The sequence below is a fragment of the Dyella sp. AD56 genome (assembly GCF_002878475.1).
Lineage (GTDB): Bacteria > Pseudomonadota > Gammaproteobacteria > Xanthomonadales > Rhodanobacteraceae > Dyella.
The window spans coordinates 113361-170188 of the sequence record NZ_NRDP01000033.1 but is presented as its reverse complement, the minus strand read 5'-3'; the positions used below and the strand labels follow the sequence as shown (position 1 = coordinate 170188).

At 63.1% G+C, this 56828-nt stretch carries 53 protein-coding genes, 1 tRNA gene and 1 other RNA gene (2 of these 55 cut by a window edge); 36 read left to right on the top strand and 19 right to left on the bottom strand.

Annotated elements, in window-relative coordinates:
- The 3 genes from DyAD56_RS20780 to asnB all read left to right on the top strand — a co-directional run.
- A protein-coding gene (locus tag DyAD56_RS20780; RefSeq protein WP_102304730.1) for an STAS/SEC14 domain-containing protein crosses the window boundary here: on the top strand, positions 1–75 show its final stretch. Its footprint begins 318 nt before the window's first position; 75 of the gene's 393 nt are visible here — the last part of the coding sequence; its start codon lies beyond the left edge, outside the window; the stop codon is at positions 73–75.
- Positions 76–126: 51 nt separating this feature from the next.
- Positions 127–255 carry a hypothetical protein gene (locus tag DyAD56_RS24455; protein WP_255409233.1) on the top strand — a complete coding sequence of 43 codons (129 nt, stop codon included), beginning with the start codon at positions 127–129 and terminating at the stop codon, positions 253–255.
- Between the two features lie 94 nt (positions 256–349).
- Positions 350–2023 (top strand): asparagine synthase B, encoded by a 1674-nt coding sequence (asnB, locus tag DyAD56_RS20775; protein WP_102304729.1) that lies wholly within the window; start codon positions 350–352, stop codon positions 2021–2023.
- Between the two features lie 47 nt (positions 2024–2070).
- Here asnB and DyAD56_RS20770 read toward each other — a convergent pair whose 3' ends face one another.
- The 4 genes from DyAD56_RS20770 to DyAD56_RS20755 form a co-directional block, all read right to left on the bottom strand.
- Positions 2071–4566 carry a PEP/pyruvate-binding domain-containing protein gene (locus DyAD56_RS20770; RefSeq protein WP_102304728.1) on the bottom strand — a complete coding sequence of 832 codons (2496 nt, stop codon included), beginning with the start codon at positions 4564–4566 and terminating at the stop codon, positions 2071–2073.
- Entirely contained in the window at positions 4563–5390 is an 828-nt protein-coding gene (locus tag DyAD56_RS20765) for a phosphatase PAP2 family protein (RefSeq protein ID WP_158241413.1), read from the bottom strand. The genes DyAD56_RS20770 and DyAD56_RS20765 overlap by 4 nt, the downstream gene beginning before the upstream one ends.
- A gap of 42 nt (positions 5391–5432) precedes the next feature.
- On the bottom strand, positions 5433–6479 hold the full coding sequence (locus DyAD56_RS20760; RefSeq protein WP_199179068.1) for a 1-acyl-sn-glycerol-3-phosphate acyltransferase: 1047 nt from the start codon (positions 6477–6479) through the stop codon (positions 5433–5435).
- Between the two features lie 155 nt (positions 6480–6634).
- A complete protein-coding gene (locus tag DyAD56_RS20755) occupies positions 6635–7942 on the bottom strand; it encodes a retropepsin-like aspartic protease (RefSeq protein WP_233202778.1) in 1308 nt (435 codons plus the stop codon).
- Positions 7943–8085: 143 nt separating this feature from the next.
- Between DyAD56_RS20755 and prfB the strand changes: the two genes are divergently transcribed.
- The 14 genes from prfB (at position 8086) to DyAD56_RS20685 (ending at position 23611) form a co-directional block, all read left to right on the top strand.
- Positions 8086–9211, top strand: a protein-coding gene (gene prfB / locus DyAD56_RS20750; RefSeq protein ID WP_102304725.1) for a peptide chain release factor 2 whose coding sequence is annotated in 2 segments (ribosomal slippage) — positions 8086–8160 and positions 8162–9211 — 1125 coding nt in all. Because the reading frame shifts where the segments join, the coding sequence is not laid out codon by codon here.
- 69 nt (positions 9212–9280) lie between these two features.
- Positions 9281–10402: a hypothetical protein gene (locus tag DyAD56_RS20745; RefSeq protein WP_102304724.1), complete on the top strand. Its 1122-nt coding sequence runs from the start codon at positions 9281–9283 to the stop codon at positions 10400–10402.
- A 51-nt stretch (positions 10403–10453) separates the two neighbouring features.
- Positions 10454–11974 carry a lysine--tRNA ligase gene (gene lysS / locus DyAD56_RS20740; protein ID WP_102304723.1) on the top strand — a complete coding sequence of 507 codons (1521 nt, stop codon included), beginning with the start codon at positions 10454–10456 and terminating at the stop codon, positions 11972–11974.
- A gap of 4 nt (positions 11975–11978) precedes the next feature.
- Complete coding sequence (locus tag DyAD56_RS20735) at positions 11979–12446, top strand: hypothetical protein (RefSeq protein WP_102304722.1); 468 nt, start codon at positions 11979–11981, stop codon at positions 12444–12446.
- A gap of 61 nt (positions 12447–12507) precedes the next feature.
- Positions 12508–12583, top strand: a non-coding RNA gene (locus DyAD56_RS20730) — sX9 sRNA.
- Between the two features lie 85 nt (positions 12584–12668).
- Positions 12669–13934 (top strand): YCF48-related protein, encoded by a 1266-nt coding sequence (locus DyAD56_RS20725; RefSeq protein ID WP_102304721.1) that lies wholly within the window; start codon positions 12669–12671, stop codon positions 13932–13934.
- 83 nt (positions 13935–14017) lie between these two features.
- On the top strand, positions 14018–14323 hold the full coding sequence (locus tag DyAD56_RS20720; protein WP_102304720.1) for a YciI family protein: 306 nt from the start codon (positions 14018–14020) through the stop codon (positions 14321–14323).
- Positions 14320–14583: a BolA family protein gene (locus DyAD56_RS20715; RefSeq protein WP_102304719.1), complete on the top strand. Its 264-nt coding sequence runs from the start codon at positions 14320–14322 to the stop codon at positions 14581–14583. Before DyAD56_RS20720 ends, DyAD56_RS20715 begins: the two co-directional genes overlap by 4 nt.
- Before the next feature lie 256 nt (positions 14584–14839).
- Positions 14840–18349, top strand: a complete 3510-nt coding sequence (smc, locus tag DyAD56_RS20710; protein ID WP_102304718.1) for a chromosome segregation protein SMC — start codon at positions 14840–14842, stop codon at positions 18347–18349.
- Positions 18350–18358: 9 nt separating this feature from the next.
- The gene (gene zipA / locus DyAD56_RS20705) at positions 18359–19399 is read left to right on the top strand and encodes a cell division protein ZipA (protein WP_102304717.1); all 1041 of its coding nucleotides are present in this window, start codon (positions 18359–18361) and stop codon (positions 19397–19399) included.
- 242 nt (positions 19400–19641) lie between these two features.
- Positions 19642–21213, top strand: coding sequence for a phospholipase D family protein (locus DyAD56_RS20700; RefSeq protein WP_102304716.1), 1572 nt, complete (start codon positions 19642–19644; stop codon positions 21211–21213).
- Between the two features lie 126 nt (positions 21214–21339).
- The gene (locus tag DyAD56_RS20695; protein ID WP_102304715.1) at positions 21340–22692 is read left to right on the top strand and encodes an alpha/beta fold hydrolase; all 1353 of its coding nucleotides are present in this window, start codon (positions 21340–21342) and stop codon (positions 22690–22692) included.
- Entirely contained in the window at positions 22682–23002 is a 321-nt protein-coding gene (locus DyAD56_RS20690) for a hypothetical protein (RefSeq protein WP_158241412.1), read from the top strand. Before DyAD56_RS20695 ends, DyAD56_RS20690 begins: the two co-directional genes overlap by 11 nt.
- A 291-nt stretch (positions 23003–23293) precedes the next feature.
- A complete protein-coding gene (locus DyAD56_RS20685) occupies positions 23294–23611 on the top strand; it encodes an antitoxin Xre/MbcA/ParS toxin-binding domain-containing protein (RefSeq protein ID WP_233202777.1) in 318 nt (105 codons plus the stop codon).
- Positions 23612–23631: 20 nt separating this feature from the next.
- Here DyAD56_RS20685 and DyAD56_RS20680 read toward each other — a convergent pair whose 3' ends face one another.
- The 4 genes from DyAD56_RS20680 to DyAD56_RS20665 form a co-directional block, all read right to left on the bottom strand.
- Positions 23632–25203: a PepSY-associated TM helix domain-containing protein gene (locus DyAD56_RS20680; RefSeq protein ID WP_102304713.1), complete on the bottom strand. Its 1572-nt coding sequence runs from the start codon at positions 25201–25203 to the stop codon at positions 23632–23634.
- A gap of 16 nt (positions 25204–25219) precedes the next feature.
- Positions 25220–25474 (bottom strand): hypothetical protein, encoded by a 255-nt coding sequence (locus DyAD56_RS20675; protein ID WP_102304712.1) that lies wholly within the window; start codon positions 25472–25474, stop codon positions 25220–25222.
- Positions 25471–25740, bottom strand: a complete 270-nt coding sequence (locus DyAD56_RS20670) for a hypothetical protein (RefSeq protein WP_102304711.1) — start codon at positions 25738–25740, stop codon at positions 25471–25473. The genes DyAD56_RS20675 and DyAD56_RS20670 overlap by 4 nt, the downstream gene beginning before the upstream one ends.
- Before the next feature lie 129 nt (positions 25741–25869).
- Entirely contained in the window at positions 25870–27189 is a 1320-nt protein-coding gene (locus DyAD56_RS20665; RefSeq protein WP_158241411.1) for a porin, read from the bottom strand.
- A gap of 258 nt (positions 27190–27447) precedes the next feature.
- Between DyAD56_RS20665 and fabV the strand changes: the two genes are divergently transcribed.
- Positions 27448–28653 carry an enoyl-ACP reductase FabV gene (gene fabV, locus DyAD56_RS20660; RefSeq protein WP_102304709.1) on the top strand — a complete coding sequence of 402 codons (1206 nt, stop codon included), beginning with the start codon at positions 27448–27450 and terminating at the stop codon, positions 28651–28653.
- Between the two features lie 89 nt (positions 28654–28742).
- Positions 28743–30158 carry a deoxyribodipyrimidine photo-lyase gene (locus tag DyAD56_RS20655; RefSeq protein ID WP_102304708.1) on the top strand — a complete coding sequence of 472 codons (1416 nt, stop codon included), beginning with the start codon at positions 28743–28745 and terminating at the stop codon, positions 30156–30158.
- A 2-nt stretch (positions 30159–30160) separates the two neighbouring features.
- Here the strand turns inward: DyAD56_RS20655 and DyAD56_RS20650 are convergent, their stop codons facing one another.
- Together DyAD56_RS20650 and DyAD56_RS20645 are read right to left on the bottom strand one after the other, a co-directional pair.
- On the bottom strand, positions 30161–31357 hold the full coding sequence (locus DyAD56_RS20650; RefSeq protein ID WP_102304707.1) for a cation:proton antiporter: 1197 nt from the start codon (positions 31355–31357) through the stop codon (positions 30161–30163).
- Positions 31358–31436: 79 nt separating this feature from the next.
- A complete protein-coding gene (locus tag DyAD56_RS20645) occupies positions 31437–32918 on the bottom strand; it encodes an MFS transporter (RefSeq protein ID WP_102304706.1) in 1482 nt (493 codons plus the stop codon).
- A gap of 241 nt (positions 32919–33159) precedes the next feature.
- Between DyAD56_RS20645 and rnk the strand changes: the two genes are divergently transcribed.
- From rnk to DyAD56_RS20625, 4 genes are all read left to right on the top strand, one after another.
- Positions 33160–33570: a nucleoside diphosphate kinase regulator gene (rnk, locus tag DyAD56_RS20640; RefSeq protein WP_102304705.1), complete on the top strand. Its 411-nt coding sequence runs from the start codon at positions 33160–33162 to the stop codon at positions 33568–33570.
- A gap of 109 nt (positions 33571–33679) precedes the next feature.
- Positions 33680–36070 carry an NAD-dependent DNA ligase LigA gene (ligA, locus tag DyAD56_RS20635; protein ID WP_102304704.1) on the top strand — a complete coding sequence of 797 codons (2391 nt, stop codon included), beginning with the start codon at positions 33680–33682 and terminating at the stop codon, positions 36068–36070.
- Complete coding sequence (gene epmA / locus DyAD56_RS20630; RefSeq protein ID WP_102304703.1) at positions 36067–37023, top strand: EF-P lysine aminoacylase EpmA; 957 nt, start codon at positions 36067–36069, stop codon at positions 37021–37023. The genes ligA and epmA overlap by 4 nt, the downstream gene beginning before the upstream one ends.
- A 4-nt stretch (positions 37024–37027) precedes the next feature.
- Complete coding sequence (locus DyAD56_RS20625) at positions 37028–37423, top strand: VOC family protein (protein WP_199179067.1); 396 nt, start codon at positions 37028–37030, stop codon at positions 37421–37423.
- An 82-nt stretch (positions 37424–37505) separates the two neighbouring features.
- Here DyAD56_RS20625 and aqpZ read toward each other — a convergent pair whose 3' ends face one another.
- Positions 37506–38240, bottom strand: coding sequence for an aquaporin Z (aqpZ, locus tag DyAD56_RS20620; RefSeq protein WP_199179066.1), 735 nt, complete (start codon positions 38238–38240; stop codon positions 37506–37508).
- Between the two features lie 238 nt (positions 38241–38478).
- Here aqpZ and DyAD56_RS20615 point away from each other — a divergent pair, with 238 nt between their 5' ends.
- Positions 38479–39801, top strand: coding sequence for an MFS transporter (locus DyAD56_RS20615; protein WP_102304702.1), 1323 nt, complete (start codon positions 38479–38481; stop codon positions 39799–39801).
- Positions 39802–39831: 30 nt separating this feature from the next.
- Here DyAD56_RS20615 and hflD read toward each other — a convergent pair whose 3' ends face one another.
- Genes hflD through DyAD56_RS20600 form a run of 3 tightly spaced genes read right to left on the bottom strand, consistent with a single transcriptional unit; the run spans position 39832 to position 42093 of the window.
- On the bottom strand, positions 39832–40455 hold the full coding sequence (gene hflD / locus DyAD56_RS20610; protein ID WP_102304783.1) for a high frequency lysogenization protein HflD: 624 nt from the start codon (positions 40453–40455) through the stop codon (positions 39832–39834).
- A gap of 10 nt (positions 40456–40465) precedes the next feature.
- Positions 40466–41605, bottom strand: a complete 1140-nt coding sequence (mnmA, locus tag DyAD56_RS20605) for a tRNA 2-thiouridine(34) synthase MnmA (protein ID WP_102304701.1) — start codon at positions 41603–41605, stop codon at positions 40466–40468.
- On the bottom strand, positions 41602–42093 hold the full coding sequence (locus DyAD56_RS20600; RefSeq protein WP_102304700.1) for an NUDIX hydrolase: 492 nt from the start codon (positions 42091–42093) through the stop codon (positions 41602–41604). The genes mnmA and DyAD56_RS20600 overlap by 4 nt, the downstream gene beginning before the upstream one ends.
- A gap of 131 nt (positions 42094–42224) precedes the next feature.
- On the opposite strand from DyAD56_RS20600, the gene clpS reads away from it, so the two are divergent.
- The 3 genes from clpS to DyAD56_RS20585 all read left to right on the top strand — a co-directional run bounded on the left by clpS (position 42225) and on the right by DyAD56_RS20585 (position 45663).
- Positions 42225–42551 (top strand): ATP-dependent Clp protease adapter ClpS, encoded by a 327-nt coding sequence (clpS, locus tag DyAD56_RS20595; RefSeq protein WP_102304699.1) that lies wholly within the window; start codon positions 42225–42227, stop codon positions 42549–42551.
- Positions 42552–42612: 61 nt separating this feature from the next.
- Positions 42613–44880 (top strand): ATP-dependent Clp protease ATP-binding subunit ClpA, encoded by a 2268-nt coding sequence (gene clpA, locus DyAD56_RS20590; protein WP_102304698.1) that lies wholly within the window; start codon positions 42613–42615, stop codon positions 44878–44880.
- A gap of 348 nt (positions 44881–45228) precedes the next feature.
- Positions 45229–45663: an ESPR domain-containing protein gene (locus DyAD56_RS20585; RefSeq protein WP_102304697.1), complete on the top strand. Its 435-nt coding sequence runs from the start codon at positions 45229–45231 to the stop codon at positions 45661–45663.
- Between the two features lie 248 nt (positions 45664–45911).
- Here DyAD56_RS20585 and infA read toward each other — a convergent pair whose 3' ends face one another.
- Positions 45912–46130, bottom strand: a complete 219-nt coding sequence (gene infA / locus DyAD56_RS20580) for a translation initiation factor IF-1 (protein WP_019466733.1) — start codon at positions 46128–46130, stop codon at positions 45912–45914.
- A 291-nt stretch (positions 46131–46421) separates the two neighbouring features.
- The gene (locus DyAD56_RS20575; RefSeq protein WP_102304696.1) at positions 46422–46697 is read right to left on the bottom strand and encodes a polyhydroxyalkanoic acid system family protein; all 276 of its coding nucleotides are present in this window, start codon (positions 46695–46697) and stop codon (positions 46422–46424) included.
- 141 nt (positions 46698–46838) lie between these two features.
- On the opposite strand from DyAD56_RS20575, the gene DyAD56_RS20570 reads away from it, so the two are divergent.
- From DyAD56_RS20570 to kdsB, 5 genes are all read left to right on the top strand, one after another.
- Positions 46839–47606 carry an FHA domain-containing protein gene (locus DyAD56_RS20570; RefSeq protein ID WP_102304695.1) on the top strand — a complete coding sequence of 256 codons (768 nt, stop codon included), beginning with the start codon at positions 46839–46841 and terminating at the stop codon, positions 47604–47606.
- A gap of 99 nt (positions 47607–47705) precedes the next feature.
- Positions 47706–48791, top strand: coding sequence for a 3-phosphoserine/phosphohydroxythreonine transaminase (gene serC / locus DyAD56_RS20565; protein ID WP_102304694.1), 1086 nt, complete (start codon positions 47706–47708; stop codon positions 48789–48791).
- A 91-nt stretch (positions 48792–48882) separates the two neighbouring features.
- Complete coding sequence (gene pheA / locus DyAD56_RS20560) at positions 48883–49971, top strand: prephenate dehydratase (protein ID WP_102304693.1); 1089 nt, start codon at positions 48883–48885, stop codon at positions 49969–49971.
- Positions 49972–50012: 41 nt separating this feature from the next.
- Positions 50013–51317, top strand: coding sequence for a 3-phosphoshikimate 1-carboxyvinyltransferase (aroA, locus tag DyAD56_RS20555; protein WP_102304692.1), 1305 nt, complete (start codon positions 50013–50015; stop codon positions 51315–51317).
- An 83-nt stretch (positions 51318–51400) separates the two neighbouring features.
- The gene (gene kdsB, locus DyAD56_RS20550; RefSeq protein ID WP_102304691.1) at positions 51401–52174 is read left to right on the top strand and encodes a 3-deoxy-manno-octulosonate cytidylyltransferase; all 774 of its coding nucleotides are present in this window, start codon (positions 51401–51403) and stop codon (positions 52172–52174) included.
- A 4-nt stretch (positions 52175–52178) separates the two neighbouring features.
- Here kdsB and DyAD56_RS23690 read toward each other — a convergent pair whose 3' ends face one another.
- Both DyAD56_RS23690 and DyAD56_RS20545 read right to left on the bottom strand, forming a co-directional pair.
- Complete coding sequence (locus DyAD56_RS23690) at positions 52179–52337, bottom strand: LPXTG cell wall anchor domain-containing protein (protein ID WP_146010584.1); 159 nt, start codon at positions 52335–52337, stop codon at positions 52179–52181.
- Between the two features lie 66 nt (positions 52338–52403).
- On the bottom strand, positions 52404–52823 hold the full coding sequence (locus DyAD56_RS20545) for an energy transducer TonB (protein WP_158241410.1): 420 nt from the start codon (positions 52821–52823) through the stop codon (positions 52404–52406).
- Between the two features lie 198 nt (positions 52824–53021).
- On the opposite strand from DyAD56_RS20545, the gene DyAD56_RS20540 reads away from it, so the two are divergent.
- The 4 genes from DyAD56_RS20540 to DyAD56_RS20525 all read left to right on the top strand — a co-directional run bounded on the left by DyAD56_RS20540 (position 53022) and on the right by DyAD56_RS20525 (position 56217).
- On the top strand, positions 53022–53495 hold the full coding sequence (locus tag DyAD56_RS20540; RefSeq protein WP_102304689.1) for a low molecular weight protein-tyrosine-phosphatase: 474 nt from the start codon (positions 53022–53024) through the stop codon (positions 53493–53495).
- Positions 53496–53512: 17 nt separating this feature from the next.
- The gene (uvrC, locus tag DyAD56_RS20535; RefSeq protein WP_102304688.1) at positions 53513–55342 is read left to right on the top strand and encodes an excinuclease ABC subunit UvrC; all 1830 of its coding nucleotides are present in this window, start codon (positions 53513–53515) and stop codon (positions 55340–55342) included.
- Positions 55343–55471: 129 nt separating this feature from the next.
- A complete protein-coding gene (gene pgsA / locus DyAD56_RS20530; protein ID WP_102304687.1) occupies positions 55472–56080 on the top strand; it encodes a CDP-diacylglycerol--glycerol-3-phosphate 3-phosphatidyltransferase in 609 nt (202 codons plus the stop codon).
- Between the two features lie 61 nt (positions 56081–56141).
- A tRNA-Gly gene (locus tag DyAD56_RS20525) sits at positions 56142–56217 on the top strand.
- 144 nt (positions 56218–56361) lie between these two features.
- Here DyAD56_RS20525 and cycA read toward each other — a convergent pair.
- Positions 56362–56828, bottom strand: the end of a protein-coding gene (gene cycA / locus DyAD56_RS20520) for a D-serine/D-alanine/glycine transporter (protein ID WP_102304686.1). Its footprint extends 946 nt past the window's final position; 467 of the gene's 1413 nt are visible here — the last part of the coding sequence; its start codon lies off the right edge, out of view; its stop codon occupies positions 56362–56364.

Here is a 56828-nt window from a genome sequence, read left to right as displayed (position 1 = left end):
CACAACGCTCAGTTCGACGAGGCCTTTGCCTGGATCGGTGAGCCCAGGGCCGCCGAGGACGATGGGAACAAATGAAACTTTTTTCAGTGCTTGTCAGCCGGCGTGACATGTGGTGAAGTCAAGCTCATGTCCAGCCTCTGCGCCAAACTCGTCGCCATGACCGCCGCTTCCGCGTCGGCCGGCGAGTGCCTGCGCGCACTGAACAACAATAACGCCAATAACAATACCCGCATCAACGGGTGGGCCGGCGTGTAAGCAGAAGCAACACACATACACACGCAAAAAGGCCCGCTCCCAGCGGGCCTTTTTGTTTTTCAGCCACGCGAAAAATCATCAGGAAATCCAAGTCATGTGCTCGATCTTCGGCATGTTCGATCTGCAACCCGGCGATGATCTGGCGGCCTTGCGCCAGCAGGCGCTGGAGCTATCCCAGCGGCAGCGCCATCGCGGTCCGGATTGGAGTGGCGTCTTTGTCGATGCGGGGGTGATCCTTGTGCACGAACGCCTCGCCATTGTCGATCCCGCCAGTGGCGCGCAGCCCTTGCGTTCGCGCGATGGTGTACTGGCGTTGGCGGTGAACGGCGAGATCTACAACCACCGCGAGCTTCGCGCGGCAAGCGGCTACGACTTCACCACGGGCTCCGATTGCGAGGTGATCAACGCGCTACATCAGGAAGGCGCGACGCCTGCCGAATGGGTGTCCAGCCTCAACGGGATCTTTGCCTTCGCGCTGTGGGATAGCGCGGCGTCGCGTTACGTCATTGCGCGCGATCCCATCGGCGTGTGTCCGCTCTATTGGGGACACGATGGCGATGGTCGCCTGTGCGTCGCCTCGGAGATGAAGTCGCTGGTGGGTCTGTGCCATGACGTTGCGCCGTTTCCACCGGGACATATCTACGACAGCGCGGATGGCCAACTACGCCGCTACTACGTGAAGCCATGGCGCGACTACGCGGCTACCCAGGGACATGATGTGTCGTTGCCGGCGCTGCGCGAGGCGTTCGAGCAGGCGGTGCACCGTCAGCTGATGACCGACGTGCCCTATGGCGTGCTGCTTTCCGGTGGCTTGGATTCCTCGCTGGTGGCCGCTTGCGCCGCGCGCTTCGCTCGTCATCGCGTGGAAGACAATGACCGTGCGGAAGCCTGGTGGCCACGCCTGCATTCGTTTGCGATCGGGCTGGAAGGCTCACCGGATCTTGCCGCCGCACAGATCGCGGCCGATGCGCTGGGTACGGTGCACCACGGTTTTGTTTATACCTTTTGGGAAGGGCTGGATGCGTTGCCCGAGGTAATCCGCCATGTCGAAACCTACGACGTGACGACCATCCGCGCCTCCACACCGATGTACTTGCTGGCACGCCGCATCAAGGCCATGGGCGTGAAGATGGTGCTGTCGGGTGAAGGTTCGGACGAGATCTTTGGTGGCTACCTGTATTTCCACAAGGCGCCTTCTGCAGAAGCTTTCCATGAGGAGACCGTGCGCAAGCTCGACGCACTGCACAGCTACGACTGCCTACGCGCCAACAAATCGATGATGGCATGGGGTGTGGAGGCACGTGTGCCGTTTCTTGACCTGGAATTTCTCGACGTGGCGATGGGCATGGATGCACGCCACAAGATGGCGGGGCAGCGACGCATCGAGAAAGCCGTGTTGCGCGAGGCGTTCCAGGGCGCATTGCCGGATGACATTCTCTGGCGGCAGAAGGAGCAGTTCAGCGATGGCGTGGGCTACGGCTGGATCGACGGCCTGAAGGCCCATGCGGAGCAGGCCGTGAGCGATCGCGAGTTCGCCGCAGCGACGACACGCTTCCCGCATAACCCGCCGGCTACCAAGGAGGCGTATCTGTATCGGCGCATTTTTGAGCGCTTCTATCCTGGGCCGGCTTGTGCAGAGACGGTACCGGGAGGCAAATCCATCGCCTGTTCGTCACCTGCAGCGCTGGCGTGGGATCCGGCGTTCGCCGCGGCCGCCGATCCGTCGGGGCGGGCCGTGCGTGGGGTGCACCAGCAGGCATTAGCGTAAGGATGCGGCGCCACGCTGCCCCGGAGGGCGGCGTGGCGCCAACACATTCAGACGTCCAGACGCACTACCTGGCCGTTGCGCCCATCCACACGCACGCGTTCGCCGTTACGCAGCAAGCGCGTGACGTTGCGCACGCTCATGACTGCCGGCAGCCCTAGCTCGCGCGCCGTCACGGCACCGTGCGACAGCGGCCCACCGCTCTCGGTGATGATGCCGATGGCCTGATAGAACAAAGGTGTCCAGGCCGGGTTGGTGGTGCGCGCGACGAGGATGGTGTCCTTGGGAAAGCGGGCGAAATCCTCGGGGCCGTTGACCACGAAAACGGCACCTTCGATCACGCCGGGGCTGCCGCCCAGGCCTTTCAGGGCATTGTTATCGGTGTCGGGTTCCTCGTGCTCGCCGTGGACCCAGTCGGGTATGCGTTGCCCTGCGGCTTCGTAACCTTGCTTGTGTTCGGCCACGGCGGCCGGGATGGCTTCCAGGTGCTGCTCGCGCATGGCTGCGTCAAGGATGCGCAGCGGGATGAAATAGATGTCGGAAGCATCAGTGAGCACACCCGCCTGCACCAGTCGCTCGCCGATGGCGCGCAGGCCGCGGCGGAGCGGCAAGGTGAGTCGCGTGGTCTGGTAATGCTCCATGTCATCCAGTGCGGTATAGACGCGTGCGAGGCGAATGACCTCGTGCACCAGATAACGCAGCTCTTCCGGGGCTTCGCTGAGCACGCGATGTTCCATGGCCGCCTGGGCGATCTTCTGTCGTCGTTCGGTGGCGGCGCGATCTTCGTCTGATCGCTGGCACAGGATCTTCAGCTGATCCAGCACGATGTGCGGTGCTTCGATCCAGGTCGGGTGGTACGCATCGAAATCCAGCTCGCGGTGGCCATGCCGCTGCAGGAATGTCGCGAACTCGCGCGCAAAGGCGGGGTGCGAAGGCAGAAGCTGGACCAGCTCATGCCCGGAAAGGGTTTCCATCGCCTGCGCGAGCGTGGCGTCGGCCCGCGCCAGTCGCGATAGCGCCCACAGCTCTGCGTTGACTTGTCCGGTCTTGGTGTCGGTGACAGCGAGCAAGCGGTCGAATACTTCCTGTGCCTGCTCGGGCGGCAGGGCCAGCTTGAGCATTTGCAGCAGGCCGGTATACAAGGTGCGTTGGGTGAGTGAGATGGCGATGTTGGGCAGGAAGTAGCGGGTGCCGAGCGCATTGATGCGCATGACGTAATCCCATAGCGCCGGCAGCGGCAGCCCTTCGAGCGACTCGCGCATCAGCGAGCCGATCTCGATGAGATAGGTGTCAAGGTCACGCATCCATGTCACCGGCAGCTCCTGCACCCAGGCGAACTGGCTGGCGATCTGGGGCAGCGCGGCACGCACGCTTTCCACGTCCTTGAGCATGCGCGTGGGCGTGCGTCCACTGTAGAGGCGTACGGCGTTCTGGTTGCCGTAGATGTAGTAGTCGCGCATGACAAACCATTTGTCGCCGAACGGCGGCAAGCCCATCAGGCGAAAGCTGTGATTGAGCGAGGCGTGGAAGCCTTCTTCGCACAAGTCCCAGGTGAGCGGCGTCATCGGGTTGGGAAACCGCTCCGCCGATTCGTCACGCGTCCAGTGCGCGGGAACACGGGTGATGGCGCGCGATTGCAGCAGGTACAGCGAACCGTTTTGCCATGCCCATTCAACGTCCTGCGGAAAGCCGAAATGTGCCTCTGCCGCGACCGCGAGACGCGCCACGGCCTGGCGTTGCGATTCGTCCAGCGATGCGCGCTGGCGTTGTTCCGCGGGCAGCTCGACGTGTCGTGTTCCGTTAGCCTCATCGGCTATCAATGCATGGGTCTTCTCGGCGACAGAAGCTTCCGTATCGCCGAAGTCGCTGCGGCGCTGGCGGAATTCGTCGACGGGCGACTCGCCGGCGACTACGGTTTCACCGAGGCCGAAGGACGCGTTGATCAGTACCTGATCGAGTTCGCCGCGCACCGGGTCGATGGAGAACGCAACGCCGGCCGCCTCATCCACGCCGACCTGCACTAGCGATTGCACCACCACGGCCATCGCTGCATCCAGATGGTTCAGTCCCATCCGTTCGCGGTAGGGCAGCACGTGCGCGTTCCACAGCGAGGCGTAGCACGCGCGAATGGCCTGGGCGATGGCGGCAGTGCCGCGTACACCGAGGAAGGTGTCGTGTTGCCCAGCGAAGGCGGCGCCGGGGAGATCCTCCATGGTGCCGGAGGAGCGAACGGCTACCGGGCCATGGAGCCCGGCTTCGTCGATAGCGGCGGCCAATGCCTGCTCCAAACCTGCTGGCAGCGGATGGGCGAGCAGCAGGGCGCGAATGCGCTGGCTGCGCGCGTCGTGATCCAGGTTTTCGTCACCCAGTATCCCGGCCAGGTCGTCGCGCAACGGTGCAACGAACGCTCGATAGACATCGCTGGAGACCACGATGCCGGGTGGCACCGGCAGGTGTTGGGCCGCCTGCGCCAGGCTCGCGCCCTTGCCCCCGCTACTTGCGACATCAGTAGCCCGGGGATCGGTGAGGGCGAACAGGTACGTCATACAGAGCACTCCTTGCGATAACGCTGGACGAAGGTGAGCACCGCGGCGGCGAGCGTCAGGCCGCAGAACACGTCGATGCCGTAGTGATAGCGCAGATAAACCGTGGCAATGACCAACGCGGTCACCACCGGGGCCAGCACCACCGCGATGCGTCGGTAGCCGCCCAATGCGAAGAAGCCAAGGACATAGGTGCCGATGCCGGCATGCAGGCTGGGAAATACATCCATGCCGGTGATGCCGTTCTTTACGACGGACACCAGGAACGCTGTGATAGGACCGCCCTGCGGTGGATACGGAAACGTCTGCGGGAAAGCCAGGTACGGTCCGCCTGCCGGCACGAGCACATAGCCCACGAAACCAAACAGGTACATCAGCGTTAGCCCGATGAAGAACGCCTTCGCTTCACGGCTGCGGCGACGCATGCTGAAACCGATAACTGGCAACAGCACTACGAAATAGAACAGGAAATAACCCGCACTGAGGATTTCCGAGAGCCATGCGTGTTCCCAGCCCAGGATGTGTTCGGGCAAGCTGGCGCCGCCCCACAGCCGACGATCCAGTGCGAGTAGTGCGGCGTCCGCCGGATGTGTGATGTAGACCGTGCGGATGGCTTTGAACAACGGGAAGATCAACCAGCATGCGGCGAACTGGAGCGTGCCGCGCCACTGGCGCATGAGCGAAGTGTCGTGTCCTAGCAGAGTCGTCGCCGCCACCAGCCATGCGGCGGCACCCACCACGACCGTGGCGTGCAACATGCGGTCGTCGAGCTGCCACGCGGCGAATCCGCCCGCGAGCAGAAGCAGCAGTAACTCGATTTGAAACACTATGCCGATCCATCGGCCCCAACGTTCCATCGTCACTTTGTATTACTCCTGAGGAAACATGTGCGGATAGCGCCACCAGCCGATCGCGGCCAGCGCGATCAGTGTCAGCGCGGGTAGTGGATGCCAAATCGTCAGCGCCACGATCACTGGTAACCAGATGAGCCCGGCGAAGAAACCCCCGGCCATGCGGAAGAACGTCACCGTGTTGCGGGCATCGGCCTTGCTCCCCGCCACGGTTGCCGCTAACGCGATCGGAAGGCAGGTCAGGATCAGGCTGGCGAGCGGCAATGCATCCCAGAGCCAATGCACGTGATTGGACCGTGCTGCTGGCGAAGCAGGTGTGAGCTCTGGTTTTGCCTGTGCGGTAAGCAAGGCTTTCGCATAGGAATCGCCAGCGGCAAGGCTGTGGCGCGCCCAGGCTTCGGCACTGGCGAACTGGGCTTCATCGCGACAGTTCACCGAGATGGCATCCAGTGCATGGCCGATGGCCTCATGCACGCGGTTCTCCCACGAGCGCAGCGCTTCACCGTCTTCGCGTGCAGGCAGAGTGATCGCTGGACCCCGCATGATTTCCACGTGCGAGCGAAAGCCATCCGGTCGCACGTAGTGCAGACCGACGGGCAGTACCGTGACGGGCGTGCCCTCCAGCAGCAAACGACACGCCATGCGGGCGGCGCCGCGTTGATAGGGCAGGGGCCGATAGCCCCATTCGCTGCTGCCTTCGGGAAAAACCACCAGGTCGCCGCCGGCGCGCAGGTGCACGCAGCCGGCATCTACGGGGTCGTCGAAGGCAGAACGTTGGATGCCATAGCGTTCGCGATCCTTGTCGCGCACCACGGGAATGCCCGTGAACATCCAACGCAGCAAGCGACTGCGCAACAACTGGACGGATATCAGGAACTGGGCGCGTGGAAACGCCCGGAGCACGGTGTAGCCGTCGATGGCGCCGTTGCGGTGGCTGCTGACCACCAGGCGGGCTTTGTTGGCTGGTTGAGCCGCACCAACCACATCGATGCGCCCGAAATAGAGGCTACGCAGCAGCCAGGCGACCAGACGATAACGCAAGGGCAGCGACGCTCCGGTCGCCATGGGGACGGTCTTCCTTGACTTGGTCATTCGGATCCACGAAGCGGCGACGCCGGCATCATGCCCAGAAGCCCGGGGGCGGTTGTAAAGAAATTGCTGGGACGGAATCGCTAGGTGACCAGTACGCCGGTACTGGCCGGAATCAGGCGCTGGCTTTGTCAGTGAAGGTTATGGTGCACGAGTACGCAGGTGTGCTGCTGGTCGAAATCGATATAGAAGTCCATATCGCCGAGGGCGCCACTGCCCAGGATATAGCTCCACGCGAGATCCGCATCCGGGAATACGCCAAAGGTCATCTGGATGGGTTGACCGGAAACGATCACATCGGCGCTGGCCTGTTTGACGCGAGCGACGTGCTCCGCGCCGATATCGCGGATGCGCATGCTCTTGTGCGCGCTGGCTTGTACTTCATCCATCGCCGCCTGGTTGCCGCTGAGGTAGAACGCACTGCCGGTATCGAGCAGCGTCGTCCGCAAGCTGCCGTTGATGGAGAGCGCTACCACCGGGCGCACGGTGTTGCCCCACATATCCGAGGAGACGAGCATCGGCTCGTTGCATGTCGGACGGTCGCCACCTTTGCCATAAACCTGGAGTTCGCGCTGGGTAAAGCGGAACGCGCCGAGCTGACGCAGGATGTCCAGGCCGATCAGGCGACGATTGTTCGGCACGATCTCCACGGGCGCGTTTTCCAGCGTGATCGGGCCGAAGTGAGCCTGCTCCAGAATGCCGTGCGTCACGGGCACGTTCTTGGACAGCAGGCCCCGCGTCTTGCCATCGGTGCCTAGCGAGCGGACGCCGAGTTTCACGGCAGTGTCCATATCCATAATGATCGGGCCGGCGCCCGTATCCAGCGTCATGCGCACGGAGGCGCCGTTAGCGGCTTCCAGCATCACCGCGCCGCGCTGGTCATAAGCGGCCTTCAGGAGGGGAAGGGTGAAATCGCCTTCAGGTTTGCCGAGGTGGAAGGGTGGAATGTCGCGTTGCGTGGCCGCGTAGCTGGTCATGCGGTCGAGCTCATTCTGGGGAACGCGGCCGGCGAAGCGCTTGACGATATCCAGTTCCTCCGCGTCCGCTGCCTTGCGGCCCTGCGCGAGTCGCATGTTGCCGCTGGCGAAGCGGGCGCAGTACAGCGCCACCATGGGCTGTGTGGCGATCAGCTCCTTCTCGCACAGGCGTGCATCTTCGGTGGCCTTGTCCAGGTTGTAGTGGATGCGCTCCAGCGCCATGGCCGCCAGCACGTGGGCAGCCGGGTCGGGATTCTGCTGGTACATGGCGGCCATGGCCGGTACATCAGCCTTCGCGATGGCGGCGTTGACGGCTCGCACGGCTTGCTCGGCCGTCAGGGTGGCCGGATCAGGGGTGGCGGTCGAGGTGGCCGGTGCCGGCGTAGCGTTCGTCGCGGCCTGCGATGTCCCCATCGTGGCCGTGGCCAGAGCAGCCAGGCCAAGCAGTGCCCAAGACTTCATCCGATGCATCCATGCGGGGTGAGAAGGCCGGAGTATAGGGATTCCCCTATGTCGGTTTCATGCAGCGCCAGGGGTGGAGCCTAGGTCCTGACAGGCCGGCGCTCTGCTATCATTGGCGACCGTTTTCCCATGATTTCCCATCCATGATCGAAACTAATCCGATCCTTGCGCAGATCGCGGACCTCAAGGGCCGCGTCGAGTCGCTTAGGGGGTATCTTTGACTACGCTACCAAGCGTGAGCGTCTCGAAGAAGTAAGCCGCGAGCTGGAAAGCCCCACCGTGTGGGACGATCCGCCGCGCGCACAGGAACTGGGCCGCGAACGCGCCCGCCTGGACACCATCGTCAACGGCATCGATTCGCTGACGGCCGGCCTCATCGATGCCGGCGAATTGCTGGACATGGCCGCCGCCGACAGCGACGAGGACACCATCCAGTCCGTGGTGACCGATCTGGCCGGCCTTGAGGCCAAGGTGGCTAAGCTGGAATTCCAGCGCATGTTCTCCGGCAAGATGGACGCCAACAACGCCTTCGTGGACATCCAGGCCGGTGCCGGTGGTACCGAGGCGCAGGACTGGGCGGAAATTCTGCTTCGCATGTACCTGCGCTGGGCCGAATCGCGCGGCTGGAAGGCTGAGCTGATGGAAGTCAGCGGTGGCGAAGTGGCCGGTATCAAGTCCGCCACGTTCCGCGTCGAGGGCGACTATGCCTATGGTTGGCTGAAGACCGAAATCGGCGTGCACCGTTTGGTGCGCAAGAGCCCGTTCGACTCCGACAACCGTCGCCACACCAGTTTCACCTCGGTGTTCGTGTCGCCGGAAGTGGATGACGACATCGATATCGACATCAACCCGGCCGATCTGCGTACGGACGTGTACCGCTCGTCCGGCGCCGGTGGTCAGCACGTGAATAAAACCGAATCGGCGGTGCGTATCACGCATATTCCGACCAATACGGTGGTGGCCTGCCAGACCGAGCGCAGCCAGCACGCCAACCGCGATCGCGCCATGAAAATGCTGGCGGCGAAGCTGTATGAGTTGGAGGTGCAGAAGCGCAATGCCGAGAAGGATGCGCTGGAAGCTACCAAGTCCGACATCGGCTGGGGTAGCCAGATCCGCAACTACGTGCTGGACCAGAGCCGCATCAAGGATCTGCGCACAGGTATCGAACGTTCGGATACGCAGAAGGTGCTCGACGGTGACCTGGACGAATTCGTCGAGGCCAGCCTGAAATCGGGCCTGGACGCTGGCGCCAAGCGCATCGATGCCTGATCGCCGGTATGGGATGTAACACGCAGGCAGCCGACGCGTTCTCCGCTCGGCTGCTTTAAAGGACAGGCCATGAGAGCAGCGTCGCGTTCGTTTTTCCTGCTGGCGATTGGCTTGCTTGCTGGCGGCCTGCATGCGGAATCGCTGCTGCTGCGTGGCAGCGTGGGCAAGTACCCGGTCGTGATGAAACTGGACGCGGATGACGGCACGGCGTCCGGCTCGTATTTCTATGAGAAGTACAAGCAGGACATTTCATTGCGCGGGAAGGTTGACGGGCAGAATTACGCGCTGAGCTCAGCGATTTTCGACGCCGACGACAAGAACGCCGACCACTTCGCGCTGACCCGCACCAAGGACATCGTGAAAGGCACGTTCACGGGCGGCAACGGCAAGTCGTTGCCGGTGGAGCTGCACATCGTTCAACCCGGATCGGTGCCGGAACCCCAGTCCGGGCTGCATTTTCCCCGGGAGTTGGGCGACTACGAGAAGCTGCAGCTGGCAGACCTGACCTTCGTGCCTGGCAAGAAGGAAACCGTCGGCGGCAAGTACGTCATCCAGTGGTACACGGAGCCGCACTCCAAGGTTTCGATGTTCCGCGTGGTGAGTGGTTACCCGGAAGCGGTCATGGCTTCCATCAATACCGTGATCGAAAGCGACTTCTACGGGAATCTCAGCGGCTATTTCGGTTGCTCCGATGAGACCGGCAAGCCAGGTACGGACACGATGCAGGTCTCGGACTATTTCCTGAACGACCGCTTCGTGAGCTACGCCGTTTCAAGCAGCTGGTTTTGTGCGGGTGCGGCGCATCCGGATTTCGCGACGGGCGGCACCACCATCGACGCGCAGACCGGCAAGCAGCTGACGCAAGAAGATCTGTACTGGCTTGGCACGGGTGCGAAGCCCGCCCCGAATTCAGATGCTTGGATGAAGTATCACGACAAGGTGTTCGGCCCTGCCATGGTGAAGCTGCTCGGGCGGCTCTACCCGCAAGAGATGAAGCCGGTTGGCGACGAGGACGGTTGCAACTATGCCGATCCGGACGTCTGGAAGTTCGGGTCGTGGTACCTGACTGCCAAGGGTATGTATGTCGGGGCCTATTTCGCACGGGTCCAGAAAGCCTGCGACAATCCCGAGTGGTCGTTCATCCCCTATGGCATCCTGAAAAAGAACAACCCAGCGCTGTTTGGCAACTGAGTCGTCCAGACACGCGGTGCCTTCGCCGGCATCTCCACCCACGGAATTATCATGAGCGAATCGAACGAAACCCTGCCCATCGACGAGAACAAGCTGATCGCCGAGCGTCGCGAGAAACTGAAAGTACTGCGTTCGCAGGGCGTGGCCTTTCCGAACGACTACAAGATCGATGCGTTCACCGGTGACTTGCAGGCCGAGTTCGCCGATGCCGAGAAGTGGACAGCGGAAGCCATCGAAGCGCTGGGTCGTCACGTAAAAGTCGCCGGCCGCGTGATGCTCAAGCGTGACCAGGGCAAGGTTGCCTTCGTGCAGATGCAGGACGTCAACGGCCGCATCCAGCTGTTCATCCACCAGGGCACGGTGGGCGAGGACACCTACAAGGCGTTCAAGACCTGGGATATGGGCGACATCGTGGGCGCTGAAGGTGTGCTTATGCGCACGCGCACCGGCGAGCTGTCGGTGAAGGTGGAAAAGCTGCGCCTGCTCACCAAGAGCTTGCGCCCGCTGCCGGACAAGCACCACGGCATGGCCGACGTGGAGCAGCGTTATCGCCAACGTTACGTTGACCTGATTGTCACCGAGGAAGCGCGCCGCACCTTCGCGCAGCGCTCCAAGATCATCGGCTTTATCCGCAAGTGGCTCGAAGCCGAGCCGCGCCGCTTCATGGAAGTGGAAACGCCGATGATGCACGTGATCCCGGGTGGCGCCACCGCGCGTCCGTTCGTCACGCACCACAACGCGCTGGATATGGATCTTTACCTGCGCGTGGCGCCGGAGTTGTACCTGAAGCGCCTGGTGGTCGGCGGCTTCGATCGCGTGTACGAGATCAATCGCAACTTCCGCAACGAGGGCGTGTCCACGCGGCACAATCCCGAGTTCACCATGCTTGAGCTGTATCAGGCGTATGCCACGTACACCGAGATCATGGACATCACCGAAGAGGTGATCCGCGAGTCGGCGAAGAATGTCATCGGCACCACCAAGCTGGTGTGGGAAGGCAACGAGATCGATGTTGGCCCGGCATTCCGCCGCTGGAGCATGGCAGACGCCGTGCTCGAGTTGAACCCAGAAATCCGCCGCGAAGAACTGCGCGACCGCGACACCATGGCCGCACACGCGAAGCGCCTGGGTTGCCAGGTGAAGAGTGGGTTTGGCTGGGGTCGCCTGCTGCTGGAGATCTTCGAGAAGACGGTGGAGCACACCCTGATCCAGCCGACCTTCATCACCGATCACCCGGTGGAAGTCTCGCCGCTGGCGCGCGAGAGCGACACGAATCCAGGTATCACCGACCGCTTCGAGCTGTTCGTCAATGCCAAGGAGTTGGCCAACGGTTTCTCCGAGTTGAACGACCCGGAAGACCAGGCCGCCCGCTTCCAAAAGCAGGTGGAAGCCAAGGTCTCCGGTGACGACGAAGCCATGCACTTCGACGCCGATTACATTCGCGCACTGGAAGTGGGCCTGCCGCCGACGGGCGGCCTCGGTATCGGTATCGACCGTCTGGTGATGCTGCTGACTGGCTCCGCGTCGATCCGCGACGTATTGTTGTTCCCGTACATGCGCCCGGAGGCATAAGCCGATGACGACTCGCTCCTTGCCGCGGAACACATTGCCCGGCCTGTTCGGGGCGGGTCTGGTCATTCTGGTGCTGGGGGCGTGCTCGTCGCCCTCGCAATCGCAGGACGATCATACGGAAGGCGCGGCTTCGCCCGCGCCCGCCGCCACGGTGGCGATGCCGGCAACTGCCGCCAGTGCGGCGGGGACCGACGCCGATGCGGACGCCGACGATGCCGTGATCGAGCGGGTGAGCGTGGTGATCAGGAAGCACAAGCTCACCTCGCTGAAGGACGAATGCCTCGACTACATGGTCGATGATTCCGATGGCGCTACGGTCGATATCGACGTGCACGAGAAGCATGATGCCAAGTGCGGCGGCGACCCCAATACGTCGCCACGCCTGTTCTCGTTTAAGCTGGATCGCGCCAGTGGCCAGTTGACCACCGATGCACTGGATCTGGCGGATGGCGATTTCCAGCCCATCAATTAAGAGCCACTAACAAAACTACTGCGCGGCCGCCAGACGGGCGCGGTCGGTGCTCGGAATCCTCATGTACGACGAGTACACTCCGGCTCCTCCGCGCCGTCCGCACCCGTCTGACGGCCGCTCGCTACGTTTTGTTAGCGGCTCTAACAGGGTTTCGCCGCACGGGAATGCGGTGGTTGGCTGCGCTACCATCCAGGCCTCTCTAGCGGCTTTAAGGATGACGCCATGGTGGCATTGCGCTTGTGCTTTGCTTTCGCCGTTGCATGCGGACTGTGTGCCTGTCAGGCACACGATCAATCCGGGCAGGGCGCATCGGCCAGTGCCAATGCACCCACGCCGGCGCCATCGGCTTATACCTATTGCAAAGAAGACGCCCGCGCTGCGGAGTGCGCGAACCTGCACGATCCGCTGAATCCTTATGAGTTTTCGGCCGTCGACGCGACGCGCGTCGACCTGCCCTTGCAGGCTGGCGGGCATTCGGCAGTGGTCACCTCGCTTACCGGAAGCCACGTGGCTTTCAATGGGATTCTGGTGCAGCCTTCGGGGCGTCTTTATGCCATCGGTGGACCGGGCCTGGCCATCGCCGCGGCGCCGAGCGATACGGCCACCACATGGCATGTCGCCAGCTATTCCGAGTTTGCCGACATTCTGAATGCGATCACCTTCCTGGACGACAAGCTCGGCTTTGCCGTCGGCGGTGCCGGGGTGATCCTGCGTACCAGGGATGGTGGCGAGCACTGGGAAAGCTTCAACCGCACCTTCGCGTCGTATAAGGATCCGCAGCGTGCGGCGCTGACCTTCGAAGGCGCGGCTTACGCGATCGCCTTTGCCGACCCGACGCATGGCGTGGTGGTGGGCGAGCAGCGCATCCTGCGCAGCGCTGACGCAGGGCAGACTTGGGAGCGGGTTGCGCAGCCGCTGGATGGCGTTGCCCTACAGCGCGTGCAGTTCACCGACAAGCAACACGGTTGGGCCGTGGGCAGCAGCGGAACGGTGTTGCGTACCGATGATGTAGGCGCGCATTGGACCGCCGTATCATTGGGTGACAGCGAAGTCCACCTGATGGGCCTGAGTTTCAGCGACGCTGCGCACGGCTGTATCGGCGGTGGCTATAAGGTTTGGTGCACAACGGATGGTGGCGTGCACTGGGAGGCAGCCGAACTTGCCGTGCCCGCGAACGTCGATACGTCGGAAAGGATCGCCGTCACCCAACTACTGATGCGCGATGCCCAGCAGGGTTGGCTGTTGACCCGCGATGGCCTGATCTTCCACAGCAGCGATGCCGGACGGCATTGGGCGTTGTGGATGGATGTGGTGAAGGCCTCTCAGGGCAAGTTGCAAGGCGTTGAGTTGTGGGGACTGTCGTTGGGTCGCGAGCGTGCCTGGGCAGCGGGCGCGGGGGCCGTGGCGTCGCCTCGGCCGGGCGGGAGCGAGGCAGCGATGTCGCTGGATTCATCACCTCTGCTGCTGTCTTGGCCGCTGCAGCCGTAACCGCGGACTTTCGGGGGCCGATACGCAGGTGCCCCGCAGCATAGTCGGCTAAACTCAGCGATTGACCTCAGCAGGAGCTCGCCATGTGGTTCGCCATCGTCGGTACCGACGTCCCTGATTCGCTGGAGAAGCGCAAGGCGGCCCGGCCGGCCCATATCGAGCGCCTGCAGAAGCTGTTGGACGAAGGCCGCCTGTTGGTGGCGGGCGCCTTTCCCGCCATCGAATCGGAAGACCCGGGCCCGGCGGGTTTCACCGGTAGCCTGATCCTTGCTCAGTTCCCGTCGCAGGCAGAGGCGGAAGCCTGGGCCAAGGACGATCCGTACGTGGCGGCCGGCGTCTACGCCGGCGTCAGCATCAAACCGTTCCGCAAGGCGTTGCCGCCGGCATGAGCGCGGCCATGGTGGAGCAGATCCGCGAGCGCCTGCAGCAGGCGCTCGATCCCATTGCCCTTGAGGTGTTGGACGAGGGTCACAAGCACGCAGGACACGCCAACGAAGGGAAGGGGCATTTCCACGTGCGCGTCGTCAGCGCGGCCTTTGCGGGCCAGTTGTCGATCAAACGGCACCGCCTGGTGTACGCCGCCCTGCAGGGCCTGATGGACAACGGCATCCATGCGCTTTCCATCGATGCGAAGGCCCCGGGCGAATAAGCGGCCCGGGTGCCCTTGATAGGTCCAGAGCTGGTCATTTTTTGACCAGTCGGTGACCCGGGGCTCGACCATCGACCGCCTCTGCCGGAGCGGTCGATAATCTCTTCTATAGAAACGCTTTCATAACATTGGCTTACACGTCAGTGTTAAAGTGAAACATAGTCACCGAACGCATTGCGGCAGGGACCTGCGTTTGGCACAGTGACCCATCGCCCGATTTCCCTCGGGCCTCACCTATTTGGCTGCTGACGCCCGCATGCGCCTGACCACGATCAAACTCGCCGGCTTCAAGTCCTTCGTGGACCCGACCACTCTGCATTTGCCGACCAATATGACCGGCGTGGTAGGTCCCAACGGCTGTGGCAAGTCCAACATCATCGACGCCATCCGCTGGGTGATGGGCGAGAGCGCGGCCAGCCGTCTGCGCGGTGATTCGCTCACGGACGTGATCTTTTCCGGCTCCAACGCGCGCAAGCCGGTGGGTCAGGCGACGGTCGAACTGATCTTCGACAACAGCGACGGCACCATCCAGGGCGAGTACGGCCAGTACGCCGAGATTTCCGTGAAGCGCCAGGTGACGCGCGACGGTCAATCGGCGTATTTCCTCAATGGCGCGCGCTGCCGCCGCCGCGACATCACCGACCTGTTCCTCGGCACCGGCCTGGGCCCGCGCAGTTACTCGATTATCGAGCAGGGCATGATCAGCCAGATCGTCGAGGCGGCACCCGACGAACTGCGCATGCATCTGGAGGAAGCCGCTGGCATCTCCAAGTACAAAGAGCGCCGCAAGGAAACCGAGAGCCGCATCAAGGCCACCCGCGAAAACCTCGACCGCGTGCGCGATGTGCGAGATGAGGTGGACAAGCAGCTCGAACACCTCAACCGGCAGGCTCGCGCCGCCGAGCGCTGGAAGGCCCTGAAGGAAGAGCAGACCCGTAAGGAAGCCGAACTACGCGCACTCGAGTACCGCGGCCTGAAGGGTCAGCACGACAAGGAAGGCTCGGGCCTCAACGCGGCTGAGGTGGAGATCGAAAAGCACGTCGCCCAGCAGCGCCATCACGAGGCGCAGATGGAGACGGTGCGTGAGCGCCACACCGAAGCGACCGAGCATCTGAACAAGGTGCAGGCGGAGGTCTATAAGGTCGGCGCCGAGATCGCCCGCGTGGAGCAGCAGGTTCGCTTCAATCGCGAAACCGCCGACCGCCTGCAGCGTACGCAGGGCGAGACCGAACGCGAACACGCCGAACTGGCCGAACATATTGGTAATGACCGCGCGCAGGTGGAAACGCTGCGCATGGCGCTGGCCGAAGGTGAGCCCAAGCTCGAAGCGTTGCAGCAGATGCAGGACGACACCTCTGAGTCGCTGCGCGAAACCGAAACCAAGCTGGCGGACTGGCAGCAGCGCTGGGATGTGCATACACGCACCGCAGGCGAGTCCAGCCGTGCCGCAGAAGTGGAGCGCACCAAGCTTAATTACCTCGACCGTCAGGCCGTCGACCTGTCGCGTCGCCGCGAGACGCTGGAAGCCGAACAGAAAGCCACCGACATCGCCGCGCTCGATGCCGCCGCCGAACAGCTGGATACCGAACACGACACGCAGCGCGAGCGCGTGGAATCGCTGGGCAGCCTGCTGGATCAGCACAAGCTGGCGCACGAGAAGGTGCAGGACGAAGAGCGCCAGGTGCAGTCCGCGCTCAACGAGGCACGCCAGCAGTTGCAGACCGCGCGTGGCCGTCAGGCCTCGCTGGAGGCACTGCAGCATGCGGCGCTGGGCCAGGAAGAAAGTGCGGCCAGCGGCTGGCTGACGCGGCTGGGGCTGGACAAGTCGCGTCGTCTCGGCGAGTCGCTGCAGGTTGAGGCCGGCTGGGAAACCGCGGTTGAAACGGCACTGGCCGGCTTCCTCGATGCCGTGCTGGTGGACGAATCGCACGCGCTCGCGGCGGAATTCGGCGCGCTGGAAAATGCAGACGTCGCCCTGATCAACATCGCGGAAGGCGGTGCCAACACGGCAGGCACGCTGGCGGCGCATGTGCGTGGTCCGGCAGCTGCGCTGTCGATTCTCAATCATGTGCTGACCGCCGATTCCATCGAGCACGCGCATCAAGTCGTTGCGGGCCTTTCCGCGCTGGCGCCGTACCAGTCGGTGATGACGCGCAATGGCGAATGGATGGGGCCCGGCTGGGCACGCGTGCGTCGCGCGCAGGGCAATCAGGTGGGCGTGCTGGCACGCGAACGCGAGATGCGCACGCTGGCCGAACAGATCCTCGTGCTGGAAGACCGCATCGAAGAGGCCACCAACACGCTGGACGACCTGCGCACGAACAAGTTCGAGGCCGAACGCGCGCGCGACGATGCGCAGCGCGAGTTGTACAACGCACATCGCCGACAGTCAGAACTGGCCGGGCAACTGCAAAGCCATCGCGGCAAGATGGAAACAGCCCGCGCCCGCGCGGAAAAAGTGACCGGCGAAATCGTTGACCTGGTCACCCAGCTTGACGAGCTGCAAACGCAGACACGCGAAGCGCGTGCGCGCCTGGACGAATCCGTCGGCTACATGGGCGATCTGGAAGATGAGCGCCGCGAGCTGGAGAACGAACGTCGCGCACTGCTTGAGGCCCGTGAAGAAGCACGCATGAACGTGCGCGAGGCGGCCGATCAGGCGCATGCATTGGCGCTGTCGATGGAGTCCAAGCGCTCCTCGCTGACCTCGCTGGAGCAGTCGCTGGCGCGTATGGACGCTCAGTTGCGCCAGATCGAGGCACGTCGCACCGAAATCGCCGAACAGCTGGCGGCAGGCTCCGACCCCATCGCCGAGCTGGAAGCCGAGCGCCAGACCTATCTCGATCAACGCCTTTTGGTCGACAAGCAGTTGGTGGAAGCGCGCCGCGCGCTGGAAGACTGCGATGGCGAATTCCGCCGCCTGGAGCAGGAGCGTCAGCGCGTCGAGCATCTGCTCAACGGGCTGCGCGAAGGCCTTTCGCAGAAGCGTCTCGCCGCACAGGCACTGCAATTGCGCGCCGAGCAGTTGGCCGAGGCCATCGTCGCTTCCGGTCTCGAGCTGGAGCCTCTGCTGGCGGAGTTGGCGGAAGACGCCGATGCCAGCCAATGGCGAACGCAGTTGGTCGACATCGGCCAGAAGATCGTTCGGCTGGAGCCGGTGAACCTTGCCGCGATCCAGGAGCATGCAGAACAGAGCGAGCGCAAGACCTATCTCGACAACCAGCTCGCCGATCTGGTCAGCGCCATGGAAACGCTGGAGGCGGCGATCAAGAAGATCGATCGCGAAACGCGCCAGCGCTTCAAGGAGACCTTCGATCGCGTCAACGCTGGCGTGCAGGAACTGTTCCCGCGCCTGTTTGGCGGCGGTCATGCCTATCTGGAGCTGACCGGCGACGACCTGCTCGATACCGGCGTGGCCATCATGGCGCGCCCGCCCGGCAAGCGCGTGTCTAACATCACGCTACTCTCTGGTGGCGAAAAGGCATTGACCGCAGTGTCGCTGGTGTTCGCTATCTTCGGCCTCAATCCTGCGCCGTTCTGCCTGCTGGACGAGGTGGATGCGCCGCTCGATGAGGCCAACGTGGGCCGCTTCTCCAGCATGGTGAAGGAGATGAGCGAGAAGGTGCAGTTCATCTTCGTCAGTCATAACAAGGCCACTATGGAAGCGGCCTCCCAGCTATGCGGCGTGACCATGCGCGAGCCGGGCGTGTCGCGATTGGTGCAGGTGGATCTTGCCGAAGCAGCTAAACTTGCGGGCGCAGCTTGAGGATTTGATATGACCGCGCAACCCGTACTTGCCTTTGCCTGGAATGCCGCCGTTGGCATTCCGATGTTTATTCTTGGCTTGATCGTCCTCGCGGCGATGTGGTTGTTCGGCCAACCGAGGAAAGAGCAAGGCAAGCGGCGCGTGGTGGCGAGTGCGGCAGGTGAGCGTCGCGACCCGACCTTCGGCGGAGAAGGCGAGGCGCTCGATGAGCCCGCATTCAACGCACGAGACGACTTCCACATGGATCCGCTGGATGTTCGCAACCCGAAGCAGGGCGAGCTGGATGTCGGCTTGCGCGAAGAGCTGGAACGCCTCGGTGCCACGCTCGCCGGTGACAAGGGCCGCGTGGAGCCTGCAACGATCGGCAAGCCGCAGGGTATGGCCGCGTCCATCGTCGACGCTTTACGCGCGCCGCCCGAGCAGTTCGAGCAGAGCCTGGCGCAGGCGACGGGTGCGGACCACGTCCACCTGCCGCGTGCATCGGAACCCGAGCCGCTGGCAGCGTCGGCGCCCGCACCGGCACCGGCACCGGCACCGGCTCCTGAGCCGGAAGCGCCTCGCGTCGCGCCGCGTTCTGACGTTGGCCGTCGACCGGAGCGTATGCCGGTCGAACGCATCGTCACGTTGTTTGTGGTGGCGCGCGAGGGCAGCATTTTCAATGGCGCCGACCTGATCGTCGCCGCCGAGAAGGCCGGCCTGGAATTCGGTGACATGGGCATCTACCACCGCTTGGTGGATGGCAAGCGCGAACTGGGGCCGATCTTCAGCGTGGCCAATATGGTCAAGCCCGGTAACTTCGACGTGACCCGTGTCGACGCCATGCGCACGCCGGGCCTGAGCTTCTTCATGACGTTGCCGGCGCCGATCTCTGCGCTGGACGCGTGGGACGCCATGCTGCCCACGGCCCAGCGCTTGGCTGAGTTGCTCGATGGCCAAGTGTTGGACGAGGAACGCAATGCCCTGGGGCGCCAGCGCGTGGCGCACATCCGCGACGAATTGCGCGGCTGGGACCGCGACCACGAAGGCAAGGAAATCACCTTCGGCCGGTGAGCTCTCCCTAGCCCGTCATTCCGGCGCAGGCCAGAATCCAGTGGCGGCCATGCTGGACTATCGAGATACCGTTCGGGCCTGTAACACTGAAGCGAAGACCTATCGATTCGGCTACTGGATTCCGGCCTGCGCCGGAATGACGAGTAGGTGAGGCTAAGTGGCATGTGGCATCAGGCGCCGGGTCGAACGCCGCTGTTGCATTGGCTCCCCGCCTCGGACAGAGTCCAATCCACGGAGGGAACATGGCCTGCACTTTGTTGCGTCGCCTTGCCTGTCTTGGGTTGCTGGCGCTGGCCGGCTGCACCCATTCGGACCTGCGTCCCGATTATCCGCGCGTCCCAAGTACCGTCCTGCCGGCCAAGCCGGATGCACCGCTGGTGGGGTATGCCGCCCGCATCACCGCGGGACACGGCAGCGACAGCGGCGTGCGCCTCATCAGCGACTCCAACGATGCACTGCTGGCCCGCATCGCGCTGGCGGATCGCGCCATGCACTCGCTGGACCTGCAGTACTACATGTTCCATAGCGACGCCACCGGCGGGCTGCTGGCGCAACGCCTGCTGGCGGCGGCCGACCGTGGCGTGCGCGTGCGCTTGCTGTTGGATGATCTGCACGTAGCGGGTAACGACAACGTGCTGCGTATCCTGGATGGCCATCCGAATATCCAGATCCGCCTGTTCAACCCGTTCCTGGAACGGAATCCGTCGCTGTGGGGCATGGGCAAACAGTTTGCTGGTGATTTCTCGCGACTCAACCGCCGCATGCACAACAAGGCGTTCATTACCGACGGGGCGATGGCCATCGTCGGTGGCAGGAACATCGGCGATGAGTATTTCGACGCCAACGACACCCTCAATTTCCGCGATCTGGACGTCCTGACCGTCGGTCCGGTGGTGGCGGAGGTGGGGCAGATGTTCGACCGCTACTGGAACAGCGATCAGTCGTATCCGATCGGCGCCTTCCATCGCCGCACGCCCGGCCCCGGGGAGCTGGCCCAACTACGCAAGACCATGGCGGCCAATGCACGCCAGTTCAGTCAGAGCAGTTATGCGCAGAGCCTGGTAGCCCGCGTGGGCGACCTGGCGCATGAGGTGCCCGCGACCGACTGGGCCTGGGGGCCAACGACCTATCTGGCCGACGACCCGGACAAGGGCAATCCAGCGGCGGACAGCAAGGACTTGCACATGGCGCCCGAGATCCGTGCCTGGCTGGATAGTGCACAGCATCGTCTTACCCTGATCTCCCCGTATTTCATCCCCGGCACCAAGGGCGTGGCCTATCTGCAAGGCATGCGCGAGCGCGGCGTGACGATCGAGGTGCTGACCAATTCGCTGGCGTCCACGGATGCCGGCGATGTCTACCAAGCCTATGCGTCGTATCGGGTGCCGCTGCTCAAGGCCGGGGTAGAGCTTTACGAGTTGAAGCCGGATGCGCGGCGCGGCCGGCACAGCAGTCATTTCTTCGGCTCGTCCACGGGCAGCAATAGCCTGCATGCCAAGGCGATGGTGGTGGATGAGCAACATGCCTTCGTCGGTTCCATGAATCTGGATCCGCGTTCCATGCACCTGAACACCGAAGACGGCGTGATCGTCGATTCGCCCGTGCTTGCCCACGCACTATTGGCGATCTTCGCCGACGCCACCAAGCCCATCCACAGCTATCAGGTGCAACTGGACGACAAGGGGCGCGTGTACTGGCAGGGCAAGGAGCCGGACCAACCCATGATCCGCTACGACCATGCGCCGGATACCAGCTGGTGGCGTCGTTTCAAGGTGAACATGGGCGGTCTGTTGCCGATCGAAAGTCTGCTTTGACAGCGCAGCAGGGTGGGAGATGCATCAAGCGGGCGAATGGCGTAGCGTGACGCGGCGTTCCTTTGGCTGCGGGCCTGTCCAGACAGGTCTGCATTGGCTGCCACCTGTCCGGTAACGAGTGCCTGCATGCGCGGTTCACGTGTTCCTGGCAAACCGCACTCGCACCGCTGGTGGCGCACCGGCTGGGTTGTCGGCGTGGCCTTGTTGGCGGCGTGCAGCGGAACGCTGCGACCCGCGGGTCCCCCGAAAGAGGATCAGCTGCTCGTCGCTCGCCGACTGTGGCACGACACTGCGGAAACCCAACGACGGGACATTGCCGCGCGCAACTGGCTGCGCTGCGCCGTGGCAGCCTATCGAGCGTCGGATTCGGACGAGGCCGCACGCCAGGCGGAAGCCCAATCCATTGCCGATGGTTGCACGCACCAGCTGATGGGTTACTTGCTGGACCAGGAGCCTGGAGCCTGGCGCCCCCACACCATCCAGGTCTTGGATGAGTCGGTACGGGTGGTGTTCCGCGATCTGCCGAGCAGTCTGGACGATGGTCCGCTGGCCTTGGCGCGTGCTGACGAGGTGACCGTTCCCGTCGTGATGGGCGAACGTTACACGTCACCGGGTTACGGCGTGGCCCTGGTGGGATGGCAGGCGCAGTGCCATGACCGGCCCATCTGCGTGCTCGACCCGCCCGATGGCGTGACGCGGGCGCTCACTGCCTGGGTGGAGCCTGGTGACGACGGTGTTGCGCAGTTGGTGGTGGCTGGCACGCGCAAGCATCCGGCGATCACCATCGGTCACCGCGATGTGCCGCTGGCGGCGGATTTCTCGGCCCCTTACGCTGCCCTGTTCGATCGTTCGCACATCAACCGTGCAGCGGTGTGGAGCCTTATCGGCGGCCATGAATTCGCGCAGCGCCAGGGGCTCTATCTGCTGGAAGACTACGACCCGGCCAAGACACCGCTGATCATGGTGCACGGGCTGGGGCGCAGCCCCATGATTTGGGCGAAGCTGACCAACCTTATCGACGGCTCGCCCGAACTGCGCAACCGTTATCAGGTGTGGCACGTCGTCTATCCGACCAACACGCCCCTGTTGCTCGACCGCTTATACGTGCAGCGCATGATGGATAACGCGTGGCACATCCTCGATCCCGAGGGCACAGCGCCAGCGCACCAGAACATGGTGCTGATCGGCCACAGCATGGGTGGCGTGATCTCGCGGCTGCTGGTGTCCAACAGCGGTGATGTCGTGTGGAATGCGGTGTTCGATATCCCACCCGATCAGTTGCACGGTGCGCCCACGGACATCGCCACGCTGGAGTCGGTCACCCGCTTCCAGGCCTACCCCGGGGTGACGCGGGCGTTTTTTCCTGGCGTCGCCGCACCTGGGCAGCCCGTACGTCGACAGCGTCGTTGGTTGGCTGGCGCAGCGCGTGATACACGCGCATACGCCGGAACTGGATGCCTTGCTCCGCGTGGCGGCTGAAAACCGCAGCCACGAAAACCCGCTGCTGGCGGAGGACTACGAGCGCAACGGTCTCAGTAGCATCAGCACGCTGCGCTCCACGCAGCCGGTCAGCCGCGCGGCCCAGTCGCTGATGCCCGTGCCGGGCGTGCGTTATTACACCTTCGCAGGCCACTTACCCGGCACGCATCCGCCCAGCGACGGCTTTGTGCCGCTGGCCAGTGCGCTGATTCCGGGCGCCACCTCGACGACTATCGTGAAGGACGGCCACCAGCTTTACCTCAACGACGAAGTGCTGGAGAAGATCGTGGAGATTCTGCGTCAGCCTTGATGCGCGGCAGTCGGCAGGCGGCTGCCGGCTCTGTCATAGGTGGGGTCCGCATCGTTCGGACACACCCCAAAAGTCGTAGATGGATAAGCCTTCGAATTCACGCAATTTCAGCATTTGCTTGAGCATGATCGGGCCGCATGGTGAGCGCCCGCTCGAGTGGGTAGGCACCATGCATCGAGCACTGCGAGGCTCAGGGAAGAGCGATAGGAGTCTAGGCGCTGCTCTCACGCCGAGGCGGCGGCGACCCGGACGACGTGATCTGACGGCGTGGAGGAAAAAGGGAGTGAACGCATGCGCAAGGTTACGATCAGGTTTCAGGATGTCGCCACGGAGCTAGCCCAGATCAACGCGTTGCGGGACGATGTGATGGAGCGGGCGTTTGTCGTGCTCGAGCAGCGTCATGGCACGCTGGCGGCCATGCTGGTGCAGAGCCTCGGCGAGCGTCAGCGCGCAGTGCGCTGGATGTGCCGTCACCAGAACGCCTTTAGTGGGCGCACCGCGTACGAACTGCTCGCCGATGGCGAGGAGGACACCGTCTGGGACGAGATTGCGCTGCTGAGCGATGCGCCCGCATCGGCACGCATGAGCTCAGCGCGCATGGCGTACTGAGCCGGTTTGTGGCTGAGGAATCAGGGCTTGGCGTGAGCCGTGTCTCGCAGGGCCCACACGCTGTTGGCGTCGCCGGTGCGTGCCCGCCGAGACGCAGCGCGCGCGAACAGCGCGAATACGATGCCCAGTGCGATGCCCGTCAGGTCCACCCCAAGGATACGCCATGCAAGTGGAGACCCCGTCTGCGCCATGGCCGATGCATTGCCTGCCAGATCGACCACCGCCATCACGATAGTCAGCACGGATGTGGTCCATAGCAATTCGATCGTTGCCTTGGCGATGGGGCGCAAGCAGGCATAGGCGCAGGCCCCCAGGAACAGCCCGTAGCACGCCACGCGTTGCGGTATGGCCGCTTCGACCCCAAGACGCATGGCAATCCAGGTCGCGACGAATGCCCCACTGATCGCCAGGCAGGTGCCGATGCATACGCCGATGGTGGCTCGCGCCATGACCAGCGTCTTGCGTGGTTGGTCGAGGTGTCGGCGCTTGCGGCGCGACTCGATCCACAACAGATTGCCGGAATAGAACAGGAAGGCGCCGGCAAGGCCGAGAATGAAGTACAGCCACTGCACCGTGCGGCCGCCGAAGCTGCCAAAGTGCAGGCCGAACAGCGAGGCGTAGCTGATGCCGTTGAGGCTGTAGCGGTCACCGACATGCGTGGCGAGTACGGTGCCGTCATGCGCGGACATGGCCACGGTGCCGTAGGAGCCCAGCGTGTGCTGCGAGAGCCCGCGTACTTCCGCGACAGCATTGCGGTCGCCGTAGTGTACGAAGTGCATGTAGTCCGGCTCGAACGTAGTCACGCCGTTCTTCAGGGCTTCGGCGCGGGCGCGTTGGATCAGCGCATCGGTGGACAGCATGGTGGCCGGCGTGCCGCTGACGGTGACGGTTGGCGTGGTTTCCGTCGCCTTGGCAAACGCCTCGAACAGCTTGCCGTCGAACGCGACAGTGTTGAGCGCAGCGAGCGTGATGGTGAACAGGCAGAACAATGCGCCCGTGACCGCAAAGATCACATGGAACGGAAGGCTGATGACGCCGATGGCGTTGTGCGCATCCTGCCAGAGTCGCTTGATGTTGCGTCCCACACGCATGGCGAAAAGATCTTTCACCAGTTGCGGCAGGTGAATCAGAATGCCCGACAGCAACGCTAGCCCATACAGCACGCTGACGATGCCCATGAGGTACAGCCCGACCACTGGCAGACCCAGCGAGTCATGCAACGCGTAGACAAAATCGGCGAGCTCGTTCTCGGCGCCCTCTGTGCGCGGCGCTTCCACCTGGCTGGCGGTGGCGAAGCGGCTGCCGTCCTTTGCCTGCCAATAGGCGTAGGCGGCGTGCGAGCTGTCGTGCGCCAAGATGATGCCGAAGTCATCGCGGGCATCGGGATGACGCGTGAGCAGGCGATCGACGAGCGTGTCGATCGGCACGTTGGCGTCGGCCACTGCGTGCCAGGGCGGGTTCTGCCACGCAGCGATGTCGTCGTGGAATACCGTCAGCGCGCCAGCGTAGAACGCGACGAACAAGGCAAACCCGGCGAGCAGTCCCGTCCAGGTGTGCACCGTTTGGAATGTGCGGATGGTGGAGGCTTTCATCAGGAACGTCCGTGTATCAGCCGGGCAGGCGCAGTAGCCACAGCACGGCAAACACCGTCACGTTGGCGCTCCCCATCATCAGCCATGCGCGAAGGCCGCTGCGGAACATGTAGGCAGCGGCCATAAACACCGTCCACAAGGGGAAGAACAGGATCAGCGCGGGAATCAGAAAAGCGTCGCCGTGGTTGGGCAACATGTGCAGCAACAGGGCGAGTAACAACGCTGCGAGCGGAAAGCCGAGCAGGGTGCCGGCAAGGCAACGGGCGATCATTCCACGGTGTCCCTCACCGCGGTACGCCACCACGCCGCGTAGGGCAGGGCGACCCAGCAGAGCATCAGCATCGTCAGGGCGGCTGTAATGCCCGCACCCATGCCGGCCTCGTACCACCAGCAGGCCGTGCCGCCAGCCACGAACAACCAGCCAGTCAGCCTTGCCACGGCTGGCAGGCTAGACGCACGCAGTCGCTGCTGGGCGCTGGCGAGGTAGATCAGCGCAGCGCCCGACAGGGTCAATAACAGGGCAAGCAGGGTGATCACATCGGGGCCTAGACGCGGGGGTTTTGCATCTCAATATTGAGAATTATTCTCATTTGATGGCGGAACTGTCAACCGCGAACCGCAGGTAGCTTGCGATGGATGCATAACCGAGCAGCGTTGAAGAACGCCTCAGAACTGGTACTGGAAGCGACCCACGATGGCCGTTGGGTGCGTGCCACTGTCCGGATTGCCTGGCTTGTTCAGATCAATGGCGTGTACCAGGTTGGCGGAGAGACGCACGGATTTGTCCAGGTACCAGTTAATGCCGACCGTGACATTGGTTTCCTTGCCGCCGCTGATGTCGCGATCGTTGAGGTCAGTCATGCTCAAACGTGCGCCTACTTCCAGCGCACCACCGGCGTGCCCGTTCCATGACGCATGGGGCACGACCGGCCCGAATGTCGCATTGCTCTCGTTGTAGTTACGGCTTTCGCCGGTGAGCATCCAACTGGCATAGCCGTACCAGCCGCGAAACCGTAGCGAGGGCAGGCCGTCACTACGTTCTAGATGGGTCTCCATGTACTCGGCCTGCCAAGAGAATGGGCCGCTGACATGAGCCGCTTCCAGGCCGTAGCGCTGCACCCGGTTGGAGCCGGGAATGCTATGGGTGTCGAGAAAATCGGGGCCGGATTGCAAGGCGACTTCAGGCGGTGAGTCGAATCGTTGATCGTTGCCAGGGCCGAATCGGCGGGTCGAGTAGGAGGTCGCCAAGTGATAGATGCCGCCATCGGTCTGGAAGATGTGCGCCAGACGACCCGTCAATGCCGCGCCGCGCTGCTCGCGACCCTCGTCACGGGGGCCGGCGGTAAAAAAACCGTAGCTCCACACCCATGGGCCATGAAAATCACTGGAAGCGATGCCGACGCTGCGGCTGGGGGCCAGTGCGTTGGTCGTCGCCCGTTCGAGGAAGGTGGTGTTGCGGAAGCTGCCGTACTGCTCGAGCCCGAAGGGTTCTTGCTGGTTGCCGATGGTGATAGCGCCGAGGTACTGCGTTTTCTTGCGCACGTAGACGTTCTTCAGCTCCACGTGACCGTCGTTCAATTGGCCATCGAAATAAAACAGCCAGCCGAACTTCAGTTCACGCTCGAGAATGATGTCGGCGCGCCGAAGGCTGAAGTCGGTATGGCCAAGTCCGCCCCCTCCGTTGTGGTTGGCCGCATCGATCATCACGTAGCCGTGGATCTGCATATGAGTCAACGGGGTGTCGATGCCGCCTTCGAAGGGGCGCATCAGCGACAACTGGCGCAGGGCATCCACCGTGGCACTGCCATCGCCCACCGTCGATGCCGAGGGCACCTGCGCCGGAGTCGGAGCTTGCAACGTCGTCTCCACGGGCGTCGATGTCTTCGGGGCCTGGTGGACACAACCTGCCGCAGTGGCGCAGGCCAGGCCGGCAACGATGGACGCCAGGCCGTGACCTGTCAGCGTCTTGCGCCTGCTATCAACCATGGTGCCCGACGTCCTCTTGCCACATGCCGCCATTGATCCTGCGCGCCAGTGCTCCACGCCCGGCCGTCCCATGTCCATAATGCCGGGATCGTAAGGCTTTGGTCTGTAAGAGCGAACCGCAAAATTACTGCTTTGCCGTCTCTTTCGGCTGTCGGTAAACGGGCGAGCTGACCCCGGGAACGAAGCTCCCTACGGAAGCGCATGGCAAGGCGCGCAGGTTAATATGACGGTTTGCAATGCCCTCTCAGGAGTCTTCGAGTGATCATCAATCCCAAGGTGCGTGGTTTTATCTGCGTGACGGCCCATCCGGTCGGATGCGAGCGCAACGTGCTCGAACAGATCAACATCACCAAGGCGCAGGGTGATCTGGGCGAAGGCCCCAAGCGCGTGCTGGTGATCGGCGCCTCCACCGGGTATGGCCTCGCCTCGCGCATTACGGCGGCCTTCGGTTACGGTGCGGCCACCCTGGGTGTGTTCTTCGAGAAGCCCAGCAGCGACACCAAGACCGGCACGGCGGGCTGGTACAACTCGGCTGCGTTCGACAAGTTCGCCAAGGACGCGGGCCTGTATAGCCGCTCCATCAATGGCGATGCGTTCTCGAACGAAACCCGCGAGCGCGCCATCGAGATGATCAAGAACGAGATGGGCGGCAAGATCGATCTTGTCGTCTATTCGCTCGCCTCGCCGGTGCGCAAGCTGCCGGATACGGGCGAAGTGGTGCGTTCGGCGCTCAAGGCCATCGGCGAGACCTTTACGGCCAACTCGATCGACACCAATCGCGACACGGTGGTGCAGGCGTCGGTGGAACCGGCGACCGAGCAGGAGATTAAGGACACCGTCACCGTGATGGGTGGCGAGGACTGGAAGCTCTGGATCGACGCGCTGAGCAAGGCCGGCCTGCTGGCCGACCACGCAAAAACGGTGGCCTACAGCTATATCGGTACCGAGATCACCTGGCCGATGTACTGGCACGGCACGCTAGGCCAGGCCAAGCAGCACCTGGACAACACCGCCAGGCAGCTGGTTGCCGAGCACAAGGCGGAGCATCTGGACGCCTACGTGGGCGTGATGAAGTCGGTGGTGACGCAGGCGAGCGCAGCGATTCCAGTGCTGCCGCTGTATATCGCCATTTCCTTCCGCGTCATGAAGGAAATGGGCATCCACGAAGGCACCATCGAACAGATCAATCGCCTCTTCCGCGACCGCATGTACCGCAAGGATCACACGGCACCGGAAACCGACAACGAAGGCCGTCTGCGTTTGGACGACTGGGAGCTGCGCGAAGACGTGCAGAAGGAATGCAAGGCGTTGTGGCCGACAGTGACCACTGAAACACTCAACGAACTGACCGACTACGCGGGCTACAAGAGCGACTTTCTGCGCCTGTTCGGCTTCGGCCGTAACGATGTGAACTACGAAGAAGACGTCAATTCGGATCGTCGCTTCGACGTCGTCGAGCTCTGATCGCTGGTTGCCGGATGCCGCTTAAGTGGCATCCGGCCCGATCCGCGGGCAAGGCATACAAGGCCGCCCGCTCCCGCTAAGCTGCCGCGATGAGCACTGCCATCGTCTGGTTCCGCCGCGACCTTCGCCTTGCGGATCACCCCGCATTGAGCGCCGCCTGCGAGGCGTTCGAGCGGATCGTCCCTGTCTACATTCATGCGCCACACGAGGACGATCCGTGGCCAGCAGGCGCCGCGAGTCGGTGGTGGCTGCATCACTCGCTCTCCCGCCTTGACGCGCAACTGCGCGGTCATGGCAATGCCTTGCATCTGGCGCAGGGCGACAGCCTGCCGGTGCTTCGCGACCTGATCGAGCGCACGGGCGCCACCGCGGTTTTTTGGAACCGATGCTACGAGCCGGCAGCCATCGCACGTGACAGCGCCGTCAAGGCTGCGCTGCGTGAGCAAGGCATCGAGGCACACAGCTTCGGTGGTTCGCTCTGGTACGAGCCCTGGCAGATCGAAACGAAGCAGGGCGAGCCTTATCGCGTCTTTACGCCGTTCTGGAAGAATCTGCGTCAGCGTCTCGATACGCCGAGACCGTTGCCGGTCGCTTCGTCATTGCGTGGTGTGGATATCGATGGAGGGTTGCCGCTCGATGCACTCGGGCTGCCTCCCGGGATTCCCTGGGATACCGGTCTGCAGGACGCATGGCAGCCGGGAGAAGCAGGAGCGCAGGAGCTCGTGGACATCTTCCTGGACGATGCCATCAGCGACTATGCGAAAGCGCGTGATTTGCCCGCGCGGCACGGCACATCGAGGCTGTCTCCGCACCTTCATTTCGGCGAGATATCGCCTCGGCAGATTCACTATCGGCTGACGGAACAGGTGGCCGCCACCGACACACGTCGACGACCGGACATCGAGCCGTATCTGCGCGAGCTGGGCTGGCGCGAATTTGCGCATCACCTGCTGTATCACTTTCCCGGAACGCCCACCGAGAACTTCAACGACCGGTTCAATCGGTTTTCGTGGGCTGATGACGACGTCGCGCTCGAGCGCTGGCAGCGGGGTCGCACGGGCATTCCACTAGTGGATGCCGGCATGCGCGAGCTTTGGCATACGGGATGGATGCACAACCGCGTGCGTATGATCGTCGCCAGCTTTCTGACTAAGAACCTCCGACAGCATTGGCGCCACGGTGCCCGTTGGTTCTGGGACACACTGGTCGATGCCGATCTCGCCAACAACACCATGGGTTGGCAGTGGGTGGCGGGTAGTGGTGCTGACGCCGCACCTTATTTCCGCGTGTTCAATCCGGTGACGCAGGCGCAGAAGTTCGACCCGGAAGGGCATTACCTCCGTCGTTGGTTGCCCGAACTGTCCTCGGCACCACTGCCGCTATTGCACGAACCATGGAAGGACGCCGGACTGCTAAAACGCAGCGGTTACCCCGCGCCCATGGTCGACCTTGGCGGGACGCGCCAGTCGGCGCTGGACGCCTATCAGCGTATGCGGAACGCGTAGCCTCACACTGTCTCGTCGGTAGCCGCGGTGCCTTTGTCGCGCCGTAACATCCAGGCGAGCACGGGCGGCGTCACCATCGCGGTGAGCAAGGACATGGCCACGATGATGGCGTAGATGCGGTCGCTGAAAACGCCTGCGGTCAAACCCAGGCTCGCGATCACCACGCCGACCTCGCCACGCGGCACCATGCCGAACCCCACCATGGTTGCGCTGCGCGCGCCGAGCGATAGCGAGCCGAGGAAGCCACCAATCAGTTTTGATGCGATGGCGATCACGGTGACGACCAGTAGCATGATGGCCGCGTCCGCATTCATAAGTTGATGCAGGTCGATCTTGCTGCCGGTGATGACGAAGAAGAACGGCGTGAGCAGCGCGAGCAAAGGCTGCGTCTGTTTCTCCAGCGTATGCTGCTGGCGCGTTTCCGACGCGATCATGCCGGCAAGGAAGGCGCCAATGATGGCGGCCAGCCCAAATAGCGTGGACACGTAGGCCAGACCCAGGCACAGCGCCAGCACGATGGCGAGCGCCGAATGCGGGCTCTGCGGCTTATCGAGCCAGCTGGAGTTCCAGCGCATCATGCGTGCACCGCCAATGCCGATGATGGCGATAAAGCCGATGGCGCCCGCGAGCACGGCGATCAGGTGCGTCACGTCGATCCCTTCGCCGCCCTGGACCGATACCACGACACCAAGCAGCAGCATGGCGAGGATGTCGTCGATGACGGCCGCGCCCAGGATCACCTTGCTTTCGGTGCGCTGTAGCGCACCCAATTCCTGCAGCACGCGTGCCGTGATGCCGGCCGAGGTCGCGACGAAAGCAGCGGCGATGAACAGCGATCGGCTCCAGTCGAATCCGCTCGCATGTGCCCACACGCCACCCATGCCGAATGGCACCAGCACGCCCAGCACGCCGACGAGAAAGGCCACCTTGCCGACTTTCTTCAGGTCTTCGAGGCGGGTTTCCAGGCCTACGGAGAACAGCAACAGCACAACGCCGATCTCCGAGAGCACGTCCAGCGGCGTGCCCGCGGCGACCTGATCCGGAGTGATCCAGCCCAGCAGGGAGGGACCGACCACGCAGCCCGCTGCAATCTCGCCCACGACGCCGGGCAACTTCAGTCGTTGCGCGATCTCGCTGCCGATCTGCGCGGCGAGGAAGACGATGAAGAGTGTGAGCAGGATGTCGCTGGCGTGGTGCATGGAAAGAGGCGGCCTCCGTGTCAGGTCCGTTGCATGCTACATGCTTGACGCGCGGCACGCCCCATAGCGTTAACAGGCCCTATTCGGCGGCTCGTCCCGAACGCATGGGGCTTTCATTCTTCAAGCAACTGAATACCCAGCTTGCGGTGGCCGTCACGATGGCAAGCAGCAGCACGGTCCAGCGGAAGGCGGGGATGTAGTCGTCGTGAGCATGGCCTTGCAGCAGTGCTTCCATCAATAGCGAGGCCAGCGCAATGCCGAAGCTCATAGACAGGTATTGCGCCGTCGATGCCATCGACGAGGCCTGCGAGGCGAACTTCACATCCAGGTCGTTGTAGATCAGCGTGTTCATGGCCGTGTACTGCATGCCCATGAAGCCACCGTAGACATACACCATCAAGGCGATCACCCACATCGGCGAACCCTTTCCGAGTAGTGCGAACGACCCCAGTAGCGCGCCGACGATCAAGGTGTTGGTAAACAGCAGTCGCCGATAACCGAAGCGTTGCAGTAAGCGGTTGATGCCCCACTTGGCCGTGATCGAACCTAATGCCTGCGGCACCATCATCAGGCCGGCCATCAGCGGCGACCAGCCGCAGCCGACCTGCAGGAACAGCACCAGCAGCAGGAACATGCCCGATACGCCCAGGCGTGTGAACAGGTTGCCGGCCAGCGATACCCACACGCTACGCACACGCAACAGGTTGAGATCCGCCACAGGGTGGTCGGTGCGGCGGCTGTGCCACACATACGTCGCGCCGAACACGATGGCGAGCACGCCATAGATGGCGATGCGCATCCATTGGCCACCGCCACCGCTGGCGACTTCCGCGGCCGTGAGCAACATGGCGGAGGCGGCGGCGAACAGCAGGAAGCCCATCAGGTCAAACGGATGGACGTCGTCCAGCCGGTAATCGGGCATGTCGCGGCGATTCATCCACATGCCCACCACACCCACGGGCACATTGATAAGGAAGATCAGGCGCCAGGAGGTGTATTGAGCCAACGCGCCGCCGAGCAGTGGACCCAGCACCGAGCCTACGCGAGAGCACCCCACCGTGGCCACCGTGCTCATGGCTCTTACGAACTCGCGCTTGTCGATGCTGCGCACGAGCACATAACGACCGACCGGCATAAGCGCTGCACCACCCAGGCCCTGCAGCACGCGTGCCGCGACAAGTTGCGGCAACGTTTGCGCGAGGCCGCACAACAGCGAGCCGATGGTGAACGTGGCGATGGCAGCGGCGAAGATGCGCCGCGTGCCGAAACGGTCGCACAGCCATGGACTGGCGGGAATGAAAATGGCCAGAGTCAGCACGTAGCTGGTGAGCGCGGTGCGCATACCTAGTGGGGTGACGTTGAGCGCTTCGGCCATCGCCGGCACGGCCGTGTTGACGATGGTCGAGTCCAGAGCCTGCATGAAGAAGGCGGCGGCCACCAGCCAAATGAGCCCACGATAACGGTCTTGTGAAGATTCCGTGGGCGGTGCCGGAACCGCTGCTTCCTCGCCGGGAGGCGTAACAGGAAGGTTGGTCTCGGTGGCGGCTAAATTCTCGGGCATCTCTGTCTATGATAACTGCTATGGCAACTTGCTTTTGTGGGTCGCCGCGTCCAAAGTCGGCTCAGTTTCATCTTTGACGTTTGGCTGTGCGGATGATGTCAATCGCGCGGCGGCCCGACTTGCACGGATGAACGACAAACAGCGAAGGAATGAGCGCGCCGGGGCGGCATCGTCCCGGCGCGTCGTCTTTTGCGAACCCCTATGGTCAATGCATCACCCCGTTCGGACGACAGGAGTCCCCATGAGCAGCAAGCCCGCCATCATCATTTCTTCGCTGGATCTGCAGCGCATCGAAGCGTTGCTGGAGCGTATGCCGCCGACACAAGCCGCGCAGTACGAGGCGCTGCGCGGCGAACTGGACCGGGCGGACGTGCTGGAGCCGGCGGACATCCCGGCAGATGTCGTCACCATGAACTCGGTCGTCACCTTCAAAGACGACGATTCCGGGGACGAACTGACGATCAGCCTTGTCTACCCCTCGGGGGCGGGTGTGCCGGGTACGGTGTCGATCCTGGCGCCTGTCGGCAGCGCCTTGCTGGGCCTGAAGGTCGGCCAGCCTATCGAGTGGCCCACGCCGGATGGTCGCCGCCGCCAGTTGCGCGTGCTGGAGATCGAGTACCAGCCCGAAGCATCCGGCGATCTGCATCGCTGATTGACGCGCACTCGCGTCCACGTGTTCTTCACATCGTGGACGCGATGGGCTGGTTTATAGGCCGAAATCCGCTGGGACTCGGTAAACTTCCGCTCATGAGGATACCCGCATGAGTCAGAGCCCGGCCCACGACTGGCGCACCAAGGCCGCCGAACTGCGCGAGAAGATCGAGCGCGCCAATTACCGCTATCACGTACTCGACGATCCCGAAATGACGGACGCCGAGTACGACCGCGCCATGCGGGAACTGGAAGCGCTTGAGCAGACCCATCCTGAGTTAGCCACACCTGACTCGCCCACGCGGCGCGTCGGCGCGCGCGCGCAAGGCGGTTTCGCCGAGGTGCGGCACGCCATCCCCATGCTTTCGCTCAACAACGCGTTCGAGCAGGAGGGCGAGGGCGATCGCGAGCGTTTCCGTGAAGTAGCCGAGTTCGAACGGCGCATCGAGCAAACGCTGGACCGCCGCGCCCCCGTGTTTTCGGTGGAGCCCAAACTCGATGGGCTGGCCATCAGCCTCCGCTATGAGAACGGCGTATTCGTGCAGGGCGCCACGCGCGGCGACGGTGAGACCGGTGAGGACGTCACCGCGAACCTGCGCACGGTACGTGCGATCCCGCTGCGGCTACGTGGCGAAGGCTGGCCGCGTGTGCTCGAAGTGCGTGGCGAAGTGATCATGCTGCACAAGGATTTCGAGGCGTTCAACGCGCATGCCCGGGCGCATGACGAGAAGACGCTGGCCAATCCGCGCAATGGCGCGGCCGGTTCGCTGCGCCAGCTCGATCCCGCTATTACGGCCCGGCGCAAGCTGAGTTTCTTCGCCTACGCAGTGGGCGAAGTGCAGGGCGGTGAGTTGCCCGCCACGCATTCGACGACGCTGGCGAAGCTCCGTGACTGGGGTTTTCCGGTGTCGCCGGAAGTGGATACGGCGAAGGGCTTTGAGGGGCTCCTTGCCTACTACCGCCGCATCGGTGCCAAGCGCGACAAGCTTCCGTACGACATCGACGGCGTGGTCTACAAGCTGGACGACTACGAAGGCCAGCGCGCGATGGGGTTCGTCTCGCGTGCACCCCGCTGGGCCATCGCGCACAAGTTCCCTGCACAGGAACAGACCACGACGGTCGAGGCGATCGAGATCCAGATCGGGCGCACCGGTGCGGCCACGCCCGTGGCGCGCCTGAAACCCGTGCAGGTCGCTGGCGTCACGGTGACCAACGCGACGTTGCACAACGCCGATCAAGTGGCCCGCCTGGATGTGCGGGTGGGCGATACGGTGGTGGTGCGGCGCGCGGGCGACGTGATCCCCGAGGTCGTGCGCATCATGCCGGACCTGCGTCCCGCCCATACCCACCCATGGCATATGCCCACACACTGCCCGGTGTGCGGCTCGGCACTGCTGCGCGAAGAAGGCGAGGCGGCCTGGCGTTGCTCCGGTGGTCTGGTTTGTCCGGCGCAGCGCAAGGAAGCCCTGATCCACTTTGCCGCGAGGCGCGCGATGGACATCGAAGGTATTGGCGAGCGTTTTGTCGATGCCTTGGTGGATTTCGGTTACGTGCATACGCCCGCCGATCTCTACACGTTGACGCTTGACGACTTCCTGGAGATGAAGCGGCGCGCAGACGAGCGCGATGGCACCACGCCCGAGACGGTAAAGCAGGGCAAGGTGGCCACCAAGTGGGCCGAGAATCTGATCGAGGCTATCGAGGCGAGTAAGCGCACCACGCTGCCACGCTTCCTGTTTGGACTCGGCATCATGCATATCGGCGAAAGCACGGCCAAAACGCTGGCTGCGTGGCTGGGTAGCCTGGCCATGATCCGTCGCATGCCGGCAGCGGTGTTGCGTGTGTTACCAGACATCGGCGACGAAGTGGCGCGCTCGACTGCCGGCTTCTTTGCGCAGGAGGGTAACCAGAAGGTCGTCGATGCGTTGCTGGCGTCCGGCATCGTGTTCTCCGACGAAACCCATCCTTCGGCCAAGTTGCACCAGCGCCTCGACCTGGCGGTGCTGCTGGATATGGTGGGCATCAGCAAGCTCGGGCCGAAGAGCACCAAGTTGCTGGCCAACCATTTCCCCTCGTTGGACAAGCTCATCGCCGCCGGCCCTGCGCACTGGGTCACCGCGGGCCTGCCCTCGGCGGCGTCGACCAATCTGGAGGCATTCCTCCACGACAAGGCGAGCCTCCAGCAATTGCGCGAGGCGGATGTGGCGATGTGGGAATTGCTCGATGCGATTCCGAAATCGACCAAAGCCGTCGCCGCGCCGTTGGATGGCCAGACCATCGTGCTGACCGGAACGCTCACCTCGCTTAGCCGCGACGAGGCCAAGGAGCGCCTGGAGGCCTTGGGTGCCAAGGTCGCCGGTTCGGTATCTAAGAAGACCAGTTTCGTGGTGGCCGGTGAGGCCGCAGGCTCCAAGCTCGACAAGGCGCAGGAACTGGGTGTGGAGGTGTGGGACGAGGCACGCCTGATCGAATTGCTCGCCACGCACGAGGGCGGTGCATGAACCTGCATATGGCCGGTCGCCTGCATCTGCGCGCACGCGTGTACGCGCTGATCCGCACGTTTTTTGCGGAACGCAGCGTGCTCGAGGTGGAAACGCCGATCCTTTCCGCGGCCGGCAACACCGATCCGAACATCGAAAGTTTCAGCACGAGCTTCAGCGGGCACGTGGATGCCGGCGCACGCGTGCGCTGGATGCGCACGTCACCGGAGTATCCGTTGAAGCGCCTGCTGGCCGCTGGTGTGGGCGACTGCTACGAACTCGGCCGGGTGTTTCGCAATGGCGAGGCGGGTGGTCGCCACAATCCCGAGTTCACCATGCTGGAGTGGTACCGCGTCGGCTGGGATCATCGCCAGCTGATGGAGGAGACCATCGCGCTGGTCGAAGCGGCGCTCGCCATGATGGGCACGCGCGCGGAAGTATGGATCGAAGGCTATCGGCAGCTGTTCATTGACGAACTTGGCATCGATCCGGCGCATGCACCCATCGACCAGCTGCGGCTCCCGCTCGACGAGTTCAACATCAACCCGGATGGCCTCACGCGCGATGATTGGCTCGACCTGCTCATCACGCATCGGCTGCAGCCCTTGTTCCCGGCCAACCGCATTACCGTGATCCACGACTATCCGGCGTCGCAATGCGCGCTGGCGAAGGTACGGCCGGGTGATCCACCGCTGGCCGAGCGCTTCGAGTTGTTCTTGGGGCGCTACGAGCTGGCGAATGGCTACCACGAGCTCAACGATGCCGCCGAGCAGCGTCGTCGTTTCGAACGTGACAACGAGGTGCGTCGTTCGCGCGGGCAACCCGTCGTGCCGATGGACGAGCGTCTGATCGAGACGCTCGATGCCATGCCCGATTGCGCGGGCGTGGCACTGGGCATCGAGCGCCTGCTGATGTGCCTGATCGGCACGGATGCCATCGCTGATGTGCTGACGTACCCGTTTTCGGAGGCCTGAGCGGATGGCATCTACCTTGTTGCCCGCGATCCATCACGTGGCGCTGATCTGCTCGGACTACGCTCGGTCGAAGGCCTTCTATAGCGAGACGCTAGGTTTTCGCATCATCCGCGAGGTTTACCGGGCGGAGCGCGATTCGTGGAAGCTCGACCTGGAAGTCTCGCCCGGGGTCAGCCTGGAGCTTTTCTCGTTTCCTTCGCCGCCGAGTCGCCCGTCCCGGCCGGAGGCTCAGGGCCTACGCCATCTGGCGTTCGCCGTGCCCGATGTCGATGCGGTGATCGCCACGTTGCAAGCACGTGGCGTTACGTGTGAACCGGTGCGCGTGGACGAATTCACCGATCGGCGCTTTACCTTCTTTGCTGATCCGGACGGTTTGCCCATCGAACTATACGAAGCGTGACGCTTCGCGACCGGGCCTGAAAAAGAAGAACCCGGCGGCTCTCACGAGCGGCCGGGTTCTTCTTAGGTGAAGCGGGATGCGCTCAGCTTTCGCGTGAGTCGAGCAGGTGTCGATAGATCAGTCCGCCCACTGCACCGCCGATCAGCGGAATCACCCAGAACATCCAAAGCTGCTGGATCGCCCAGGTTCCCTGGAACATCGCCACCGCCGTGCTGCGCGCGGGATTCACCGAGGTATTGGTAATCGGGATGCTGATCAGATGGATAAGCGTCAGGGTGAGGCCGATGGCCAGCGGGGCGAAGCCCGTGGGTGCCAGCTTGTGGGTGGTGCCGTTGATCACGATGAGGAAGAACGCGGTCAGTACGAACTCCGCAACGATGCACGCTTGCAGCGAATAGCCCGTTTTCACCAGCGAACCGTTTTCCCAGATGGCGCTGGGCGAATGATCGCCATAGCCGTTAGAGGCAAAGCCCGCCACGGCTTCAAAACCCGGCTTGCCACTGGCGATAAGGTAAAGCACGGCGCCGGCCACAAGGCCGCCGATGACCTGGGCTATCCAGTAGGGCACCACGTCCTTGGCGGGAAAGCGTCCGCCGGCACACAGGCCAAGGGTTACTGCGGGGTTGAAGTGACCACCAGAAATGTGGCCCACGGCGTAGGCCATGGTCACGACGGTCAGGCCGAAGGCGAGGGCGACGCCCGCAAAACCAATGCCCAGATCAGGATAGGCCGCAGCGAAGATCGCGCTACCGCAGCCACCGAACACCAACCAGAACGTACCGAAGAACTCCGCTCCCAAACGCTTGCCCATACTCATGAGGATCTCCTTGCCAGATTTTCAGGGGGTGGCCTGGGCGGCGTCCCTGCGTGACTTTCACGACCATCCCGAGTTGAAACAGGCTGCTAGTGCTGGGCCCAGGTGTCCCTAGGCTAGCAAAACTGTCCGGCCGGGTTGCGATCGCGGCGCATGCTAGTGGCTAGGCCGATGCATTTGAATCGGAATTGTCTGGCTATATGCTGCCCCGTCGCACTTATCTGCCTTTGCGGGACCACCGATGACGCAAGCCTTGCCGACCACCGCTGCACTGGTATCTCCCGACCGCCGCCTGGGTGCGCGTGACATCCAGACGTTGTTTCTGGCGTCCCTGGGCGGCGCGTTGGAGTTCTACGACTTCGTGGTCTTCGTGTTCTTCGCGCTGCCACTGAGCCACTTGTTCTTTCCGCCGAACACGGCGCCCTGGCTGGCGCAATTGCAGGTCTACGGCATTTTCGCGGCGGGCTATCTCGCCCGCCCGCTCGGCGGCATCGTGATGGCGCATTTCGGCGACAGGCAAGGACGCAAGCGGATGTTCACGCTCAGCGTGTTCCTGATGGCGCTGCCCACGCTCGCGATCGGCTTGCTGCCGGTCTACGCCAGCGTTGGATTGCTCGCTCCATTGCTACTGCTGATCATGCGCGTGGTGCAGGGCGTGGCTATCGGCGGCGAGGTGCCAGGCGCCTGGGTATTTGTGGCCGAGCACGCGCCGCGTGGTCGCGTGGGTTTTGCCTGCGCCTGCCTGACCTCTGGCCTCACGGTCGGCATCCTGATCGGCTCGCTCACCGCAGCATGGATCAATCACCACCTGACGCCAGCGGAAATACTGGCCTGGGGCTGGCGTGCACCGTTCCTGTTGGGCGGTGTATTTGGCTTTATCGCTGTGTGGTTGCGTCGCTGGTTGAGCGAAACCCCGGTGTTTGCCCAATTGCGCGAGCGCAAGGCGCTTAGCCGCGAGTTGCCTCTACGCAACGTGTTGGCCAGTCATGGCGGCAGCGTGGTGCTTTCGATGGCCGTAACCTGGATGCTTACCGCCGCGATTCTGGTGCTGATCCTGATGCTGCCGAACCTGGTGCAGAAATCGTTCGGCATGGCGCCCGATGTGGCTTTTCTCGGCAACAGCATCGCGGCCTTCAGTCTGGGCGTGGGCTGTATCGCCTTCGGCTGGCTGGTCGATCGCATCGGCGCCGCCTGGGCCTTATTGCTCGGTTCGGTTGCCCTGGTGGCCGTGACCTACGGGCTGTTCGGCGATCTGGCCGCCGGCGGCGCGCATTTCCTGCCGCTCTATGCGCTCACAGGCTTCCTGGTAGGTACGGTGGCGGTGGTGCCGACGATCATGGTGGCCGCGTTTCCCGCGCCGATCCGCTATTCCGGCCTTTCCTTTGCCTACAACGTCGCCTACGCCGTGTTTGGGGCGAGCACGGCCACCTTGATTGGCTACCTGGCCGAACGGGCCGGGCGCATGGCGCCGGCCCACTACGTCGCCATCACCGCCGTGGTCAGCGTGCTGGCGGCGCTCTGGTTGCTCGGGAACGGCCGGGGCAGGGGCGAGCTGACAGATTGAGTCAGCAGCGCCCCGTATGACCGGGGACCGTCAGGCGTTGTTGATGGTCGAGCCGGTCAGCAGGCCACGGGCCAGCATGCTGCACTGCTTGCGGTAGAGCAGCATTTGCCACTGACGCCCGCCCACCTGACGCCACAACACGGCGGAGCGCACAGCGGCCAGCAGATTGGTTCGCACCTTTTCCACAACAGCCGGTTGCTGGAGCTGCTGCGGATTTCCGGTGACCATCACACGGGGCTTCAGTGTGGACAGCGTATTGGCGTAGAGCTCGGCCAGGCGTTTGACCACCTGCGGGGAGTCCGGGCCAAAGTGCTCGACCTGTCGTTGTGCGGCAACGACACCCTGTTGCAGGCGGTCCAGCAGGTCGCTGTGACGGGACAGGCTGCGCTCCAGGCGCATGACGGTGAAGGCCATGCGCGTCACCGCGACATCGCGGTTGCTCTCGTCCAGCAAGGTGATCAGTTGGCGCAGACCCAGTCGCACGGCGGCTACGTCGCCATAAACGCCCACCACGGATGGTGCATCGATACGGAACACGCTAGCCATGCTCGCCGCCATGGCGATGTCATCGCAGCGGCCGTCATTGGCCAGTTGCTGGGCGAGCGTGGTGGCCTGGAACAGACCTGCCAAGGCCAGCACGCGTTCTTCGTTCATGGCAAAAGCGTCAAACACCGGATAGGAACTCACACGTGGTGGGAAGGGAGGCGGCATCATTCCAGCCGCCGAAGGGAGCGTCGGTGCGGTCGATCACGGCGCCACCCAGACAGGCCTCGCCGTCGTAGAAAACCACCGATTGGCCAGGGGTGACGGCACGCTGTGGTTCGTCGAACACCACCTCCAGGCCGTCGTCCAGCAGGAACACTTCGCAGGCTTGGTCGGGCTGGCGATAGCGGGTCTTGGCCGTGCAGCGGAAGCGCTGCGCGGGTGGCTGGCCAGCCACCCAGCTGGGCGGCTCGGCATGCAGGCGGCGCGAGTATAGCCAATCGTTTTCGCCGCCCTGTGCCACGTATAGCACGTTGCGGGGGACGTCCTTGCCAACCACATACCAGGCCTCCCCACTGGCGCCGTGGCGGCCGCCGATGCCCAAGCCATTGCGCTGGCCCAGCGTGTAATACATCACGCCCTGGTGCTCGCCCACGGTTTCGCCGCCAGGCGTGCGCATGGGGCCTGGTTGAGCCGGGATGTACTGGGACAGGAAGCCGCGAAAATCGCGCTCGCCAATAAAGCAGATACCGGTGGAGTCCTTCTTGGCATGCGTCGGCAGCGCGGCATCCAGGGCCATCTGGCGCACCTGTGGCTTTTCGATCTCGCCGACCGGGAACAGCGTGGCCGCTAGCTGCCGCTGACCAAGGGCGTGCAGGAAATAGGTCTGATCCTTGGATGCGTCGACCGCCCGCAGCAAGCGATATTGGCCCTCGTGGAAGTCGACGCGGGCGTAATGGCCGGTAGCGATCTTGTCGGCCCCCAGCAAGCGCGCCTCGTCCAGGAAGGTCTTGAACTTGATCTCGCGATTGCACAGCACGTCTGGATTCGGCGTGCGGCCTGCGCGGTATTCGGCAAGGAAGTGCTCGAACACGCCGTCCCAGTACTCGGCGGCGAAATTGCGCGCATGGAAGGGAATACCCAGTCGCCCGCACACGGCCACGGCATCCTTGCGGTCGACGTCGGTGGTGCAGGGGCCGTCACGGTCGTCTTCTTCCCAGTTCTGCATGAACAGGCCTTCCACCGCGTACCCCGCCTGTTGCAGGAGCAACGCCGCGACCGAAGAGTCCACGCCACCGGAAATACCCAGCATCACTTTCACGGGTAACGGTCCTCAGCGAGCAGGCTCTGCAGCAGCGCCAATGGATAGCGCTGACCAGCCAGCCAGGCATCGATGCTCATCAGCACCAGCGGACTGCGCAATTGGTCACCTAGTGCCACTATTTCGTCGCGAGTGAGCCACAGGGCACGGCGAATGCCGTCATCCAGACGCCGCGCCGGATCGTGGCCGATCGCACGGGCAGCGAAACTGAAGCGAATGACGCCGTCGCCGTGCTCGGTGCTGCGCCACTGGTGCACGCCGAGCAGGTGATCCAGCGCCACGGTCCAGCCGGTTTCCTCCAGCGTTTCGCGCACGGCCGCAGTGGCCAGACTCTCGTTGTCATCCAGGTGGCCAGCCGGCTGGTTATAGGCAACGCGGCCGTTCACCTCCTCTTCGACCATGAGGAAGCGGTCACCATCGGCAACCACGCAGGCCACGGTCACGTGTGGGCACCAGACTTGCAGGGGAATAGGGGCGGGATCGGCCATTGAGGACATATGGCGGCGAATGCGGCACTGGAAAAGCCGTCATTGTGCCATTACCTGAAGGCGATCTGCCTTTGACGATGCCCGCAGGGCCTGGGCGGTATACTTCCCCCAAGGAAATTTAACGTAGAACCATGGCTCACGAACCCGAACACGAACAAGGTAATGGTCACGGTCTGGCGCTTGAAACCTCCCGCCCGGAGGTGGCTCGGCCGCCACTCTTTCAAGTGGTGCTGTTGAACGACGATTTCACGCCGATGGATTTCGTGGTCGACGTGCTGCGGAGCTTCTTCAGCCTGGATCAGGAACGGGCGGTGCAGGTCATGCTGCACGTCCATACACGCGGAAAGGGAGTCTGCGGGGTGTTTACCCGGGAGGTTGCTGAAACCAAGGTGACCCAAGTGAACGAATATTCACGTGCCCATCAACACCCTTTGTTGTGCACTATGGAAAAGCTCTAAACGACCCCATTTTGGTGCCATCGCGGCATTGCCGCCGTGCCACATAGCGGAGTAGGTCCGGATGTTCAGCAAGGATCTCGAAGTCACCATCGGCCAGTGCTACAAGCAGGCCCGCGAGCAGCGTCATGAATTCATGACGGTGGAACACCTGCTGCTCGCACTTACCGAAAACCAGTCGGCCTTGGGCGCTCTGCGTGCCTGCGGCGTCGACCTGCCGCGCCTCACGCGCGAGCTGGAAAAGATCATTGCCGAAACCGTACCGGTACTGCCGCACGGGGACGAACGTGATACCCAGCCCACGCTGGGCTTCCAGCGCGTGCTGCAGCGCGCGGTGTACCACGTGCAGTCCTCGGGTCGTAAGGAAGTCACCGGCGCCAACGTGCTGGTGGCGATCTTCGGCGAGAAGGATTCCCACGCGGTGTACTTCCTGCACCAGCAGGAAATCACCCGTCTCGACGTGGTCAACTACATTTCGCATGGCATCGCCAAGATCGGCGACGAGCCGTCGCAGAGCATGCCCGGCTCCGAGCGCGAATCGGAAGACGGCGAGCCCAAGGGCAATCCGCTCAGCGAATACGCCAGCAACCTCAACGAACTGGCGCTGGAAGGCAAGATCGATCCGCTGATCGGCCGCCAGGACGAAATTGAACGCACCATCCAGGTGCTTTGCCGTCGCCGCAAGAACAACCCGCTCTACGTGGGTGAGGCGGGCGTGGGCAAGACGGCACTGGCCGAAGGCCTCGCCAAGCGCATCGTGGACGGCGACGTGCCGGAAGTGCTGGAAAACGCCACCATTTGGTCGCTCGACCTGGGTGCGCTGGTGGCTGGCACCAAATATCGCGGCGATTTCGAGAAGCGCCTGAAGGCGGTCATCGGCCAGCTCAAGAAGCAGCCGGGCGCCGTCCTGTTCATCGACGAGATCCATACGATCATCGGTGCGGGTTCTGCGTCGGGCGGCACCATGGACGCAAGCAACCTGATCAAGCCCATGCTGGCCTCGGGCGAGTTGCGTTGCATCGGTTCCACCACGTTCCAGGAATTCCGCGGCATCTTCGAGAAGGACCGCGCGCTGGCCCGTCGCTTCCAGAAAATCGACGTGGTCGAACCGACCGTGGCCGATAGCCTTGAGATCCTCAAGGGGCTGCGCTCGCGCTTCGAGGAACACCACAACGTTACCTATACCAGCGAGGCCCTGAAGGCGGCTGTGGATCTGTCGGTGAAGCACATCCCCGACCGCCTGCTGCCCGACAAGGCCATCGACGTGATCGACGAGGCTGGCGCCCGCCAGCGCCTGCTGCCGGCCGACCAGCGCACGGGCAAGGTGGACGTACCCGAGGTCGAGTACATCGTCGCCAAGATGGCGCGTATCCCCGCCAAGCAGGTGTCGGCGTCGGATCGCGACGTGCTGAAGAACCTGGAGCGCAATCTCAAGATGGTGGTGTTCGGCCAGGATGCAGCCATCGAAGCGCTTGCCGCCTCCATCAAGATGGCGCGTTCGGGCTTGGCCGACCCATCCAAGCCGATCGGTTGCTTCCTGCTCGCCGGCCCCACCGGTGTGGGCAAAACGGAAGTCACCAAGCAGTTGGCCATGCAATTGGGCATCGAGATGATCCGCTTTGACATGTCCGAGTACATGGAAGCGCATTCGGTCTCGCGTCTGGTCGGCGCACCTCCGGGTTACGTCGGCTTTGATCAGGGCGGCCTGCTTACGGAAGCGGTCACCAAGCATCCGCACGCGGTGCTGCTGCTGGACGAAATCGAGAAGGCACATCCGGATGTGTTCAACATCCTGCTGCAGGTGATGGATCGCGGCGTGCTTACCGATACCAACGGCCGCGAAGCCAACTTCAAGAACGTGGTGGTGGTGATGACCACCAACGCGGGTGCGCAGCAGGCCTCGCGTCGCGGCATCGGCTTCGTCAAGCAGAACCACTCCATGGATGCCATGGAAGTGATCCGCCGCAGCTTCACGCCGGAATTCCGCAACCGCCTGGACGCGATCATCCAGTTCAATGCACTGGATTTCGATCACATCCTGCGCGTGGTGGACAAGTTCCTGATCGAACTGGAAGCCCAGCTCACCGAGAAACACGTGAGCCTGGATGTCGATGCCGATGCCCGCCGCTGGCTGGCCGAGCATGGCTTTGACCCGCAGATGGGCGCACGTCCCATGGCACGTGTGATCCAGGAAAAGGTGAAGCGTCCGCTGGCCGACGAGCTGCTATTCGGCAAGTTGGCCGACGGTGGCAAGGTGCGTCTGGGCGTGAACGAGGGCGAGCTGACCGTAACCACAGAAGCGGCGGAAAAGTTGCCCGCCACGGTTAACTGACCGCCGCGACACTTCTCGCAATAGCCACAAAAAAAAGGGCGCCCAAGGGCGCCCTTTTTTATTGTCCATTGTTCGTCTGCGGCTTGCGTTGAAAGCCATTCACTTCTCTCTGGTGAAGTAAATGAGATTTTTCGAGTAAGTAACAAAACTATGTTTGCGGCTTGCGTTGAGAGCCATTCACTTCTTTCTCGTGAAGTAAATGAGAGTTCTTCGAATAAGAAAAAAAGCCTATGTTTGCGGCTTTTTGAGATGCCTCTGATGTTGATTCATCCGACGAATACCTAACCTTCCGGGCCATGAAAGCGAGGGCCTTTCCTCGCTCTATGTCATCACTGCCTGGGTATTCGCATGAACAAGATTTACCGCATTGTTTGGAACGTCACTACGTGCCGTTGGGTCGTCGCCTCCGAAATGGCCACGGGCCGCAAAAAGTCCGGCTCGGCGAGTGTGAGCAAAATAGGCGCAGGTCTATTCGCTATCGGTATGGGCATCAGCGTCGTTTCGCTATGGCCTAGCGCAGCGATGGCATCGGGTTTTTGCAGCACCAACGGTGGTACGGCCAAATCGCTCGACAGCGCCAATGGCGTCGCCAACAACTGTACGCCAGTGCCCGGATGGTGGGACGGTACCAACGCGGCGACTGATAACGCTGCGCAGGTCTATGCCTTGTATGCCCGAACGTATCGTGGTCTCTCTACCTTGGTCTTTGGAGCTACGGCAGATGCCATTGTGCTGCGCCCGTCATCACGGCGAGTTTGTCGGATGCTTGCCATTCAGCACTAATGTGCCGCATGTCCAGATGTGCAGCCTCCGGCTGTCGTGAAGCGCCCCTGGCTTTCACGTGGATGACGAATGGCGAGAATGGACGTTTTGAGCAGGCATCCAGGGCCCGTCACGGGAACAAAAAAAGGCCGCAATATGCGGCCTTTTTTCTCCTGCAGAAGCGCACTCTGTGCGCGACCTTCGGAGCATCGGTTTCATCGTTGCCTTGTGGGCCGCTCCGCGTTCAACGCGGGCTCCACAGGGCAGGATTACTTCATGCGGTAGGTGATACGGCCCTTGGTCAGGTCGTACGGAGTCATCTCCACCTTCACTTTGTCGCCGGTGAGGATGCGGATGTAATGCTTGCGCATGCGGCCGGAAATATGGGCCGTGATGACGTGGCCGTTTTCCAGCTGCACGCGGAACATGGTGTTGGGCAGGGTCTCCTGGACCGTGCCTTCCATTTCGATGACGTCGTCTTTGGCCATGCGTTCCGGTGAGGGCAGGGGGCAGCCGTCATGGCCGCGCAAGCCGTCGATTATGCCACGGAAGTTCCCGGGATGCTCTTCTTCTATTCAGCCCGGGCATCAGTGGCGCTTTTCAGCGCCGGGTCATGGCTGCCTTTCGGGGAGGTCCCTCGCCGGGATACAGGCCGGCCCGGGCGAGCCAACGTATTGATATCAAAGCCAGGTATCGCTTATTTCGACTCATATCTGTACCCGGTGCGCCCCACGGCCTGTGCTCACTGAAGCTGGGCATGCCGTGGGGTTGAACCGTCATCAGCCGAAGTGCTCGTCGAGCTTGCGACGGATCTCCTGCTCGACCATCCCCTTCAACGGCGCGAGCATCATGCCGAGCTCGGCAGTCACCTGGATGGCATCACTGCCCACGGCAATGCTGCCGTTCACGCCCGGGCGAGCGAAGCGCAGCGTGTCGCCTTGCCACTGTCCCTCCATGCCGAACTTTTCCTGCATGCGCGCCGCCACTTTGTCGACCACCGCACGAGCCTCGGCCACGGAGAGCTGGTGCGGGCGGTGGATATCGATCTTGGGCATGGACGGGTTCCTCTGGAGGCGAAACGGGCATGGTATGTCAGATGGCCGATCGTAGGCTGACTGCCGTCCTATTGCCTAAAACCAGCACTTAATCGCGCAGGCATCTGCTAGAGTCCCGGCCGTCCATCGACTGGTTCACTGATGCGCATCGAGTTTCCCAATTCGCCCCGCGAGGATTTTCACTGGGACGGCCCTGCGTTGCGCATCGGCAGTGCGCCGGACAACGATTTGATTCTCGCCGCACATCAGACGGGCGCTTACCACCTGCGCATCCAACTGGATCGTCGCGGCTGGATACTTCAGGTGCTTCCGCAGGGCAATCGCATCTACGTCAACGCGCGCCCGGTGCGCGAGAAGGCGTTATTGCGCGCGGGCGACGTCCTCAGTGTTGGCGATTGCCGCATGTTGTTGCGGGCCGAAGAAGGGCCTGCGCACAACCTGCCCGTGACGGTGCCGGCCGAAGGGCGCTGCACGGTAGCTTTGCGTGCCGTGGCGGGGCCGCTTTCCGGTCGCGTGCTGTCGCTGCTGGAGAAGCTGGAACTGGGCCCGCACGGACGTATCCCCCTCGAATTGCCGCAAGGTGAGACGGCGTCGCTAGCGGTGTTCTGGCGCGACGGTCAACTGATGCTGGAGGCGGGGCAGCAGTCCGCGCGTTACCCGCTACGCGTGAATGGCGTACCCGTAACGCAGGCGACTCTGCGGCCCGGCGACCAGGTCGGCCTCGGCATGCATCGTTTCGTGGTCGATGCGCCGGGCTTGGAGCCCGAGCCGGAGATCGCGGCCCCTGAGCCCGAGAAGCAACACCTGCCCGAGGAAGACGCAGGTCCACGCGGCGAGGTCTGGTGGCTGATTGCCACGGCGGCCGTGCTGGCGCTGGGTATTGCAGTGGTTTTGTTGGTGCGCTTCTGAGGTCGCTTGCGGGCGATTTGCTGGCCTCTCTATCCGGGTTGACGCTGCGTTGCTGCGACGCGGCATAATGCGGCGACCATCCTGTCAAAGGCGTCGTCAGTGAGCAGACTCTGGAATTTCAGCGCCGGCCCAGCCGCGCTGCCGCAACCGGTACTCGAACGCGCCCAGCGCGAGCTGTTGGACTGGCAAGGTTGCGGTGCCTCGGTGATGGAGCTTTCCCATCGCGGCAAACTGTTCATGGGGTTGGCGCAGCAGGCTGAGGCCGATCTGCGGGATCTGCTGGCGATTCCACAGAACTACGCCGTGCTATTCCTACAGGGCGGGGCCACCCAGCATTTCGCCCAGATCCCCATGAATCTGGCGAGCGAGGGCGACAGCGCAGATTACATCGTCACCGGTCACTGGGGTGAAAAGGCCGCCAGTGAAGCGGCTCCGTACGTCAGGGTGAGTGTGGCAGTCAGCAGCAAAAGCGAGAGTTACCTGCGGGTGCCGCCGCGCGAGATGTGGCAGCTCGATCCGCGTGCGGCCTACGTGCACTACACGCCGAACGAAACTATCCACGGCGTGGAATTCCATGACATTCCGGATGTCGGCGACGTGCCGCTGGTGGCGGATATGTCATCGGACATACTCTCCGGCCCCGTCGACGTGTCGAAGTTCGGCCTGATCTACGCCGGCGCGCAGAAGAACATCGGCCCCTCGGGCTTAGTGATCCTGATCGTGCGCCGTGACCTGCTTGAACGTGCCTCGCGCCCGATGGCGCGCATCTTCCGCTACGCCGATCACGCAGCGAACGATTCCATGCTCAACACGCCCAATACGTGGGGCTGGTATCTGGCGGGCCTGACCTTCCAATGGCTCAAGGAACAAGGCGGGTTGTCGGCAATGCGCGAGCGCAACCTGGCGAAGGCCGCGTTGCTATACGGCGCGATCGACGGCTCCGGTGGCTACTACCGCAATCCGATCGAGCATGCCTCGCGCTCGCGCATGAATGTGCCATTCACCCTGCACGACAGCGCGCTGGATGCCAATTTCCTCAAGGAATCGGAGACCGCCGGCTTGCTCGCACTCAAGGGGCATAAGGCGATTGGCGGCATGCGCGCCTCGATTTACAACGCGGTGCCGCCCGAAGCGGTGGAGGCGCTGGTGGCCTTCATGCAGGACTTTGCTAAACGTCACGGATGAAACCGTTGCATGGTGAAGGGGTATACAGGAGTATTCCCTGTTCCCCGTTTGGACTTCTTTCCCTCCGCATTATCCTCCGCATGATCACGACATGACCGACAAGAAATCCTCGCTTTCCGACGTGCGCGAGCGCATCGACAGTATCGATCAGCAGATCCAGCAGCTGATTTCCGAACGCGCCGGTTGGGCGCAGGAAGTGGCGCGCGTGAAGGGCGCAGGGCTCTCGGCGATCGACTATTACCGACCGGAGCGCGAGGCCCACGTGTTGCGCATGGTGGTCGACCGCAACGATGGGCCGCTTACCGATGTTGAGATGGTGCGGCTTTTCCGCGAAATCATGTCCTCGTGCCTGGCACAGGAAGATCCCCTCAAGGTCGGCTTCCTCGGCCCCGAAGGCACGTTCAGCGAACAGGCCGTGCGCAAGCACTTCGGTCACGCCGCGTATGGGTTGCCGCTTGGCAGCATCGAGGAAGTGTTTCAGGAGGTCGCGGCGGGCCATGCCGATTTCGGCGTGGTGCCCGTGGAGAACTCCGGGCAGGGCATGATCCAGGTCACCCTGGATATGTTCCTCACCTCCGAAGCCACTATCTGCGGTGAGGTGGAACTGCGCGTCCACCAATGCCTGCATTCGCTCAACGGCAAGCTGGAAGGCATCAAGCGTGTCTATGCGCATGCGCAGTCGTTGCAGCAGTGCAAGACCTGGTTGCGCATCAATCTGCCCGGCGTGGAATGCGTCGCGGTGAGCAGCAATGCGGAGGCAGCGCGTCTGGCTCGCCACGCGGATGACGCCGCCGCCATTGCCGGCGAAACGGCCGGGCGCGTCTATGGTCTCAAGACTGTGGCGCAGGCCATCGAGGATCGGGCAGACAACACGACGCGCTTCCTCGTCATTGGGCGCTCGCTGTTCCCGCCTTCGGGCAACGACCGCACATCGCTGCTCATCACGGTGAACGACAAGCCGGGGGCGCTCTATCACGTGCTCAAGCCGTTCGCCGAACACGACATCAGCCTTAACCGCATCGAATCCCGTCCCGCCCATTCGGGCAAGTGGCAGTACGCGTTTTTCATCGACGTGTCCGGCCACATCAACGACGAGCCGATGCAGGCCGCCATGAAGGAAATGGGCGAGGCCGCCGCGCAGGTGCGCGTGCTTGGCTCTTACCCGGTGGCGCTGCCCTGATATGTATCGGGCCGCCGCAGGGCGGCCCCTGGAGAATCCCCGTGACCCGACTCGACTGGACCAGTCACCATGCCCGTGCGCTGAAAGGTAGCGTGCGCGTGCCGGGCGACAAATCCGTATCGCACCGCGCACTCATGCTGGGTGCGCTGGCTGAAGGCACTTCGCATATCCGTGGTTTCCTGGAAGGCGAGGACACGCGCGCGACGGCCGCCGTCCTGCAGCAATTGGGCGTGCGCATCGACGCACCGGCTGATGGCGAGCGTGTGGTGCATGGCGTGGGCCTGCATGGCTTGCGCGGCACTACCTCGCTGCTCGATTGCGGCAATGCCGGCACGGGCATGCGTCTGCTCACGGGCTTGTTGGCGGGGCAGGCGTTCGACAGCACGCTGGTGGGCGACGAATCGTTGTCTAAGCGCCCGATGCGTCGGGTAACCGATCCGCTCGCCAGCATGGGGGCAAAGATCGGCACGCAGGATGGCCTTCCGCCGCTGCGTATTCATGGCGGCCAATCGCTTACCGGCATCGCGTATACATTGCCGGTGGCCAGTGCTCAGGTGAAATCGGCATTGCTGCTTGCTGGGTTGTACGCGCAGGGTGCGACGGAGGTGATCGAGCCGCACCCGACGCGCGACTACACCGAACGCATGCTGGCCGCGTTTGGCTGGCCTATCGAGTTCGCGCCCGGTCGCGCGAGGCTGACGGGTGGGCACGCGCTTCGCGCCACGAACGTGGATGTACCTGCGGATTTTTCCTCGGCGGCGTTTTTCCTGGTCGCTGGCAGCATCGTGCCAGGGTCCGAGCTGCATCTACCGGCGGTGGGTCTCAATCCACGTCGCACTGGTCTGCTGCAAGCCTTGCGCCTGATGGGCGCGGATATCCGCGTGGAGAACGAGCGCGAGAGCGGCGGCGAGCCGGTCGGTGATCTCGTAGTGCGGTACGCGCCTTTGCATGGCATCGAACTGCCCGAGGCACTCGTGCCGGACATGATCGATGAATTCCCCGCACTGTTCGTGGCCGCCACCGCGGCCACGGGTAAGACCGTGGTGCGGGGTGTGGCGGAGCTGCGCGTGAAGGAATCGGATCGCCTTGCCAGCATGGCGGCGGGCCTGCGTGCACTCGGCGCCACCATTGATGAGGTGCCGGATGGCGCGACGATCGAAGGCGGCCCGCTGGGCGGTGGCGTCATCGAGAGTCACGGGGATCACCGCATCGCCATGAGCTTCGCGGCGGCCGGCCTCATCGCCAATGGCCCGGTGCAGATCCATGACTGCGGCAACGTTGCGACCTCGTTCCCGGGCTTCCTAGAGCTGGCGAACGGCTGCGGCTTCGACCTTCGCTCGGCGTGACCTTTTCCTTCAGCGAGGGAGAACCCGCCACTCGCTCCCTGGGGATGTAGCCGTTACGCTTGGCGCTCCATCCCGAGGTGACCATGTCCGCTGCCACGCCCTCCTTCATTGTCGCCATTCCCGCCCGTTACGGCTCTACGCGTTTGCCAGCCAAGCCGCTGCGTGAAATCGCCGGCGTGCCGATGGTGGTGCGTGTGGCACAGCGCGCGCTGGAGGCAGGTGCTGCGCAGGTGATCGTCGCCGTGGACGACCAGCGTATCGCCGATGCCTTGCAGGGGCAGGGTGTGGATGTGTGCATGACCCGCAGCGATCATGCGTCCGGTAGTGATCGCTTGGCTGAATGTGCCGAACACTATCGCTGGGCCGACGATGCCATCGTGGTGAATCTTCAGGGCGACGAGCCATTCGCCCCCGCTGCCGGTATCCGTGAAGTAGCCCGCGCACTGGCCGACGACGATGCCCCCATGGCCACGCTGGCCACGCCCATCACGGAAGCTCACGAGCTGTTCGATCCCAACGTGGTCAAGCTGGTGCGCTCGGTCGGTGGGCGCGCGCTGTACTTCAGTCGTGCGCCAGCGCCGTGGGCGCGCGATGCGTTCGCGCTTCATCGTGATGTTCTGCCGGAAGGCGTGCCGTTCCTGCGCCATATCGGCATCTATGCGTATCGGGCGGGTTTTCTGAGGCGCTACACCACGCTGGCGCGCACACCGTTGGAGCAGGCGGAGTCACTGGAGCAACTGCGTGTGCTTGAGCACGGATTCCCCATCGCCGCCCGCCTGACGCCGGAACCGTTTCCGCCGGGTATCGATACTGAGGCTGATCTGGAGCGCGCGGAGCGCTGGTTGAGCGGCAACTGATCGATCAGCGTCGACGGCGTACGAGCATCACGAACAAGCCGCCGAGCACCAGGCCCAGCACGAGCCCGATACCGGCGCCCCAAAGGGCACCGCTGTCGCCAGCGATGAAGCGGCCGATAAAGAAGCCGAGCACGAACAGAATGGGTAGTGGTAGGCAGCCCATGCGTATCTCTAGCTTTCCTTCTGTTCGTCGCGTGGCGATGTGCTGTGCGTAACAGGCAGATTCGGGCTATTTGTTGAAGGTAATCGGGATCTGCACGTAGCCGTCGGCGGGTGCGCCCTGCTTGATCGCCGGTTTGTACGACCAGGCTTTCACCGTCCGGATGGCTTCGTCGTCCAGTGCCGTCGATCCGGATGACATCATCACGTGGAAAGACTTTGCCTTGCCGTCGGCGCCCACCTGCACCATCACCACCACTGTGCCCGCGACACCGGCGTTTTTCATGGCGGTGGAATAACGGGGCGCGGGCTGCGGGCGATCCTCGTCGACGCTGGCTGGGCGGTCGGCAGATACGCTGTCGGCATGACTCGCGACGGATGATGCGGCCGCTGGCGCGGATGAATCCTGTGCAGCGGTCCCGGCGAAAGCCGCCTGACCCAGGATGATCGCGGCAACGCAGGCCGCTGTCGTCATCAGCTTGCTCTTCACGTTCTTCCCCCCTGTTAACCGCCCAAGCATAGTCGGGCTGTGCGCTTGGCAACAATCATGTCCTCTGGCACAGCGGGCGGGCTTGATAGTGGCCTGTCGCGCAGCCATAAGAATGAATTGCGCAAGGCGGGCCGTAGAGTCCTGCGCCTGGCTTGTCGACATTCGCGCCATAAGGGCCTGAGAGGAACATTGTTTCTGATGAAAACTCGCGAAGGCCCGTCCATCCTTTTCGTTTGCATGGGCAATATTTGCCGCTCCCCCTTGGTGGAAGCCGTGGCGCGCCAACGCAGTGCAGATGCGGGCCTGACATTGACGCTAGCCTCCTGCGGCACGGGAAACTGGCACGCTGGCAAAGGAGCCGATCCCCGGATGGTGCGGGCCGCCGCTGCCGCAGGGTACGACCTTGCGCCGCATCGGGCGCGCCAGGTGCGGACGTCGGACTTTGTGGAGTTTGACTGGGTGCTGGCCATGGACCGGGACAATCTGGCATACCTCGCAGAGACCCGCCGTGGGCGCGGGGTGGAACCTACGCTGTTTCTGCCTTGGGCGGGCGTGACCGAGCCGGAGGAATTCCCCGATCCGTACTTTGGTGCGGATGACGGTTTCCGTCATGCCGTGGCGCTGGCGGAGCAGGGCGTGGACGGACTGATTGCACGCCTGCGGCGCGGGTGAGCGGATAGAATTACGCGATGCAGTCCATTCCGCCGCCGCAAGCCTTCGACGGCAAGGCTTTCGTCAAAAACCTCTCTACGTCGCCGGGCGTCTATCGTTATTTCGACGAGGAAGGCGACCTGCTGTACGTGGGTAAAGCCGGCAACCTGAAGAAGCGCGTCGGTAGCTATTTCCTCAAGCCGCGCATGGAACCGCGTATTGCGGCGATGGTGTCGCAGATCGCGCGCGTCGATATCACGGTAACGCGCACTGAGGGTGAGGCGCTGCTGCTCGAATCGCAGCTGATCAAGTCGCTCAAACCGCGTTACAACATTCTGCTGCGCGATGACAAAAGCTACCCGTACATCTATCTGTCGGGCGGCGAAGAGTACCCACGGCTCGCCTTCCATCGCGGCGCACGTAACATGCCGGGGCGCTATTTCGGGCCGTATCCGAGCACGTTCGCCGTGCGCGAAAGCCTCAACCTGATGCAGAAGCTATTCAAGGTACGGCAGTGTGAGGATAGCTATTTCAAGAATCGCTCACGGCCTTGCCTGCAGCACCAGATTGGTCGATGCACGGCGCCGTGCGTCAAGCTGATCACCGTGGATGACTACCGCAACGACGTGCGCCACGCGGAGATGTTCCTCGAGGGTCGCAGCAGTGCGGTGATTGACGAATTGGCCGGGCAGATGGAGCAGGCCAGCAAGTCGCTGGCATTCGAGCGCGCGGCGTCGCTGCGCGATCAGGTGGCGGCCCTGCGCAAATTGCAGGCGGAGCATCATGTGCAGGGCGCCAGTGCGGACATGGATGTGTTGGCGTGCCGCATCGAAGCGGGCATGGCCTGCGTGAGCGTGCTGTTCTTCCGCGATGGCATCAGTCTTGGCACGCGCGACTTCTTCCCGCGCCTACCGCTGGACGCCGAGCCGGCCGATGTACTGGAGCAGTTCATCGCGCAGTACTACCTTGATCGCCCTATGCCACGCGAGCTGATCCTGGGCGAAGCGCTGCCGAACCAGCAGATCCTTGGTGAGGTGTTGGCGCAACAATCCGGTCACGTGGTGGAGCTGAAATCGAGTGTGCGTGGTGAGCGCGCGCGTTTCCTGCAAATGGCGGAGCGCAATGCCCAGGCCTCGCTCACGGCCAAGCTGGCAAGCCGCCAGACGCTGGGAGCCCGCTTCGACGACCTGCAGAAGCTGCTGGAGCTCGGTGAATCACCGCGTCGCATCGAGTGCTTCGACATCAGCCATACGCAGGGCGAACTGACCGTCGCATCGTGCGTTGTATTCGGGCCGGAAGGTCCAGAAAAGTCGCACTACCGCCGCTTCAACATCACTGGCATCACGCCCGGCGACGATTACGCCGCGATGCATCAAGCCCTGGTTCGACGCTTCCGCAAAGTCGCGGAGGGCGATGGGGCCAAGCCCGACGTGCTGCTGATCGACGGTGGTGGCGGGCAGGTGGCTCAGGCGCTGGATGTGCTCCGGGAGCTTGGCGTGACGGGCATCAACGTGGTCGGCGTGGCCAAGGGGCCGGGTCGCCGCGCGGGCGAGGAAACGCTGGTACTGGCCGACTCCGGACGCAACCTGCATCCGGGGTCGGCGTCACCGGCCCTGCACCTGGTGGCGGCCGTGCGCGACGAGGCGCATCGCTTTGCCATCACCGGGCATCGCAAGCGGCGCGAGAAAGCGCGGGAACGCAGCGTGCTCGAAGATGTCCCAGGAGTGGGCGCGCGTCGACGCTCGGCACTGTTGAAGGCCTTTGGCGGCCTGTCAGGCGTCGAGGCTGCCGGCGTAGAGGAGCTGACTCGAGTGAAAGGCATTGATCGCGGGCTAGCCGAACGCATTTATGCTGCACTCCATGGCTGATCGAGACGGATCCGGATGTGATCCGTCATTTCAGCGAAAGCCAAAATCCCGCATGATCGAAGGCAGGGCTTCAGCCGATTCGATGATGGCCGATTCACCCTGCTGACTGCTTCAACCCGGAAAGGATTTATGCACATCAACCTGCCCACCTGGCTGACCTTGTTCCGTGTGCTGCTATTGCCGGTCATGGTGGTGGTGTTCTATTGGCAGTTTCCGGGCCACAACATCATGGCCGCCATCGTATTCATGCTGGCGGCCATCACCGACTGGCTGGACGGCTACCTGGCGCGACGCATGAATCTCACCTCGGCCTTCGGGGCTTTTCTCGACCCGGTGGCGGACAAGCTGATGGTGGCGGTCACCCTGTTTCTGCTGGTGGAGACGCATCGCGGCGGCTGGCCGGGCATCCTGATGGCGATAACGGCGGCGGTGATCGTGGGGCGTGAAATCAGCGTCTCGGCCCTGCGTGAATGGATGGCTGAGATCGGCATGCGCTCGACGGTAAGGGTGGCTTTCATCGGCAAGCTGAAGACCGCCATGCAGATGGTGGCGCTGGTGGTGCTGATCGTGCAGCACGAGAAGAGCGCCGAGGCGCTGCGCCTGTACCACATTGGCGAGGCACTACTGGTGGTCGCCGGCATTCTCACCATCTGGTCGGGCCTGTACTACCTGCGCGCGGCCTGGCCCAGCCTCCGGGGAGACGCTACGGGCCATCCGTTGCCGCGGAGCGAAGACTGAATATTGTTTGTGACAGGTGCTTGACGGCCGCGCATTACCCATTACAATGCGCGACTCCGATGCGGGAATAGCTCAGTTGGTAGAGCACGACCTTGCCAAGGTCGGGGTCGCGAGTTCGAGTCTCGTTTCCCGCTCCAGATTTCATTGATCGATGCATCGCGATCAATAAAAAAGCGACCTCCGGGTCGCTTTTTTTATGGCTCACCACCAGATGCTTCCTCTGCGCTGGTCGCCAAGCGGGCTCATTGCGAGCGAGCAATGAGCCCGACGAGTCGGCACTATCAGTGCGTGTGCTTGCGATGCTCGATCGCCTGCCTCCGATAGAACGGATAGCAGATGGCAAGGCACACAAACCACAGCGGCGTATAGATCAGCCCCTGTAGCGTGTCCGCCTTCTGTGCAAACACCCACAGTACGAAAGCGAAGAACGCTAGCACCAGCCAGCACATCACTACACCGCCGGGCATCTTGAAGATCGACGTGGCGTGGCGTTCCGGATGCAATTTCCGGTAGCGCATGTAGGCGATCATGATCAGCGACCACACGAAGATGAAGCAGATGCTGGATATCGTGGTGACGATGGTGAAAACCTTCATGACATCGCCTTCCTGGTAGAGCAGGAATACGCCGATGAAGAGCAACGCGCAGGAATAGGCCAGACCGTTGGCCGGCACGTTGTTGCTGCTTAGCTTGGCGAACGGACGCGGCCCGAGTTTGCCGGCCGAAAGGCCATAGAGCATGCGTCCCG

Coding starts and splice junctions, on each gene's coding strand:
- DyAD56_RS20725 (WP_102304721.1), top strand. CDS start 12,669: ATGGTGGCATTGCGCTTGTGCTTTGCTTTCGCCGTTGCATGCGGACTG.
- lysS (WP_102304723.1), top strand. CDS start 10,454: ATGAGCGAATCGAACGAAACCCTGCCCATCGACGAGAACAAGCTGATC.
- DyAD56_RS20760 (WP_199179068.1), bottom strand. CDS start 6,479: ATGGCGACCGGAGCGTCGCTGCCCTTGCGTTATCGTCTGGTCGCCTGG.
- DyAD56_RS20575 (WP_102304696.1), bottom strand. CDS start 46,697: ATGCCCAAGATCGATATCCACCGCCCGCACCAGCTCTCCGTGGCCGAG.
- hflD (WP_102304783.1), bottom strand. CDS start 40,455: ATGAACGAAGAACGCGTGCTGGCCTTGGCAGGTCTGTTCCAGGCCACC.
- DyAD56_RS20570 (WP_102304695.1), top strand. CDS start 46,839: ATGCGCATCGAGTTTCCCAATTCGCCCCGCGAGGATTTTCACTGGGAC.
- clpA (WP_102304698.1), top strand. CDS start 42,613: ATGTTCAGCAAGGATCTCGAAGTCACCATCGGCCAGTGCTACAAGCAG.
- epmA (WP_102304703.1), top strand. CDS start 36,067: ATGAACCTGCATATGGCCGGTCGCCTGCATCTGCGCGCACGCGTGTAC.
- aqpZ (WP_199179066.1), bottom strand. CDS start 38,240: ATGAGTATGGGCAAGCGTTTGGGAGCGGAGTTCTTCGGTACGTTCTGG.
- DyAD56_RS20685 (WP_233202777.1), top strand. CDS start 23,294: ATGCGCAAGGTTACGATCAGGTTTCAGGATGTCGCCACGGAGCTAGCC.
- DyAD56_RS20720 (WP_102304720.1), top strand. CDS start 14,018: ATGTGGTTCGCCATCGTCGGTACCGACGTCCCTGATTCGCTGGAGAAG.
- DyAD56_RS20645 (WP_102304706.1), bottom strand. CDS start 32,918: ATGCCCGAGAATTTAGCCGCCACCGAGACCAACCTTCCTGTTACGCCT.
- DyAD56_RS20715 (WP_102304719.1), top strand. CDS start 14,320: ATGAGCGCGGCCATGGTGGAGCAGATCCGCGAGCGCCTGCAGCAGGCG.
- smc (WP_102304718.1), top strand. CDS start 14,840: ATGCGCCTGACCACGATCAAACTCGCCGGCTTCAAGTCCTTCGTGGAC.
- DyAD56_RS20680 (WP_102304713.1), bottom strand. CDS start 25,203: ATGAAAGCCTCCACCATCCGCACATTCCAAACGGTGCACACCTGGACG.
- DyAD56_RS20770 (WP_102304728.1), bottom strand. CDS start 4,566: ATGACGTACCTGTTCGCCCTCACCGATCCCCGGGCTACTGATGTCGCA.
- DyAD56_RS20650 (WP_102304707.1), bottom strand. CDS start 31,357: ATGCACCACGCCAGCGACATCCTGCTCACACTCTTCATCGTCTTCCTC.
- DyAD56_RS20600 (WP_102304700.1), bottom strand. CDS start 42,093: ATGGCCGATCCCGCCCCTATTCCCCTGCAAGTCTGGTGCCCACACGTG.
- clpS (WP_102304699.1), top strand. CDS start 42,225: ATGGCTCACGAACCCGAACACGAACAAGGTAATGGTCACGGTCTGGCG.
- DyAD56_RS20585 (WP_102304697.1), top strand. CDS start 45,229: ATGAACAAGATTTACCGCATTGTTTGGAACGTCACTACGTGCCGTTGG.
- DyAD56_RS20675 (WP_102304712.1), bottom strand. CDS start 25,474: ATGATCGCCCGTTGCCTTGCCGGCACCCTGCTCGGCTTTCCGCTCGCA.
- DyAD56_RS20665 (WP_158241411.1), bottom strand. CDS start 27,189: ATGGTTGATAGCAGGCGCAAGACGCTGACAGGTCACGGCCTGGCGTCC.
- DyAD56_RS20755 (WP_233202778.1), bottom strand. CDS start 7,942: ATGAAGTCTTGGGCACTGCTTGGCCTGGCTGCTCTGGCCACGGCCACG.
- DyAD56_RS20625 (WP_199179067.1), top strand. CDS start 37,028: ATGGCATCTACCTTGTTGCCCGCGATCCATCACGTGGCGCTGATCTGC.
- ligA (WP_102304704.1), top strand. CDS start 33,680: ATGAGTCAGAGCCCGGCCCACGACTGGCGCACCAAGGCCGCCGAACTG.
- DyAD56_RS24455 (WP_255409233.1), top strand. CDS start 127: ATGTCCAGCCTCTGCGCCAAACTCGTCGCCATGACCGCCGCTTCCGCG.
- DyAD56_RS20695 (WP_102304715.1), top strand. CDS start 21,340: ATGCGCGGTTCACGTGTTCCTGGCAAACCGCACTCGCACCGCTGGTGG.
- DyAD56_RS20615 (WP_102304702.1), top strand. CDS start 38,479: ATGACGCAAGCCTTGCCGACCACCGCTGCACTGGTATCTCCCGACCGC.
- infA (WP_019466733.1), bottom strand. CDS start 46,130: ATGGCCAAAGACGACGTCATCGAAATGGAAGGCACGGTCCAGGAGACC.
- DyAD56_RS20655 (WP_102304708.1), top strand. CDS start 28,743: ATGAGCACTGCCATCGTCTGGTTCCGCCGCGACCTTCGCCTTGCGGAT.
- DyAD56_RS20735 (WP_102304722.1), top strand. CDS start 11,979: ATGACGACTCGCTCCTTGCCGCGGAACACATTGCCCGGCCTGTTCGGG.
- DyAD56_RS20700 (WP_102304716.1), top strand. CDS start 19,642: ATGGCCTGCACTTTGTTGCGTCGCCTTGCCTGTCTTGGGTTGCTGGCG.
- DyAD56_RS20540 (WP_102304689.1), top strand. CDS start 53,022: ATGAAAACTCGCGAAGGCCCGTCCATCCTTTTCGTTTGCATGGGCAAT.
- uvrC (WP_102304688.1), top strand. CDS start 53,513: ATGCAGTCCATTCCGCCGCCGCAAGCCTTCGACGGCAAGGCTTTCGTC.
- kdsB (WP_102304691.1), top strand. CDS start 51,401: ATGTCCGCTGCCACGCCCTCCTTCATTGTCGCCATTCCCGCCCGTTAC.
- rnk (WP_102304705.1), top strand. CDS start 33,160: ATGAGCAGCAAGCCCGCCATCATCATTTCTTCGCTGGATCTGCAGCGC.
- DyAD56_RS23690 (WP_146010584.1), bottom strand. CDS start 52,337: ATGGGCTGCCTACCACTACCCATTCTGTTCGTGCTCGGCTTCTTTATC.
- zipA (WP_102304717.1), top strand. CDS start 18,359: ATGACCGCGCAACCCGTACTTGCCTTTGCCTGGAATGCCGCCGTTGGC.
- DyAD56_RS20745 (WP_102304724.1), top strand. CDS start 9,281: ATGAGAGCAGCGTCGCGTTCGTTTTTCCTGCTGGCGATTGGCTTGCTT.
- asnB (WP_102304729.1), top strand. CDS start 350: ATGTGCTCGATCTTCGGCATGTTCGATCTGCAACCCGGCGATGATCTG.
- pgsA (WP_102304687.1), top strand. CDS start 55,472: ATGCACATCAACCTGCCCACCTGGCTGACCTTGTTCCGTGTGCTGCTA.
- pheA (WP_102304693.1), top strand. CDS start 48,883: ATGACCGACAAGAAATCCTCGCTTTCCGACGTGCGCGAGCGCATCGAC.